The organism is Arthrobacter sp. NPDC093128 (assembly GCF_040683875.1).
Lineage (GTDB): Bacteria > Actinomycetota > Actinomycetes > Actinomycetales > Micrococcaceae > Arthrobacter.
The window spans coordinates 1-56,855 of sequence record NZ_JBFBEY010000001.1 but is presented as its reverse complement, the minus strand read 5'-3'; the positions used below and the strand labels follow the sequence as shown (position 1 = coordinate 56,855).

Below are 56,855 nucleotides of genomic sequence, written 5' to 3'. Positions count from 1 at the left end.
TCTCCACCTTCCTGAAGAACAGCGGACTGTCACCGGAGGAGATCAAGCAGGTGCAGCTGGTGGTGGTGCCGCCGAACGAAACCGAGCAGGCACTGCGCAAGAAACAGGTGGACGCCGGCACCCTCGGCGGGGTGCTGCAGGACCGGGCGCTCGCGGAAGGGGGCGTCCGTGCCCTGTTCACCGACGTCGGCGTGATCGGCGGCCCGTTCGACGCCGGCCAGTACGTCCTCCGCAAGGACTTCCTGGCCGCCAACCCGGAAACGAGCCGGAAGCTCGTGACCGGCATCGCCAAGGCCATCGAATGGGAGCGCACCACGCCACGCGAGACGGTGATCGCGAAGTTCGAAGAGATCATCGCCAAACGCGGCCGCAACGAATCCAGCGAAGCCCTGAAGTACTGGAAGAGCGTGGGCGTTGCCTCGCCGGGCGGCCGCATCCAGGACAAGGACTTCACCCTGTGGAGCGACTACCTCACCTCGGCCGGGATCATCGACGGCGCCCTGGACCTGCCCAAGCTCTACACGAACGAGTTCAACGGCCTGGCAACCGGCACCGGAGCGGCTTCCGGCACAGCCAGCCCCGGCGCCACCACCAGCAACACGAAAGGACAACCATGACGCCGAAAATCAGCCTCCGGAACGTCACCAAGGAATTCGCGGTGCGCCAGGGCAAAGGCACCCGGAACCAGGCCGGCCCGTCCGTGCTGACGGCACTGGACGACCTCAGCCTGGACGTCGCCGCCGGAGAGTTCCTCACGCTTGTGGGGCCCAGCGGCTCCGGCAAGACCACGCTGCTGGACCTGCTGGCCGGCCTCTCCCGGCCCAGCTCGGGAAGCGTCCTGGTGGACGGCAAGGAAGTGACCGGTCCGGGCCAGGACCGCGCCGTCGTCTTCCAGCAGTACGCGCTCTTCCCCTGGCGGACAGCGTCGGCCAACGTCTCCATCGGGCTGGAGAACTCCGGCCTTTCGCGGAAGGAACGGGCCGCCAAGGCCAGCGAATTCCTCGACCTGGTGGGGCTGGCGGGGTTCGAGGACCGCTATCCGCACGAACTGTCCGGCGGTATGAAGCAGCGCGTGGCCATCGCCAGAAGCCTCGCCTATGAGCCGGACATCCTGCTGATGGACGAACCGTTTGCCGCACTGGACGCGCAGACCCGCGAGCAGCTCCAGGACGAGCTGCTGCGGATCTGGAAGGCAACGGGCAAAACCATCGTCTTCATTACCCACGGAATCGACGAGGCCGTGTACCTGGGCCAGCGTGTGGCCGTGCTCAGCGCCCGCCCCGGCCGGCTCAAGGAAATCGTGGACATCAACATCCCGGACCGCGACGGCGACGACGATATCCGCTCCCATCCGGCGTTCGTGGAACACCGGCACGAGGTCTGGTCCCTGCTGCACGACGAGGTCCGGCTCGCCCAGGGCTCCGGACACCGCAAGATCCTCCCCGACGGCACGGCCCCCGACGAACAACCCAAGGAAAGGAGCGCTGCCTGATGAGCGCTGTGTTGACCCGACCGCCAGAGGCGGCTGCCGCCGTCGAACCTTCCCTCCAGACCGGTTCCGGTCCCGAAAGCGGACAGCGCGCGACGGCGGCGGGCAGGTTTGCTGCCCTGGCCGGGCTCGCCGGACGGGCCGGCTGGAAATCCCTCGCTGTGCTGCTGTTCCTTGCGTTGTGGGAACTCGGCCCAACGTACTTGGCCAGCCCGTCCACGCGGGTGTTCCTGCCGCCGCTGCACGAGGTCATCGCGGCCGGCGCGAAGCTGCTGGAGACCGGCCAGCTGCAGAACCACCTGCAAGCAAGCCTCACGCGTTCCGTCTCCGGGTTCAGCATCGCTGTGGTGTCCGCCGTGGTGCTGGGGCTGCTGATCGCCTGGTACGGGTGGCTGAGCTCATTCCTGAACCCGCTGCTGGAGCTGTTCCGCAATACGGCCACGCTGGCCCTGCTGCCCGTGTTCACGCTGCTGCTGGGCATCGGCGAGGAATCGAAGATCACCATCGTTGCCTACGCGGCGTTCTTCCCGGTGCTCCTGAACACCATCGCCGGCGTCCGGACCGTGGATCCGCTGCTGATCCGGGCCGCGAGGTCGCTGGGGCTGAACAGCTTCCGGCTCTTCCAAAAGGTCATCCTGCCCTCGGCTGTCCCGACGATTTTCACCGGCATCCGGATGGCCGGCACGTCCTCCATCCTGGTGCTCATCGCCGCCGAAATGGTGGGGGCCAAGGCCGGGCTGGGCTACCTGATCGTCAATTCGCAGATGAGCTTCCTCATCCCGGACATGTACGCCGGCATCCTCACCGTCTCCATCCTGGGGCTCGCGGTGAACGTCCTCCTCGTCGCCCTGGAACGGCACTTCTCCCGCTGGCGCACCGCCGTCGGCGCCGGCAACTGACCCGCTTCACCAGCAACAGCCTTTCCGCACCATCAACCAGTAAGGAAAAAGCAATGACCACCATCACCGAAACCAAGCTCGAATTCGCCAAACTGGGCTCCCGCATCGGGGCTGAAATCCGCGGCCTGGACCTCAGCGGGGACCTCTCCCCGGACACCGTGGCCCGGATCCGCGCGGCCCTGAACGAGCACAAGGCCCTGGTGTTCCGCGAGGCCAACATCCGTACGGACGAGGAGCAGGTGAAGTTCGCCAGCCACTTCGGGCCGCTCACCAAGGCGCACCCCACTGTGGCCTCGGTTGAGGGCGAAGAAAACGTCCTGCCGGTGGACAGCGAAAACGGCTCCGCCAACAACTGGCACACGGACGTCACTTTCGTGGTGAACCCGCCGCAGGCATCCACGCTGCGCAGCATCGACCTGCCGGCGTACGGCGGGGAAACCCTGATCGCGTCCTCGGCCGGGGCGTACGCCGACCTTCCGGAGGAACTGCGGAACTTCGCGGACACCCTGTGGGCCATCCACACCAACGACTACGACTACTCGGTGCCCAAGAACCTGGAGCACCAGAACGCGGAGGAACGCCGCAAGGAGTTCACGCGGCTGAAGTTCGAGACAGCCCACCCGGTGGTCCGGGTGCACCCGCTGACCGGCGAGCGCGGATTGTTCATTGGGGGCTTCGCGCAGCGGCTGCGGATCGTGGGGCTGTCCAACACCGAGTCGAAGGACATCATCCGGCTGCTGCAGGCCTACGTCACGCGCCCCGAGAACGTGGTGCGGGTGAACTGGGAGCCCAACCAGCTGGTCCTGTTCGACAACCGCATCACCCAGCACTACGCCCCGGACAACTACGACGGCCAGCCGCGCAAGCTCAACCGGGTGACCATTGCCGGCGACGTTCCAGTGGGCGTGGAAGGCAAGCAGAGCCAGGCCCTGAAGGGCGACTCGTCCACGTACTCGGTGGTGGCCCCGCTCTAGGTGTTCCAGCCCAACTAGGTCGCAGTTAATGTCGTTTTGAGCGCTCATAACGACATCTACTGCGACCTAGTTGGGTTAAGCGGGGCGCTTGGGCGGGCAGGGGCTTAGGGGATGTTGCTCCCCCGGGCCGTGACCCACAGCCGGTACCACTCGGCGCGGGTCATGGCCGCGGCAACACGGGCAGCGCCTGCGCAGGCACGGATCCGGTCGGGGTTGGCCGAGCCGATCACCGGGGCGATCCCGGCCGGGTGCCGCATGAGCCAGCCGAGGAGGATGGCTTCCCTGGTGGTTCCCATCGCCTTCGCCATCTCAGCGACGAGCGCCGCTGTGGCGGCCTCCGCCGGCGTCGGGCTCTCCGGCGGGGCGCCGGTGTAGTGGCCCCGTGCCAGCGCCCCGTAGGCCTGCAGGGTGATCCCCTGCCGGCCGCAGAACTCGACGGTGCCGTGCGGGAAGCTATGGTCCAGCCCTTCGGCATGATTGACCAGCACGGTGCTTTCCAGCCAGGCCCGTTTCAGCAGGCTCATTTCCAGCTGGTTGGCAACCACCGGTGTTTCCAGGTGGTCCTGCAGTACCTCGATCTGCGCAGCGGACATGTTGGACACACCTACCTGGCGCACCTTGCCTTCCTGCATCAGCTGCCCGACGGCGGACGCCACCTCCGCGGGGTCCGCCAGCGGGTCGGGACGGTGCAGCATAAGGACATCCACGTACTCGGTCTTCAGCCGTTTCAGGCTGCCGTTGACCCGTTCGAGGATGCCGTCGCGGCTCAGGTCGTAATGCGTCTCGAGGCCCTGCTCGTTGAGCCTGATCCCGCACTTGGTCTGGAGCCGGATCCGTTCCCGCAGGCCCGGGGTAATCGCGAGGACCTCACCGAAGACGGCCTCCGACTTGCCGCCGCGGTAAATGTCAGCGTGGTCGAACAGCGTGACGCCGGAATCCAGTGCGGCGTCGATGGCGGCGGCGGCCTGGCCCACGTGCTCCGACGCGTACGGCTCGGCGGACCAGCTGCCGCCCAGCCCCATGCAGCCATAGATCAGTTCCTGAGTCCGGTTCAGTTCCTGGCTTGCAGCGCTTTTAGTCATGTCGTCACTCTTTCACTTGATCCCGCGAAGGCCCAGCGGCAAAAAAAAGCCCCGGTGGCGGTGCCCTGCCCGGGCACCGCCACCGGGACGGGTTTCATGGTGAAGCTAACGGATGCAGCTTGGCACCGGCCTTAGCGCAGCCAGACCGTGGTGTTGCCGAGCAGCTTGCCGGCTGCCAGCGGGCCGCTGCTAAGCAGTACCTCGCCTGCCGGGAGCTCCACCGGCTCCGCACCGAAGTTGGTCACGGACTGCCAGCCGCCGGGCCGGCTGAACTGCAGCACCTGGGAGTTGCCGGTTTCCACCCATTCCAGCTCTTCCGCGGTCTGCAGCTCGCGGCGCAGCTTCAGCGCCCTGCGGTAGAGCTCCAAGGTGGAGCCTTCCACACCGTCCTGGGCGTCCACTGCGTAGCGGCTGAACCATTCAGGCTGGGGCAGGTGGGCGTCCCCGGCGCCGAAACCGAATGAGGCGCCCTCGGTGGCCCACGGCAGCGGCACGCGGCAGCCGTCGCGGCCGATCTCCACGCCCTTGTTGCGGAAGAAGGCCGGGTCCTGGCGCTCGGAGTCGGGGATCTGGCCGACTTCCTGCAGGCCGAGTTCCTCGCCCTGGTACAGGTAGGCCGAGCCCGGGAGGGCCAGCATCAGCAGGCTGGCCGCACGGGCGCGGCGCAGGCCCAGCTCGGTGTCCAGTTCCTCGGCGGGGGCGCCGGCCAGCAGCCAGCCCTTGCCGTCCTGGCCCTTGGCGTGGACGCCGCCGCCCATCGGCAGGCCGTACCGGGTGGCGTGCCGGACGACGTCGTGGTTGGAGAACACCCAGGTCGAGGACGCCCCGGTTGCCGTTGCTTCGGCGAGGTTCCGGGTGATGATTTCCTGGAACTCCCCGGCATCAAAGTCGGCCTGCAGCAGGTCGAAGTTGAACGCCTGGCCCAGGCCCTGCGGGCTGGCGTAGCGGGCGCGGCGAGTGGCGTGCACCCAGGCTTCGGCGACCGCGGTGCGCGGCGGGTTGTACTCGTTGAACACCTCACGCCATTCGGCGTAGATCTCGTGGACTTCGTCGCGGTCCCAGAACGGGTGCGAGCCGTCCGGGAAGCCGTCAGTGCCGGTGTTTGCCTCGGTGAGTTCGGTTTTGGAGAGCAGCGGCTCGGTGAGGTCCTTGGTCAGGGCGTGCGCCACGTCCACTCGGAAGCCGTCCACGCCGCGGTCGGACCAGAAGCGCAGGGTCTTCAGGAAGTCGTCGCGGATCTCGCGGTTGGCCCAGTTCAGGTCCGGCTGTTCCTTGGCAAAGATGTGCAGGTACCACTGGCCGGGGGTGCCGTCCGGTTCGGTGATGCGCTCCCAGGCGGGACCGCCGAAGACGGAGTCCCAGTCCGACGGCGGCAGCTCGCCGTTCTTGCCCAGGCCGTCCCGGAAGATGTAGCGCTCGCGCGCAGCGGAGCCCTTCGGTGCGGCGAGGGCCTCCTTGAACCATTCGTGCCGGTCGGAGGAGTGGTTGGGGACGATGTCCGCGATGAGCTTGATCCCGGCGTCGTGGAGTGCGGCGGACATCTCGGCGAAGTCCTCCAGGGTGCCCAGCTTGGGGTCCACGTCGCGGTAATCGTCGACGTCGTAGCCGCCGTCCGCGAGCGCGGACGGGTAGAACGGGCTCAGCCAGACGGCGTCGATCCCCAGTTCCTTCAGGTACGGCACCTTGGCCGTGATGCCTTTGATGTCGCCCAGGCCGTCACCGTTCGAATCCGAGAAGCTGCGCGGATAGATCTGGTAAACGGAGGCCTGGCGCCACCAGTTGGGATCGGCTGCGAGGTTTGAATCGGACAGGGTTGCCAGAGTGGCGGTGGTGGACAAGAGATTTCCTTTTCTTGGGTTAGTTGTTTTTGGTAAAGGGAAAAATGGAGGGGCGCGTCCGGATGCCTTGCGCCTGTTTCACTGGCTGCGTCGCCGGTCACTTCGTTACTTCACTGCACCGCGCATGACTCCGGACAGTACCCAACGCTGCGCGAGGATGTAAACCACCAGTGTGGGCGCCATGGCCATCAGGTACGACGCGAAGGCGAGGCTGTAGTTGGTGTTGAATTCGCCCTGGAAAAGCATCTGCACCACGGGGAGGGTCTGCAGTGCGGGGTCTGCGATCATCATCTGCGGCAGCAGGAAGTCATTCCAGGAGCCAAGGAAGGCGAAGATCCCCACGGTGGCGTTCATGGGAGCCAGCAGCGGGAAGATGATCCTGCGGAACACCTGCCATGTGGTGGCGCCGTCCATGCGTGCCGACTCTTCCAGCTCCACGGGAATGGAGCGTACGAAGGCAATGTACAGCAGCGTGTTGAACGAGATTCCGCCGAGGACGTGCAGGAACACGACACCGGCCGGGTTGTCCAGGCCAAGGAGCGCCGTCTGCTTGATCAGCGGAAGGATGATCACCGGGAAGGGAATGAACATTGCCGAAAGCAGGTAGACGAACGAACCCCGGAAGAACCTGTGGTTCCAGTTCCGGGCAATGGCGTAGGCCACCAGGGAACTGCAGGCCAGGGAGCCGAGGACGCTCAGCACGGTCACAAACGCGGTGGACATGAAGGCCCGGGGGAAGTTGGTGGCCACGTAGGCGGCGGCGAAGTTTTCCCAGTTCATCGGGTTGGGCCAGGCGAGGCCCGTGCCGGTTCCGATCTGGTCCGGGGACTTCAGTGCCATGGCCACGGTGAAGTACAGCGGCAGCACGACGGTCAGCGAGGCCACCAGCATCAGGGCGGTGAGCCACCAGTTGACCTTGAAGCCCTCGCGGTTGGACCTGCGGTTCTTGCGGAAGCCCGGCGTGACGCCGGCGGGCGCTGCGGCTCCGGTGATGGGCGCGGAATGTGTGGAAACGGCCATTAGAGTGAAACCCCCCGGCGCTGGATGAGGCGCAGCTGGATGACGGAGATCAGCAGGGTGATCAGGAAGTAGATGACGGCGTTCGCCATCTGGTAGGAGTAGTCGCCGCCCGTGAAGCCGGAGAAGATGCGCATGGCCACGGACTGCGTCGCCATGCCGGGACCTCCGCCGGTGAGGCCCACGATAATTTCGTAGGTCCCCAGGAAGCCCTTGAACCCGAGGATCACGTTGATCACCAGGTAGCCCAGGATCAGCGGCAGCGTCAGGCTGAGGAACTGGCGGAAACTGCCGGCACCGTCCAGGTCCGCGGCTTCATAGACCTCGGAAGGGACACTCTGGAGTCCTGCCAGGTAGATGATGGTGGCGCCGGGCGCCGCCTGCCAGACAGTGACCACCACGATGGCGATCCAGGCCAGGTTCTCATTGGCGAGGATGCTGGTGGCGAGCGGGGTCATGCCGAACCGCTCCGCCAGCACCGGAAGCGTGTTGGAAAAAAGGTAGTTAAACACGAAGGAGACGATGAGCGCGGACAGCACCATGGGGATGAAGAAGACGGTGCGGATGCCTGTTCGCCATTTGATTTTGGCGTTCAGTCCCAGTGCAATGGCGAGCGCCACGACGTTGACCACCACTGTGGTGGTCAGGGCGAACACGAAGGTGAAGACGTAGGACTGCAGTACTGCCGGGTCCTTGAAGATGTTGACGTAGTTCATCAGTCCGATGAACTTCCAGTCGCCGTAGCCGGCGTAGTTCGTGAGGCTGAAGAAAACGCCCACGAGTGCCGGCAAGGTGATGAAGAAGGCGAACAGTGCCAGTACGGGCACCACCATCCAGTAGTACGTGGGGTCGATCTTGCTCTTGGACCGGAATGCTCCGGTGCCTGTCGAGGCTGAGGAGGGGGTCTTGCCTTCTGCGGGACGGGCTGTCTGGGCCACCCGGGCAGTTGTAGTCATGTGAACTCCTGGAGTCGGGGTGGGATCAGACTGCGGTGCGCTCGGCAACGCGGCGCCATTCGTCGTCGAGCGCCGAAAGGAACTGCTCGCCGTTCTTGCCGTACACGAAGGACTGGATGTAGTTGTTCAGGGGCACCGACGGCGGGAAGTAGGTCGCGGCGCCCTGGTAGTAGCGCGCTTCCTTGACCGACTCGCCCAGCCCGCTGATCTGCGGGTTGCTGACGGCGGGAGCATCCTTGAGGGGCGAGAAGGCTGCGTTCTTTTCGTTGAACGTGTTCACCACGGACGGCTCCAGCAGGTAGCTGACGAACCGCCGCGCCGCGGCCATGTTGGGCGTGTTGCGGGTGATCGAGAGCGCCATGTCCACGTTCACGCGGGCCTTGGTTTCCTCGGGGTTGTCCGTCACCGGCAGCGGGAAGCTCCCGAGCCTGATGTTCTTGTTGGCTGAAACGAGCTGGGACAGCGCCCACGGTCCCTGCAGGTACATCGCCGCCTGGCCTTTGGCGAACGCCGCGTTGCCGTCCGCGTAGTTCTTGCTGGCGGCGCCGTTCTGGGCGTAGGACGCGAGCTGCAGCATCTTGGGCAGCGCCGGGCCGAAGTTGCTGGAGAACGACTCGGCCGCGTCCTTGCTGATGCGGGCGCCCCTGGCATTGATCCTGGTGAAGAAGTCCGCAACGTCCAGCGAGCCGCCGGCCACATAGTCGAACATGCCCTGGGCGAGGGTCCACGTGTCCTTGTACGTTCCGTAGATCGGGGCAATGCCCGCGGCCTTGAACGTTTCGCAGGCCGCGACGAACCCGCTCCACGTGGTGGGGACGGAGACACCCTGCGCTTCGAAGATGTCGCGGTTGTAGATGACCCCGGCCGCGGCCAGCGAGAACGGCAATGCGCTGACCTCGTTGCCGTTGTACTGGCCCCAGGAGCTGATGAGCTCCTGCATTTTCGGGTCGATGCCGGCGGCCACGGGCAGGTCCGAGAGGTCGGCGAAGATGCCTTTCCGGACGAAATCGGCGGTGGCCTGCGCGAAGCCGCGGGTCACCACATCCGGCGGATCGTTGCGGACCAGACCGGGAACGAAGTTGCCCTCATTGAAGTCCTGGACCACGTGGATGTCCGGGTTCAGCGCCTCGAAGTCCTTGATGACCTGATTGAAATAGGCCACCACCTCGGGCTTGTTCTGCATGAAGCGCAGGGTGGTGACGCCGTTCTGCGGGCCGGACGGCGACGCGCAGCCGGTCAGGGGAATCATGGCGGCTGCCCCGGCCAGGCCGGCGGCCCGGAGCAGCGAACGCCTGCTCAGCAGCGATGCGGGCACGGCGGCGTTCACAGGGCGGGGGCTGACGTGCGGGAGTGGCGGCGCTGGTGCCGGGGTCCGGGCGGGCAGTGCTTCAGGATGCGGTTCACAGTTGCTCCTTTGCAAAAGGCTGAGTGAAGGGCTGGAATTCAAGCCAGTGGCCGGCGGCCGTCCGGTCCACGTGGTCTAAGTTTATATGGAATCTAAATTTAGTTCCTCAAGTATTATGTGGTGCAAAGCACAGAGAGGTCAACACCATGTCTGAAATGACCGCTGCAACGCCCCAGCTGCTGCGGCGCGTGAGCGCCGGAGCAGTGCTGGAATTCATGCGCGCCTCGCAGGCGGTGACGGTTACGGAAGTCATGGAAGCCACCGGACTCACCCGGGCCACCGCAATTTCCGTGTGCGAGGACCTCATGCACCGCGGCTGGATCACGGAGCTGGAAAACCAGCGGGCATTTGGCGGCTACCAGAAAGGCAGGCCGGCCCGGCGGTTCGAGCTCAACGAGCGTGCAGGCTATGTCCTGGGCATGGACGTGGGCATATCCAAGGCCACGGTGGTGGTGTCCGATCTCCGCGGCAAAGCCCTGGGCCGGTCCAGCCAGCCGTTCGCCGGTGCCGAAATTTCGGCCGAGGAACGGATCTCCGTCATTGACCGGACCGCCATGATGGCCCTGCACGGCGTGGGGGCCTCCCCGGACTCCGTGCTCGCCGTCTGCGCCGGCATCGCGGCCCCTGTGGACCGCAACGGGGACGTGCTGGTGACCCAGCACTTCTGGGGACTGTTCGACGTCGGCCTGAAGGCGGCGCTGCTGGACCGGCGCGGTTGGACTGTGCTGCTGGAAAACGACGCCAACCTCGCTGCCCTGGGCGACCGCTGGCGCGGGGCGGCCGCCGGCGTGGACGACGTCGTGGTCATCCTCGCCAGTGAACGCCTGGGTTCGGGAGTGATCGACGGCGGGCGGCTGCTGCACGGCCGCGGCGGCGGCGCCGGTGAGCTCGCCTTCCTCGACATGGTGGAGGGCGTGGGAGACACCTTCGGCATCGCGTCCCTGGCGAGGGGGTGGGCCGCAGACGCCCTTGCCGGCAAGGCCAAGACCTCACTTCGTGAGCACTCCGGCGCAGGCGTCGAGGCGGAGCACGTTTTCGCCGCTGCCGCCGCCGGAGATGCCGTTGCCCTGAAAATCCTCGACCGGCTGGCAGACAGGATGGCCAGGGTCATCGGGGCCGTGGCCACCATGATCAACCCAGAACTGGTGGTCATCGGCGGCGCGGTGGCAAACTCGGCAGGCGTGCTGCTGGAACCGATCGCCAAGCGGCTGACAGAGTTTACGGCCACTCCCCCCACGGTGGCGGTTTCCCCTCTCGGCGACTCGATCGTGACCGTGGGTGCCGTGCGGTGCGCCCTGGACTACGTCGAGAAAAACACCCTGGACCTGGAGCTCGCGGCCCCGGCCTAGGCATCTCCGCCGGGAGTGACCTACTCCGGCATGATCATGGTGCGCAGGTCCAGCTGGCGGAGCACGCGGTCCGCGACTTCCGGGTCCATGTCCGGTTCGTTCCGGGCCGCCACCACTTCCTGGCGCGCGGCGTCGAGCGCAATGGTCTGCACGGCAATGGCCAGTTCGCGGCCGCGCTTGCGCTTCTCCCCCACCGATTCGTTCTTCAGGCTTCCATCCAGGAGCTCGGCATGCAGGCGCGTCATCTTCTCCTTGACCAACGCCACCTTCTCCGGCGGGAGCTCCTTCATGAGGTCGTTGTCCTTCAGGGCGGCGACGGCAGCCTGCTGCGCCCGCTTGGCGAGCACCCGGGCGGCGTCGCGTTCCTCCGAACCGTCCCCGGTGGCCTTCAGCACCTTCATCAGCCAGGGCAGCGTCAGGCCGGGCAGCACCAGGGTGGCCAGCAGCACCGCGCAGGCGATGACCAGCAGCTGGTCACGCGCCGGGAAGGGAGTGCCGTCCGCCAAGGTCAGGGGCAGGGCCAGGGCTAGCGCCAGCGTCGCAAGGCCCCGCATGCCGCACCAGGTCAGGATCAGGACCTCCTTGGCCGACGTGGGCTGCAGCAGGTTCTCCCGTTTGCGTGCCGAGGCCGCCAGGAGGGCGAGCCAGAGGAACCGCACGGCGAACACAATGATGCACACCACCACCGCGGTTCCGATCATCCCGTAGATTTCAGTGCCTTCGTCGTGGATGACGTGGCGGATTTCCAGTCCCACCAGCCCGAACGCCAGCCCCGTGACCAGGAGCTCCACCACGTCCCAGAAGGCCGTGCGCGTGACCCTCTCGGCGGCGTCCTGAGGCCTGGAGTGGCGCTGCATCTCCAGAGCGGTGACGACGACGGCGATCACGCCGGAGGCGTGCACCTCTTCGGCGAGGATGTAGGCAGCGAAGGGCACCACGAGGGTGACCGCGCTGCGCGCCACCATGGACGCCACGAGCCGCGTGATCAGCGCCGTGACCCAGCCCATGGCGATGCCGACCAGCACGGCAACCGCAGCCCCCACGAGGAACTTGAGGACGACGTCGGGCCCTATCCTGCTGCCGGACACGGCGGCGGCAACGGCGGCCTGGAAGATGACGATGGCGGCGGCGTCGTTGAAGAGGCCCTCGCTTTGCAGGACGGTGATGAGCCGCCGGGGCATGTGCACCCGGCCGGCCACGGATTCCACTGCCACGGGGTCCGGCGGGGCCACCATGGCGCCCAGGGCGATGGCGGCGGGGATCCCGATTCCCGGGATCATGAGCCATGCCGCCCCGGCCACGGCGGCGGTGGACACGATCACCAGGGCCACGGCGAGCATGATCAGCGTGCGCCAGCGGACCCTGAACACAGCCCACGAGCTGCGCTGGGCGGTGGCGAAGAGGAGCGGCGGCAGGAAGATGGGCAGGATCAGCTCGGGCGAGATGTCCATTTCCGGAAAGCCGGGGATGAACGTCAGCGATGCCGCCAGGATCAGCATGAGCACCGGATAGGGCAGCCGGAGCCGGTCCCCCAGGCCCACGGCCACCACCGTGGCAAGCAGGAGCCCGATAATGAGTGCCAGCTGGTCCATGAGCTCACTTTCCCCGAAGTGGAGGTGCCCGCGGGGATGCGCAGGCGCCTCCTCCACGATATCGGGTGCGGGCCGGTGCTACTCCCCGTTTAGTTGCCGGGCTCCAGCGCCGCGGCGACCGGCAGGGTGCCGTCCCGGAATTCGATGGTGCGGCCGGCGGTTTCCGGCAAACCCAGGACGGCGGCCGTCACGAGGGCCACGTTGGTGCGTGATGTGGCAGTGCCCGCGGAGGTGTCGGCCGGGTTGACGTCGATCAGCCCGTTGCCCGGCCCGTCCGTCAGCGACCCGGGCCCCAGGATGGTCCAGGCCAGGTCCGTGCCGCGCAGGTATTGGTCCGCGGCGGCTTTCGCCTCGGCGTAAGCGTGGAAGCTGTTGTCGGCGGGAACTCCGTGGTCGGGTCCCGCACCGAAGTAGGACACCATGATGTAGCGCCCGACGCCGGCCTCCGCCGCCGCATCCATCGAACGGATGGCGGCGTCCCGGTCCACCGCATAGGTGCGGTCGGGGCTGCCGCCGCCGGCTCCGGCTGACCACACCACGGCGTCATGGCCGCGAAGGGCGCCGGCGAGTTCCGCCGTCGTCGTGTGTTCAACATCCAGGACCGACGGCGTGGCGCCTGTCGCCGCGACGTCCTCCGTGTGGTTCGGGTTGCGGAAGAAGGACGTGACGTCCTCACCGTCCGCCGCGAGGATTCTGGCCAGTTCCAAAGCCACTTTGCCGTGGCCGCCGATGATTGCGATGCGCGTCATTGACCCATTCTGTCCCACCGAAGCTGGGAACGGCAGCGGGCTCGCGGTGGGCTTACCCGGCCTTCTTTCCGGTCATCGCCTCGTAGTGCCGGGCGATTTGGGCGGGGGTCAGTTCCCGGTCATAGATTGCGACCTTGGCGATGCCGCCTTCAAAAAACGATTCGAGATTGCCGGTCCCGACTCGGAGGGGGGCATCTCCCCTTGTGGGAACGATGACGCGGCCGTTGATGCTCAAGTCGTCCTGGTCGCGCAGGACGCCGTCCCTGAAGATCTTTGTGTATCCGTGCGGATACTCGCCGCCTGCGGCCGCCGCGTTAATGACAAGGACGTAATGGATCCACTCGCCGGCCCTTATGTCGTCCTGGAAATAGGACCCGGCTCCCAGCCCTCCGTTTCGGTTGAACAAATACCCGGAGATCCGGTTGGGTCGGTCTTCGGCGTTGTCGGCAGAGTACATCCGGGCAACGTATTCGTACTTCTCCGGCTCTCCTTTGCCGAGCCAGTGCACGTAGCCCGACGATTCTTCACGGCTGAACTGGAGGACGTCCGGGCGCAGCCATGCTTCAAGGGTGAGGGCACCGGTAGTGGCCGGACTGAGTGCTGCGGCGTCAGCAATCTCCAGGTACTGGGCGCGGCCGCCGAACTTCGACGCGGTCGCGCCGTTGGGGAGCGTGGTTGCCGACGGCGATCCAAGATACTTTCCATTGTGGTTACCGCCGGAGAGATCCGGCTCGGTCCCGCCGGCGGAATTGGCCATGGTCCAATACGCCTTTGGCTGGTCGCGCAGGACGTCTGCGTCGTAGGCATCCGTTGTGCCGCTGCCGCAGGCGAACAGGACGATCAGCAGATAGACGCCAATGACCGCAAGCACGCCAGCCGCGGCCGCGGCCGAACGTTGGTTGTATCGCCCTATCAAGTTGCCCCTCCCGGTTTCACAAGCATTTGCAACTTCACCCTGAACACCGACTGCAGCCGGCCTAAATGAGCCGCATCCGGTCGATCCGGGGCACCGGGCTTGCCGCGTCCCTCCGGTAGCCGGTGATCTGGACGCTTCCGGCCGCGCCGTGGTAGCCAACGCCTGGCAGCAGGGGTGTCGTGCTGACCTGGCTGCCGTCGATGGAGACAACGACTGCCTCAGGCGACACAACCACCCTCAGCTCATGGGCCTTGCTCTCCGGAAGCGAACCCTTGGCGAGCTCCTTGCCCCCGGCGTCATTTTCCTGCGTGATCCGGTAATCGTTGGCGGACACGGAGACCTCTATTTGTTGCGGATCCTTCGTCAGGACGGTCACGCCTGCCGTGGTCCCGTCCCAGGCCTTCTCGAAGCCGCCGAGCGTGGCCTCGACGGTGTAGGACGTCCAGAGCCGTGTTTTTAGCGGTGCAAAGAGCCGACTGATGAATGCCCCCGGTCCCGGGTCCAGCGAGACTCCGGTGTCGGCTTTTGTGGGTAGGACCACGGGTTGCTCGTCGTATGTTGTCCAGGCAGCGGGCATGCCGAGCGGCGCGCTATCGGGTGGGTTCAAGGGACTGACTTCCAGTATCTTGTCCGCAAATGCGCCAAGCGAGGTATCCGACGTCGTGTCCATCCGGGCGAGGTTTCCCTCCGCCATGTTGTCGGCACTTGTGGCGACGGCGTTGTGTGGCTGATCCAGCATCGCGGCCGTAAACAACGAGGCGACAACTTTGGTGAGTGCACCGTCCGTACCCGGAGGGCTTGAATGCGCCGAAAACGGGTAAGCGAAGAACTCCGGCTCCGGAGAGCCGTGCGCAGCAATCTGGCTCTTGGACTCCTGGAGGTCCGCAGTGATCCGGGCGCGGTACTCGTCGGCAGTTTCAACCCGGTGTTGCTCGGTGAGGTACTTCAGGTTGGTCAGGAAAGGTCCGGAGTGCCCTTCGGCGTCAACCGGGATCTCAACGTGCCCCATGTGGGTATGCGCCTCGATGTCCCACCGGCCGCTCTGCTGCAGCTTCGTGAGTTCAGGCCAGGTCATGTAGTAGGGACCGCGGGTCCCGACAAAGCCCGTGACGATGTACGCGACGGCATGCTGATTGTTCCGGGCAAGAATGGGATCGGCGTATTGCCAGACGCCCCGGGCTCCGTCGTCGAAGGTGACCTGAACAGAATGCGGAGGCAGTGGCTTGCCATTGATCCAATCCCTGAGCTGTGCAGCCGTTGTTGTCTGCCATCCGCTGTCGGCCAGCAGCTGCATCTGCCCCGCAAAGGCTTCAGGTGTGACCGTGTACTCGCCGCCGCCGTAGCCGATGTCGTGGTAGGTGAGGATGATCGGTCCGGATTGTTGACTGGTGCTCGCCGTGTTCAGCCGGGTCACCAGCGAAGAATCGATAGGGCCTGCCGGGACGTTGGTGAACTGGTCGAACACGCTGTTGGGGTTGGTTGAAAGGTGGTCATAGTGATCCTTCGCGACCACCCATTGCCAGGCGGCCGGACCGGCCAGGTACCCGATGACGAGGGCAACAAGCACCGCAGTGACCGACGCCGTGGCCAGGCGGTCCTTGAGCGCTTCGCCGCGACGATGTGAAGCGGAATGTTCCTTGCGCGACGGTGCCTGAAAGCGGGTACTCATCGGGTGCCCCACTTCGAATCGCGGATGGTCAACAGCGCATACGGCAGCTGGCCCACCAGGAGCGTCACGTAGAAAAGCGTGAAAAATATTCCCTTGTACCAATCCTTCTCGTGCGTCTTCAGCCGGTAATACAAACCGTAGAAAACGGCAATGGCCGCTACGCCGCCGAGGTACCAAACGGGCGGCGAGAGCAGGAAGTACGGCGAGACGATGAGCGCCCGGAACACGACCTGCGGGGCGACGAAGGGAAGAAGGACCCCGAGGTAATAGAACAGGGCCATGACCGGAGGCTTGCGCCACATGATCCGGACAGCCCGGGTCGATTCCCGAAGCCAGCTCTTCTTCCACCGGAGCTGCTGGCGCAGGAATTGGGGCAACAGGTCCGGGACCGCAGTCTGCGCCTTGGCGTTCGGCGCGTAAAGGATCCTCCAGTCGGGAAGGAGGAAGTTGGTCAGGCTCCTGTCATCCCCGTAGGTGCTGGGCTGGCCGAGGAAGGTCTGGCTGATCCATTGGTCCGCGATTGGTTCCACGGCTGTTCGCCTATACCCCGAGAAACAGCCGGAGCAACAGGTAACTGAGCCGAAAAGGGCCTCCGCGGACTTATAGACACTAAAGGCTATGTAGTACTGCATGGCTTGCATCCGGGTGAGCAGGTTGGTCCCTTTGTTTGACACGTCAGTGTGTCCGCACACAGCGCCAACGGAAGGATCAGCGAAGTACGCGACGAGGGCGCGTACGGCGCCGGGCTCAATCAGCGAGTCAGAGTCAATGAAGACAAGGATGTCCGCGTCTCCTGCCGCCTGCATGCCGGCCGTCATGACATGGCGCTTGCCACGATTGACGTCAGCTGCCAGCACCGCAAGCGACGGAAAGTCGGCCTCGACTTCGCGGATGCGGCTCAACGTGTTGTCCGTCGAATGGTCATCAACCACGACCACCCGGATCCGGTCCGCAGGGTAGTCAACGGCCAGGCACGCATGGAGGGTGGCCGTGATGCCGTTCTCTTCGTTGTACGCGGGAACCACGATCGCAACGGAAGGAAGATCAGTCTCGGGAATGGCGGAAACGTCCGGACGATAGCGCCAGGCCAGTCCGAACCGGCCGAAGATAAAGACCAGCACGAGAAGGCTGTAAACGGCCCAGACAGGCGACTGCTGAAAGTTCGACAAGGTCAGGGCCTTCAGGATGCAAATGACAACCACTATGGCTGTCAGCCCAAGAAGGAGGGCGCCCCGTTCCACCCTGAACGGCTGGGACGTCGGTGTGTGCGCACCCCTGTGGTGGTCGATTCGCGGACTCTGGGGCATTATGTCGATCGTTTGGTGGCCAACGTGGCGGCGTTCAGGTTTCGTCCTCCGCGCCATTTCCTTTTGCGTGCTCATCCGGTTCCCCCCGGTTCTTGGCGTTGGGTGGCTGGCCGCGAAACCCCGCGGCACAGCATCGTGCATCAAAAGCAGCTTCATCGGCTGGCTTGCTCGCTGGATATTGGTTGACACCAATCGCTCCCCAGAGACTCATTGGTGTTTCATGGGCAGCCTTGTATCGGCCGTTGACTCGACCGGGGCTGACTAAGGCTTCGCGGGAGTTCGCTGGATCCCAACCGGACACCGCCGCGTGCCTGACCGCCGTCGAACGCTTAAGGCCGAGTTGAAGGTGCTGTACTCGGAAGCGATGCGACCTGGCGGTGGACTAATTCACACGATCCAACCTAGTTCGGGCAGGCGTGATGGTTACGAGTGGTAACTACTCGATTCGTGCCTAATCTTGAGCAAGCGTTGGAGTGGACTACTTGCATTGAGTGAACACTCACTTAACAAGCCGGCCAGCGGCAGACAGCGGGCAGCTGGCTTTATGCCCCTGGCCTGACGAAGAACTGTTGCGCCAGGGTCCAGAGGTTGGTGGTGGTCCAGTAGATCAGGACGCCGATGGGGAACACGATGCCGCCTGCGCCGAAGATGACCGGCAGGACGTAGAGGATGGCCTTCTGTTGGCGCATGAACGGAGTCTCCATGGCCTCGTCGGACATGGTTCTGGCCATGATCAGCTTCTGCGTGATGAACTGCGCGGCCGTCATGGCGAGGATCATCACGATGGCCAGTACTGCGACCGCAACGGGGTTGCCGCCCGGGGGCGTGCCATGGAGTAGTGCCGCGGACAGCGGGGCGCCGAAAATGGCCGACTCATCGAACTGCACCACCTGCTCTTGGCTCATGGCCCCGATGCCTTCGGCCTGGTGCGCTGCAGTGCTGATGCCGGAGAGCACCTGGAACAGGGCAAGGAAGAACGGCACCTGGATGAGCATGGGCAGGCAGGCCGAGAACGGGTTGGTGCCGTGCTTTTTGTACATGGCCATCTGTTCCTGCGCCATGGCCTGGCGGGAGAGCTGGTCGGTCTTGCCGCGGTATTTTTCCTGCAGCTTTTTCAGGTCCGGCTGGAGCCGCCGCATCCGGCGCTGGGCGTCGAGCTGCTTCAGGAAGACCGGAATCAGGGCGGCACGGATCACCAGCACCAGCCCGATGATGGACAGCGTCCACGTCCAGCCGTCGGCCGCCGGCAGGCCAACGGCGCTCAGCCCGCCATGGAAGCCCACCATGATGGCTGACACCAGCCACTTGAACGGAAACATGATTGATTCAAGGTCCACCGAGATCCCCTCCCCCAGGTGCTGCAAAGCTACGGCGAAACGGGCTGATTGTCACGGTCCCGGGATCCGGGGGCACTCCAAAGCCGGCAAAACAAAAGAACCCCCGGAATCTCAAGGATTCCGGGGGTTCTGCCTGGTAGCGGTGGGGAGGCTCGATCTCCCGACCTCACGATTATGAGTCGTGCGCTCTAACCAACTGAGCTACACCGCCACGAATGAGAAAAACCTGCATCAAGCCGGTCAAAAACCGCCTTGACACAGGCCCTCATTCAGAGCCCCCCACCGGAATCGATCCGGTGACCTCGTTCTTACCAAGAACGCGCTCTACCACTGAGCTAGGGGGGCAACGAGTAAATACTCTACCGGAAGATTCCGCTCCCAACAAATCGGCGGCGGAACAGGTCCGCGAGGCGGGAAAATCCGCCGAAAAGCCCGGAAAACCGGGCCTGAAGCAGCTTCCCGAAGGCCCCGTGGCGGCCGCCGGAACACCGATGTGATGAAGCCAACACAGGGTGCCGGTTAACGAAGAACGGGCCGGCTGATTCAGCCGGCCCGTTCCTAGTGCCTGGTGTTGCTAGTGGTTACCACTTGCCCTTGCGGTTGAAGCCGCCCTGGCCGCCTTCGTTGCCGTGGCGGGGCTTGCGTGAGCCGTCACCGTGGCCGCCGAAGCGGGAGTCACTGGCCTGGCCGCGGGTGGCGCCGCTGTCAGCGCCAACAGTGCGCTCCGAACGGTCGCTGTATGAACGGCCGCCGCGGTCAGCTGAGGAACGCTCGCCGTCGCTCTTGCGGAATTCCTTCTTGAACCCGCCGTTGCCCTTGAAGTTGCCGCCACGGTCGCCGCCGCCGGAGTAACCGCCGCGGTCGCCGCCACGGTTGCCCTGGTAACCGCCACGCTCGCCGCCGCCGGAGGGCTTGCGGCCGTTGTCCAGCTCGAGGTGGATCAGCTCGCCGCCGATCCGGGTGCGGGACAGTGCCTTAAGCTGGTCGGCGCTCAGGTCCGCCGGAAGCTCCACGAGGGAGTGATCCGAGCGGATGTCGATGCCGCCGATCTGTGCCGAGGAAATGCCGCCCTCGTTGGCAATGGCGCCAACGATGGAACCCGGCATGACGCGCTGGCGGCGTCCGACGGCGATCCGGTAGGTGGCGTTGCCCTCGGTCAGGGTGCGGGTGGGGCCACGTGAGCCGAAGCCGTCCTTGGCGCGCTCGCGCTTCTGGAACTCGGGGGCAGCAGGCAGTTCCTTGACCAGGAGCGGCTGTCCGCCCTGCGCCATGACGGCCAGAGCCGCAGCGATCTCCGCAGCCGGAACGTTGTGCTCTTCCTCGTAGGAAGCGATCAGGTCGCGGAACGCTGCTACGTCTTCGGACTCGAGGGTCTCCGTGATGCGCTCGGCGAACTTGCCCAGGCGCAGCGTGTTGACGGTCTCGGCCGTGGGCAGGTGCATCTGCTCCACCGGCTGGCGGGTTGCCTTTTCGATGGAACGCAGCAGGTACTTCTCCCGCGGGGTCATGAACAGCACGGCGTCACCGCTGCGGCCTGCACGGCCGGTGCGGCCGATGCGGTGCACGTAGGACTCGGTGTCGTGCGGGATGTCGTAGTTGATCACGTGGCTGATGCGCTCAACGTCAAGGCCGCGGGCCGCGACGTCGGTGGCCACCAGGATATCGATGCGGCCTTCCTTCAGCGCATCGACAGTCCGTTCGCGCTGCTGCTGCGGGATGTCGCCGTTGATGGCGGCAGCCTGGAAGCCGCGGGACCGCAGCTTGTCAGCCAGGTCCTCGGTGGCCATCTTGGTGCGCACGAAGGCGATGACGCCGTCGAACTCTTCAACCTCGAGGATGCGGGTCAGCGCGTCGAGCTTGTGCGGGCCCATGACCTGCAGGTAGCGCTGGCGGGTGTTCGCACCGGTGGTGGTCTTCGACTTCACCGAGATCTCGGCCGGGTTGTTCAGGTACTGCTTGGACATCCGGCGGATCTGGCTCGGCATGGTGGCCGAGAACAGTGCAACCTGGCGGTCGGACGGCGTCTGCTGGAAGATCTGCTCCACGTCTTCGGCGAAGCCCATGCGGAGCATTTCGTCGGCCTCGTCCAGCACCAGGTACTGGAGCTCGGACAGGTCCAGGGAACCCTTGGAGATGTGGTCGATCACACGGCCGGGAGTACCGACAACCACCTGGGCGCCGCGGCGCAGGCCGGCGAGCTGGGGGCCGTAGGCGGAGCCGCCGTAGACGGGGAGGACGGTGAAGTCGTCAATGTGCTTGGCGTACGAGGTGAAGGCCTCGGCAACCTGGAGCGCCAGCTCACGGGTGGGAGCCAGCACCAGGGCCTGCGTCTTGCGGGACGGGCCGTTGAGGTCGTGGAGCTCTGCCAGGCGGGACAGCGCCGGTACAGCGAATGCTGCAGTCTTACCGGTACCAGTCTGGGCCAGGCCCACGACGTCGCGGCCTTCAAGGAGCAGCGGGATGGTGGCTGCCTGGATGGGTGAGGGCTTCTCGTAGCCGACATCCTGCAGGGCGGCAAGAACGCGGGGGTCGATGCCGAGGTCCACGAAGCGGATGCCTTCGGCTTCGGTGTCAGCTTCGCCGCTGGTCGGGTCGGCCTTGGGGGCCTCAGCCTTAGGGGCTTCTTCAGACTTCGGGGCCTCTGCGGCCTTCGGGGCCTCAGCCTTAGGGGCTTCTTCAGACTTCGGGGCTTCAGCCTCGGGGGCTTCTTCAGCGGCAGGCGCTTCGGCAACTGCCGGGGCCTCGGTGAAAACGGGGGCAGCGCCGGCTACCGGAGTAGCGTTTTCGGCAGTGGTGTCGACGGTTGCGGCTTCGGCGGTAGCGTCGTTGTGAATTTCGGGCATAGGGGAGTTTTCCTCATCCATAGGGGGCCAGGCGGCACAACCCGAGGTGAGCGGAGCCGCAGTACATGTGCCGTTTGGACGCCGGGCAGACATTGACCGGCCGGTCACGTAGAAGTCCGGCGCTTTCGCAATCCCGTGGCAGGACTTCCCGCTGCATCTCTTGGCTGCTATCCCAGCAGTCTGTACAGCGTTTTCTTTAGCCGGCTCTCCCTATGAAAATGCCCGCATCGCTTGTGCGGGCCCCAACACTTGCCAGTCCTGCCTCAAAAATTGGGCAGGAATAAGGGATTTCCGGAGTGGGGGATATTTCAAGTGTAAGGCATGGTTCCGTGTTGCACTAACCCGGCGGCTGCCCAGCGGCGGTGACGTTGCGCACACGGCGCCGCACAGCCTTTCCGAATCCGGAGGAACTAGACGCCCAGGCGCCGCTGAATCTTCTCGAATTCGTCGTGGTACTCCGGCTGCAGGCGGATCTCGCCGTCCGCGTCTGCATCACGCAGCGCTTCCATATCCTCGATGGTGGGCTCGCTGAACCACTTGCCGACGGTCACGCCGTGGGTGGGAACGAACAGCCGGTGGATATGGTCGCCGGCCTGAATGGTCCCGGTCCTGATGACGCGGAGGTAGGTGCCCACCCGGCCCGCTTCGGTGAAACGCTTGACCCACTGGGCCTCGTCCATGCGGCGCTGGAACGTGGCACACGGGACACGGGGTGAGGTGACCTCGACTTCGACGTCGAGCCCGATCTTCCACCGTTCGCCGATCACCGCGGTGGTGGTACCGATGCCCGCGACGCGCAGGTTCTCACCGAATATCCCGGGCGGCAGTTCGCGCTGCAGTTCACCCACCCAGTAGTCGGCGTCGTCCTGCGAATAGGCGTACAGCGCCTGGTCCACGCCGCCGTGGTGGATGCGGCTGGCCTGGACGTCCCCATGGAGTCCGAGCTTGTGAACCTTGACCGGGCCGTCGACGGCACGTTTGTCGATGGCCGTGACGCCCACGCTTCCTTCATCGCTCAGAAGCTGGTGTACCCGGCAGACGGCAAGCACAGATGCGGTGTCCATGGCACCAGTGTAGGCGGGCGGGCCAGCGGCCGCTTCACGGATCGAAGCGGTACCCCATGCCTGCCTCCGTGTGCAGGTGGCGCGGATTGGCCGGGTCCTGCTCCAGTTTGCGCCGCAGCTGGGCCAGGTAGACGCGAAGGTACTGGGTCTCTTTGGCGTACGCCTGCCCCCAGACCTGGGTGAGGAGCTGTTGCTGGCTGACCAGCTTTCCCGCATTGCGCACCAGCAGTTCCAGGATGTTCCACTCCGTGGGGGTGAGGCGGATTTCCTTTCCGGCCCGGACCACCTTCCGGGCGGCGAGGTCCACCACGAAGTCCGCGGTTTCCACCGTGGGTACCTCGCGCTGCGCCGGCGAGCGCCGGGAGGCCGCCCGCAGCCTCGCCAGGAGTTCGTCGAGGCCGAACGGCTTTGTCACGTAGTCGTCCGCCCCGGCGTCGAGGGCATCCACCTTGTCCTCCGAGGCGTGGCGGGCCGACAGCACGATGATGGGCACCGAGCTCCAGCCGCGGATCCCCCGGATCACGTCGACACCGTCCATGTCCGGCAGCCCGAGGTCCAGCACCACGATGTCCACCGGGTGCTGGGCTGCCAGCTTCAGTCCGTCCGCGCCGAAGCCGGCGGTGATTGCCTGGTAGCCGTGGGCGCGGAGGTTGATCTGCATGGCCCGGGCCAGCTGTGCCTCGTCTTCGATAATCAGCACCAGGGTCACGGCAACGGCCCCTCCCACAGCGGCAGGGTGACCACCATGGTCAGCCCGCCGCCCGGCGTCGGCTCCGCTGCGAGCGTGCCTCCCATGGCTTCGGTGAAGCCGTTCGCCACAGCAAGGCCAAGCCCGATCCCGACGTTGCGGCCGCCGTCAGTGCGCTGGGAATCGTTGAGCCGCTGGAACGGCAGGAACATGTCCAGCACGGCCGCCGGGGCCACCCCGGAGCCCTGGTCCACCACGCGGAATTCGCTGGCGGGGCGGCCCGCGAGCGCGATCCCCTCCCCCGCGCGGGCCGTCAGCACCACGTCGGCCTCCGGCGCGTATTTGAGTGCGTTCTCCACCAGGTTGGCCACCACGCGCTCCAGCATCCCGGCGTCGGCCTCCACCCGGGGAAGGTTGGGCGGCACTTCCACCCGGATCCGCCCTGCGGGCAGCCCCTTCAGCGCATCGGGCAGCACGTCCACCCACCCCAGTCCTCGCAGGAGCGGATTGACGGAGTCGGCCGTGATCCGGGACATGTCCAGGAGGTTGCCGATCAGATGGTCCAGGCGGTCGGCCGAATCCTCGATGGTGGCGAGCAGCTCGCGTTCATCCTCCGGGGAAAACCGCACCTCCTCCTGGCGGAGGCTGCTGACAGCCAGCTTGATCCCGGCCAGCGGTGTGCGCAGGTCGTGGCTGACGGCCCTCAGGATGGACGTGCGCATCTTGTTGCCCTCGGAGAGACGCTGGTTGTCCTGCCTGCTCGCCACAAGCTGCCGGCGTTCCAGGATGGCCACCAGGAACGCGCCAAAGGCGGCCAGCATCCGCTGGTGCTGGCCGGAAAATGGCTGGCTGGCCGGTGGCCCGCCGTTGATCAGCAGGGTGTACCGGGAATCGACGACGGCGGTGTGGTCGGCGGCCGCATGGGTCACCGGCGGACTGGTCCCGGCGCTGGCAACCACAGTCCATTCAGTATTACTGCCGGGCCCGCGTCCCGGACGGCCTGCCGCAGCGGACCCCGGGCCGGCGGGGGAGCTTCCGGCCAGCAGGGTCACGGCGTCCACCGCCAGCCTGCTGCGGACCTTCTCGAGGAACGTCTCGAGGCTGCCGTCGGAACTGAGGATCCGCAGGGAAAGCTCACTCAGTGCGGTGGCTTCGGCCCCGGACCGTGCGGCTTCCTCGGCCCGACGGGTCGCCAGGCCGACGGCAAGGGCCACGCTGCAGGCAACCGCCAGGAACACCAGAAGGGTGAACAACGTGGAGGGATCGGCGATGGACAGCGAGCCCACCGGATCGGCGGAGAAGTAATTGAGGAGCGTTGTGCCCAGGACGGCGGCCACGACGGCGGGCCAGAGTCCCCCGATGGCAGCCACTGCGACGGCGACGGCGAGGTGCAGCAGCATGATGATGCTGAAGTTCCGGTACCCTGCCAGCGTCACGAGGACTTCCACGGCAGGCGGCAGGACCACGGCAAGGACTAGGCCCAGGACGAAGCGGCTCCGCCCAATGCCCTGAAGCGCCGAGCGCGCCGTCCCGGAACCGGCGGGGCCGGAGTGCGGGGTGCCGGAACGGGCGGGGTCAACTGCTGCCATGGCTCCATCTTGACATGGGCAGTTCTCCCCCCTGTTTCCCGTTACCAGGACCTCCCTCCAGGCACTAGGCTGACTTCAGGATTGACACAACTGTGCCTTGCCGTCTGCGTGGCCACGCGTGTGGCAAGGCGGGCTGCCACGCAGCGTTGGCGCACGTGGCCGGTCACAGATTCAGCATGGACAACCAAGGGGGACCCATGGAGCCGCAGGACCCGAACAAGGATCCTTCGAAGGATCCGAAGAACAACCGTTCCGGACCGCAGGGACCGGACGGCGAGTCAGCGGCGCCCGGCGTGCCCGGGGCTTCGGGGCCAGGCTGGATGACTTCGCCCGAAGATTTCACGCCGCAGCCCCACGATCCGGCCAGCGGCCAACTGCCGCCCTGGCAGGTCCCCAAACCCGAGCTCCGCCCGGACCTGCTCGGCGATTCGGCAACGGCAGGCGCCCAGCCAGAAACAGGAAGAAAAGCAGGACGTCGGCAGAAGAGTGCGGCTGCCGGGCCTGGTCAAGGGCCGGGCCCGGCTCCGGCGCCCGGAAGCGGACCTGGACCCGTTATCGACCCCTTCGAGCACGAACGCGAGCGGGAAGCGGCGGCACGCAAGAAGCGCTCGCAACGCCGCACCGTCGTCGTCGGCCTCGGCGTTACTGCCCTGCTGGCGGGTACCATCACCGCCATCGTGGCCAGCAACGAAGCGGAGGCCGACTACGCGCAGGTCTGTTTCAACGACGAAACCGGCGAGCGCGTGGACGACGCCCAGTGCGACAACAGCAGCAGCGCCGGACGGAGCTCGGCCATCTACGCCTGGTACTTCTACTCGCGCGGCGCCAGCGTCCCGGCTGTCGGGCAGAACCGCTCGCAGTACACCGGCTTCACCAAGACCGTGCCGCAGGGGGCCAAAACGTCCAAGGGATACAGCACCAAGGGCGGAACGGTCAGCAGGGGCGGCTTTGGCAGCAGCTCCAAGGGCGGAAGCACGGGAGGCTAGGCGTGAAGAGACTGCAGGCAACCCCCAGGCCCGACTGGAAGCAAAAGATCGAGGAACAGGGGCTGGTCTTTTCCACCACCACCATGCCGGACGGCAAGAAGATCGAGTACTGGAACGAATCGGCGTACTACGAATTCACCATGGACGAGGTGGAAACCCTCGAGAAAACCGCCGAGGACATGCACCTGATGTGCCTTGAGGCGGCCAAGTACCTCGCCACCGGGGCCATGGGCAACATCGGAATCGGCCCGCAGGCGCTGGAACTGGCTGCCGAATCGCTGCAGGCCGCGGATATGGACATCTACGGCCGCTTCGACTTCGTGTACGACGGCAGGGGCGGCCCGGCCAAGATGCTCGAGTACAACGCGGACACGCCCACGGGGCTGATCGAGGCTTCCGTGGCGCAGTGGTTCTGGCTCCAGGATGTCTTCCCGGAGAAGGACCAGTGGAACGGCATCCATGAAGCCCTCATCCGGCAGTGGAAGAAGCTGCAGTACCGCACCGGCATGAGCACCCTGCACATTGCGCACTCGGAGGCGGAGCAGTCCGGCGAGGACTGGATGACCGCCGCGTACATGCGCGACGTCGCAGGCCAGGGCGGCTGGACCACCATCGGCATCAACATGTCCGACATCGGCTGGGACCCCAACCTGAACCGCTTTGTGGACCTGGACAACTTCATGATCAGCACCATTTTCAAGCTGTATCCGTGGGAACTGATGATGAAGGAGCCTTTCGGCCAGCGCCTGCTGCAGCGTGCCCACAATCCGCGCTGGGTGGAGCCGGCCTGGAAGATGCTCCTCTCCAACAAGGCATTGCTGGCGGCACTGTGGCACCTCTACCCGGACCACCCGAACCTCCTCCCGGCGTACCTGAACGATCCCGGGCCCCTCAAGGAATGGGTCGCCAAGCCGCTGCACGGCCGCGAAGGGGACAACATCAAGATCCACGCTGCCGGCATCAACATGGAGCAGCCGGGCGGCTACGGTCGCGAAGGCTGGTGCTATCAGCAGTTCCATTCCCTGCCCGATTTCGACGGGAACCATCCCGTGCTGGGCCTCTGGGTGGTTGATGGCGAGTCCGTGGGCTGCGGCATCCGCGAGTCCGACGGACCCATCACCGATTACTTCTGCCGGTTCGTTCCCAACACCATCGACGCTCCGGCCCCTCTTTCAGTCCAGGCCGCTTCGGCCTCCTCCAGCAAAGCAGGTATCGCACTATGACCGCAGGGACTTCGATGGCGGGAGGCCCCCCGGAGGGAACATCGGGACGCTCCGGCGGTAGCTCCGGCGGGCCGGGACCGGTAGTTCCGTCCAAGGGGCTGCGCGCCGGCATCCTGGACCTGGGCGACTCCGTCATGCTGGGGCTGGCCTCCACCGCACCCGTCTATTCGCTGGCGGCCACGCTGGGCCTTATTGTCGCGGTCAACGGCAATTACACGCCGCTGATCCTGCTCCTGGGGTTTGTGCCGGTCCTCTTCATCGCCTACGCCTTCCGGGAACTGAACAGCGCCATGCCGGACTGCGGCACCACCTTCATCTGGGCCCGCCGGGCGTTCGGTCCGTGGGCGGGCTGGCTGGGCGGCTGGGGCGTTGCCCTGGCCGGCATTGTGGTCCTCGCCAACCTGGCACAGGTGGCCGGCCAGTATCTGTGGCTGCTGATCGGCGACGGGTCGCTGGCGGAGAACGACCTGGTGGTGACGGCTACCGGCGTGGTGTTCATCATCTTCATGACGTTGGTGAACTACCGCGGCATCCGGCTGGGCGAGCACGTCCAGCGGGTCCTCACCTACGTGCAGTATGTCTCGCTGGGCATATTCGCCGTGGCCATCGTCTTTAGGATTACGGGGGGCGCCCCCGAAGGCCAGGCGTTCGACATCGAGTGGTTCAACCCGGCCGGCGCCTTCGCCGATCCGGGCGCGGTGGTGCACGGTGTACTGCTGGCGCTCTTCATCTACTGGGGCTGGGACACCTGCCTGGCCGTGAATGAGGAAACCGAGAACCCCGCCAAGACCCCAGGCCGCGGCGCCGTCATCTCCGCCTTCGTGCTCGTGGCGATCTACGTGTCCGTTGCGCTGCTGGTCATGATGTATGCCACCGTGGGCACGGACGGGATCGGGCTGGGAAATGCCGAGAACCAGGATGACGTCTTCCTGGCCATGAAGGACGTGGTGCTGGGGCCGTGGGGCTGGCTGATCGTAGTGGCCGTGCTGGCATCGGTGCTGTCCTCGACGCAAACCACCATCCTGCCCACCGCCCGCGGCACACTGTCCATGGGCGTCCACGGGGCGCTTCCGGCCAAGTTCGGGGAAGTGCACGAGCGCAACCAGACGCCGGGGTTCTCCACGCAGGTGATGGGTGCCGCCGCCGTCGTGTACTACGTGGCCATGAGCTTCCTGAGCGAGAACCTGCTCTCCGACTCCATCAGCTCCATCAGCCTGTTCATCGCGTTCTACTACGCCCTCACCGGCTTCGCGTGCTTCTGGTTCTTCCGTAGCACCCTGCGCGAGTCAGCGCGCAGCCTCTGGTTCCGGGGTATCCTGCCGCTGCTCGGTGCGCTGATGCTGACCGCCGCGTTCTTCATTTCCGCGGTGCAGATGTGGGATCCGGCCTACGGGGACACGGAGATCCTCGGCGTGGGCGGTGCGTTCGTCAGCGGCGTGGTGCTGCTGGCACTCGGTGTGGTGCTTGCCGTGGTGTGCCGCTTCGCCCCCGCCACGCGTGGCTACTTCCTGGCACAGCGGCCTGTGCCGAGCAACCGCTAGGAGCAACCCGTAGGATGCACCAATGAGCAACGCTGCTGACGTTCCCGCTGTTTCGGACCCCTCCGACGTCCTGGCCCTTGATGCCCTGCTGACTCCTGGTGAGCTGGCGGTCCGGGAGCGGATCCGCGATTTCACGGAGCAACGGATCAAACCGGATATCGCCCGGTGGTACGACGACGCCGTCTTTCCGCTCGATCTGGCTCCCGAACTCGGCGAGCTGGGCGTCCTCGGCATGCACCTGGAGGGCTACGGGTGCCCGGGCCGCTCCGCCGTCGAGTACGGCCTCGCCGCGATGGAACTGGAAGCCGGGGACTCCGGGATCCGCACGTTCGTCTCCGTCCAGGGATCCCTGGCCATGACCGCCATCCACCGGTGGGGGTCCGAGGACCAGAAGCAGGAGTGGCTCCCCCGGATGGCCGCGGGGGAGGTGATCGGCTGCTTTGCCCTGACCGAACCCACCGCGGGATCCGATCCGTCCTCGATGACCACCGTGGCCCGCCGCGACGGGTCCGGGGATGGCGCAGGCTGGGTCCTGGATGGCGCCAAGCGCTGGATCGGGCTCGCGTCCGTTGCGGGCGTGATGGTGGTGTGGGCCATGACCGACGACGGCGTCCGCGGCTTCCTGGTGCCGGCCGGCACGCCCGGGGTCACTGCCACGCCGATCGGCCGGAAACTTTCGATGCGCGCCTCGATCCAGTGCGATGTGGTGTTCGACGGCGTGCGGCTGGGACCCGAGGCCCTGCTGCCGGGTGCCCGCGGCCTGCGCGGCCCCTTCACCTGCCTCAACGAGGCGCGGTACGGGATTGCCTGGGGTGCCATGGGTGCCGCCCGCGATTCCTATGAAGCCGCCCTGAAGTACTCACAGGACCGGCTCCAGTTCGGCAGGCCGCTCGCCGGGTACCAGCTCACGCAGGAGAAGCTGGTGAACATGCTCGTGGAAATCCAGAAGGGCACCATGCTGGCCCTTCACCTGGGCCGGCTCAAGGACGCCGGCACCCTGCAGCCCGAGCAGATCTCCTTCGGCAAGCTGAACAACGTCCGCGAGGCCCTGGCCATCGCGAGGGAGGCCCGCTCCATCCTCGGCGGCAACGGAATCACCCTGGACTACTCGCCGCTGCGGCACGCCGCCAACCTCGAGTCGGTGCGCACCTACGAGGGCACCGACGAGGTCCACACCCTGATCCTGGGCCAGCACATCACCGGCATCGGCGCCTTCCGCTAATCCGGGCAAAGGGTGGGGCCGGGCACGAAGAGGCTCAGGCCGAGAAGCCGCCGTCGGCCTTGATCAGCTGACCGGACACCCAGCGGCCTTCGGGTGAGAGCAGGAACGCCACGGTTCCCGCCACGTCCTCGGGGGTGCCGAGCCGTCCGCCGGGCTGGCGGCGGCTGAGGTCCTCCCGCAGCTCCGCATCCATCCAGCCGGTATCAACAGGCCCGGGGTTTAGCACGTTCGCCGTGATCCCGAGCGGTCCCAGCTCCCGTGCCGCGGCAATGACCGTCCGGTCCAGCGCTCCCTTGGACGCACCGTACGGCAGGTTGAACGCTGTGTGGTCGCTGGTCAGCGCCACGATCGCGCCGCCGTCGTGCCCTGCCTGCCTGGCAAAGGCGGCGATGAGCTGCCAGCTGGCCCGGGTGTTCACGGCGAAGTGCCGCTCCCAGCTCGCCAGCGTGGTGTCCAGGACGCCGGAGTCCACGGACTCCGCATGGCTGAGCACCAGGCCCTGCAGCGTCCCGGCCTGGGCTGCCACGTCGGCCATGAGCCGGTCCACCGCCAGCGGATCCTCCAGATCCGCCGGCAACGCAAGGACGCGGACGCACGTCGCTTCCAGCTCCGCCAGGAGGCGTTCGACGTCGTCCGGCTGGACTCCCCAGGGCATCCGGGAGTCGTAGTCCTGCCAGTACGTGAGCACCAGGTCCCAGCCGTCCGCTGCCAGGCGGCGGGCAATGCCGGCGCCGATGCCGGCCAGGCGGCCGACGCCGGTCACCAGGGCTGTCCTGCTCATCCGGGCACCTCAGCCAGCGAGTTCCGCCGGAGCACCACGAGCCAGCAGGCCAGGATGGCCAGCGCGCAGAACACGCCGGCGCTGGAGGCCATGAGCCAGGGCTCGGGCGTCTGGAAGTCCAGGTTCTCCGCTCCGAGCGCCTCGCCGATGCTCTTGGGTGAAAAGAAGAACACGATGATCGAGACCCCGAGCACTCCGCCCAGGAACCAGCGGGTCAGCCGCTGGCGGTGCGGTGTCTCGCGCAGGGTCCACGCGAACGCCGGGAGGACGGCCGCCATCCAGACCCAGTGGTGGGACCAGGAAACCGGGCTGATGAGGAGCATGGTGAGTGCCGTTGCCGAGATGGCCACCACCCGCGCGCCCTGGTCGCTGGCGGCCTTGATGACCATGGCGCCCACGCCAACCACCAAAACGCTGAGCAGGAGCCAGGGGATGGTGACGCCGGCTTCGGGAACACCGAAATGCAGCAGTGCACCCTTGATTGAAAGGTTGTCCACATAGCCCGCCCCGCCGATCCTGGACGTGTCCGGCAGGATCTCCAGCCAGAACTGGAACGATTCCGCCGGGCGAACCAGCCAGCCCAGCAGTACGGTGAAGGCGAATCCGGCGGCCATGTTGAAGAGTCCGCGCCAGTCCTTGCGCACCAGGAAGTACAGTCCGAAGACCAGCGGCGTCAGCTTGATGCCGGCGGCCATGCCCACCAGGAACCCCCGCCCGGGGACACCCTGGTTCCAGCGCTGGTTCCTGGCGAGGAGGTCGGCCGCCATGAGCCCCATCAGCAGGATGTTGATCTGGCCGAACGCCAGGGTCTCGCGCCACGGGCCCAGGTTGATGACGGCCAGCAGCAGTATGACGGCGCCGCACCGGTTCCGTGTTGCCTTGAACCCGGGGGCTCCGAAGGTGCTGCGCCAGTCCTGTTTGGCGCTCCAGTACCGCACTCCGCGCACGGCGACCCACACGGCCACGGCTGCCCCGGCAGCGTTGAAGAGCATCAGCGCTGACTTCTCCGGCAGCGTTGCCAGCAGGCTGAACAGCATCGCGGCGAACGGCGGGTACGTGAACGGCAGTTCCGGCCCGCCGGCCCAGCCCACGGTCCGGCTGTAGAGGTCCGACGGCGACTGGCCGGCTTCGTTGAGGATCTTGCCGCCGTGCCAGTAGACGCTGAAGTCGAGGCCGTGCTCGCCCCAGGCGTCGAGCCTTAAGGAGATGAACAGGGCGGCAGCCAGCACGGCCAGCAATGTGACCAGCTCGCCGGAGACGCCCAGCGCCAGCCTGCTCCGGTACCAGGGTGCAGCGGTCCCGGCGCGTGGCCGGGGTTTCCTGTCGGCGTCGTGCCGCGTCGCGGCGTCGAGCTCCTTTTCGGCGTCGAGCAGTGCCATCCCGTGTCCCCAAACGTTGTTCCTGCGGAGCGGCGCCACTGTAGGCGCGTTGCGCGCTATCGCGATGTTGTGCCGGTTGACTCGCGCCGGATTCGGCGCCTCGTCCTCACATCCTACTGAAACAGGGGTCCTGTCCCGTGCTGCGCGGCTCCGGCGTGGCAAAACCAGATGGGGCACCAGGCAGGACACCACAAACCGTCAGGCCGCTGCTGCCGCGGAATGCCGGAGTGCCCGTGCGTTGGTGGGCAGCCGGGCTCAGCGGTCCGCGGGGGGCAGCCGCGCTCAGCGGTCGGCGGGGCTGGCCGCCACGAGGACGGGTTCCCGTGCCCCGGCATCCTTGCGGATGGTGGCGCTGATGACGGCGGCAATGGTGCACATGGCGGCTGCGCCGAACCAGGCATAGGTGTACTGGCCGGTGGCGTCGCGGATGGCGCCCGCGCCCAGGGCGGCGGCGGCCGCACCGAGCTGGTGGGCGGCGAAGACCCAGCCGAACACCACGCTGCCGTCCGCCCCGAAGACCTGGCGGCAGATGGCGGCCGTCGGCGGAACGGTGGCAACCCAGTCGAGCCCGTAGATCACCACGAAAACGATCATGCTGGGCTGGACGGTGGCGCTCAGCAGCAGCGGCAGCACCAGCAGCCCGATGCCGCGGAACTGGTAGTACACGGCCAGCAGGATCCTCGGGTTGAAGCGGTCCGTCAGCCAGCCGGAGGCAATGGTTCCAACGATGTCGAAGACCCCAACGACGGCGAGCAGGCCCGCCGCAGTGGTCTCCGCCATGCCGTGGTCGTGGGCGGAGGGAATGAAGTGGGTGCCGATGAGACCGTTGGTGGTGGCACCGCAGATGGCAAAGCCGGCCACCAGGGCCCAGAAGGTGCGGACCTTGCTGGCACGCTTGAGGACCTGGAGCGCCCGGACCGCCGCGTTCCCGCTGGGTGCCGTGGAAGGTGCCGGTTCCGCCGCCGCCGCGGACGCAGTGCCGGTTTCTGCGGAGGGGACTGCCTCGGCGCCGTACGGCAGCACTCCGGCGTCGGCCGGTGAGTTCTTGAGGAATTTGAGCACCAGCGGCACCACGGCCAGGGCGCCGGCGGCGATGAGCAGGGATGCCTGCCGCCAGCCGGGATCCTGGGCCAGCATGGCGATGAACGGCAGGAAGACAAGCTGCCCGGCTGCACTTCCGGCTGTCAGGATGCCGATGACCAGACCGCGGCTCTTGGTGAACCAGGTGTTGGCGATGGTGGCGGCAAAGACGAGCGCCATGGACCCTGTGCCCAGTCCGATCAGCAGTCCCCACGTCAGCAGGATCTGCCACGACTGGTTCACGAGCACCGTCAGGGCACTCCCCGCGCCGATCAGGACCAGCGCCACGGACGTCACGGCGCGGATGCCGAACCGTTCCATGAGCGCTGCGGCAAAGGGGGCGGTGAGGCCAAAGAGCACCAGGTTGATGCTGACAGCCCCGGACAGGACTGTGGTGGACCAGCCGAATTCGTCCTGCAGCGGCACCATCAGGACGCCGGGGGCGGCCCGGAAGCCGGCGGCGCCCACGAGGGCCAGGAACGCGACGGCTGCCACGATCCACGCGGGATGCAACTGGCGGCGCCTGCGTTTCCTGGGCGAGGGCAGCAGGGTGGTTTCGGAAGCGCTCATGCGGCGGGGCCGTTCTGTGGGGTGGAGGTGGCCAGCCGGACGGGTTCAGCCGTACGGGTAAGGCTGTGCCAGCTGGTGTTGTCCGCGGTCAGCCGCTCACCGCAGGCGGTGCAGCTGTCCGCGGAGGACGTCCGCTGGCCGCAGGTGGAGTGAATGACAAACATGTGCGCCTGCTCGGAAGGCGCCGGGAGATGCTTTTCGGCCCAGATCACGACGGCGTTGAGCACCGGCAGCGCGTCCTCGCCTTTCTCGGTCAGCACGTACTCCTGCCTGGTGCGGCCGCCATCGTCGTACGGTTTCCGGGCAAGGAGCCCGTCGTCCACGAGGCCGGCGAGCCGTTTGGTGAGCACGGAGTCGGCCACCATCAGCCGTTCCTTCATGGCGTCGAAGCGGCCGTTGCCGAAGAAGACTTCGCGTAGCACCAGCATGCTCCAGGGATCGCCCAGGATGTCCAGGCCGCGGGCCATGGCGCAGGTGCGTTGGGACCAGTCAGAGCGGAGTGCCATGCAGGAACCCTAGCTGACTCTCTTCAAGAAAGCTAGGGTTGTCCGGTTAGGTTGTCCGCCGGCTAAAACGTCAGCGGAGGGTGGCCCTCGACGGACGATAGGCCAGGGCCCAGTAAGCGAGCATGGCGATGCCGCCCACCACGCCCAGGCTGGACACCGCGAGCTGCCATTGCGTCTGCGGGTCCTTGCCCCACTCGTGCGCTCCTGCCATCACGGCGAGGTATTTGGGCGTCAGGTAGAACGCCACTGCAGAGGCGGCCACGATGATCCAGCCAGCCAGCCGCATCCTTCCGTCCTTCGACGGGATGCGGTGGAGCGCGAAGGCCATGGAGGGCAGCGCCACGGCCATCCACACCCAATGGTGGGACCAGGAGACCGGGCTGATGAGCAGCATAAGCACGGCGGTGGCCGATACCGCCACGAAGTTCTCGTCCGCTTCAACAGCCCATTTGATGACCAGCGCCGCCACGGCCACGAGGGCCAGCGAAAGAACCAGCCACACCGCGCTGGTGACTCCGGAGTCCGGCAGGCCCAGGTGCAGCAGCAGGCCTTTGACGGAAAGGTTGTCCACATAGCCGGGCCCGCCGATCCGTCCGGTGTCCGGCAGGATCTTGGTCCAGAACGTCACCGAGGCATGCGGGAGCACGGCCCAGGACAGCGCGATGGAGCCGAAGAAGCCCGCAGCCATCCAGCCGAGCGCCTTGAAGTCCCGGCGCACCAGGAAGTACAGACCGAACGCCAGCGGCGTCAGTTTGATCCCCGCCGCCATGCCGATCAGCAGTCCTGCCGGCCAGCGGAGTTCACCCGCCCGGGATTTTCCGTAGAGGGCAAAGTCCGCGAGGATCAGCCCCATCAGGATGATGTTGATCTGGCCGAAGTCGAACGTGTCCCGCCAGGGGCCCAGCAGCAGGATCGCCGCCGTCCCCGCGAGCGCCACGGCCCGGAACCGCCAGTCGGCGAAGGCGTCCTTCCAGCGGTGCAGCCCGAAGTAGTGCCGCGCCAGCCACGCCGACACAACGGCAGCGCCGGCCAGCGCCGTCGTAATGAAAATGAGGCTGCTGGCACCGATGCTGAGCGTCGCCAGCAGCGCGAACAGCAGCGCCGCGAACGGCGGGTACGTGAACGGGAGGCCGTCCCGCGGGGCGTAAAGCTCGTTGACGCCGCTCTCGCCGGTCTGCAGCACCCGGCTGCCGCCGTAGTAGTACACCTCGAAGTCGTTCATCAGCGGGATGTACGCCGAGTACAGGACCACAAGGGCGATCACGACGGCGGCAGCGCCTGCCGCCGTCGCGATCCAGCTGCGTGTGGTGGGCGAAACCGCCCGGAGCGAGATGGTCACCGGCTGCTAGCTGCCCGTCCCGATGAAGGTGAAGGCGTGCTCCAGGTCCGCGATGAGGTCCTCGACGTCCTCGATGCCGCACGAGAGCCGGATGAGGTTGACCGGAACGGCCAGCTCGGTTCCCTTGACGGAGGCGTGCGTCATTTCCGACGGGTAGTTCATGAGCGACTCGATGCCGCCGAGGGACTCGGCCAGGGTGAACACGGATGTGTTTTCCGCGACGGTGCGTGCCGCCGCCTCGCCGCCCTTGAACTGCACGGAGATCATGCCGCCGAACTTCTTCATCTGCTTCTTCGCGAGTTCGTGGCCCGGGTGCGACGGGAGGCCCGGGTACAGCACGGCTTCCACTTCGGGGCGCTGCAACAGCCACTCGGCCACGGCCTGGGCGTTGTCGCTGTGCCGGTCCATCCGGACGCCAAGGGTCTTGAGGCCGCGGGTGGTGAGGAAGGCATCCATCGGGCCGGAGACGGCACCAACGGCGAACTGCACGAAGCCGATCTTCTCGGCCAGCTCCGCGTCGTTGACCACGATCGCGCCGCCGACGACGTCGGAGTGGCCGCCGATGTACTTGGTGGTGGAGTGCACCACGATGTCGGCGCCGAGGGCCAGCGGGGTCTGCAGGTACGGCGAGGCGAAGGTGTTGTCCACCACGAGCAGTGCTCCGGCGTCGTGCGCCAGCTTGGCGAGCGCCTCGATGTCAGTGATCTTCATCATCGGGTTCGACGGCGTTTCCACCCACACGAGGCGGGTTTTGCCCCCGTCCGGTCCGCCGGCCGCGACGGCCTCCGCGACGGCATCGAGATTGGACATGTCCACCGGCGTATTGCCGATGCCCCACTCCCCCAGCACGCGGCTGATCAGCCGGTAGGTTCCCCCGTAGGCGTCGTTGCCGAGCACGATGTGGTCGCCCGGACGGGTCAGCGCTCGGATCATCGAGTCCTCGGCGGCGAGGCCGGAGCTGAAGGAGTACGCGTGCGATCCGCCTTCGAGCGCGGCCAGCTGTTCCTGCAGCGAGTCACGGGTGGGGTTGGTGCCGCGGCCGTATTCGTAGCCGTCGCGCAACCCGCCGATGCCGTCCTGGGCGTACGTGGAGGAGAAGTGCACGGGCGGCACCACGGCGCCGGTGCGCGGCTCGAAGGCCTGGCCGGCGTGGACGGCGCGGGTGTTGAAACCTTGGTTTTCAGAGACAGACATGAAGTTCCTTTCGGCTGCCGATCGGGCTTGCAATCAGGACTAGTTGCTGAGGTAGGCGAGGAGGTCGTGGCGGGTCAGGATGCCCACCGGGGCGCCGACGAAGGTGACCATGACCGTGTCGACGTCGGAGAGCAGTTCGCGGGCGGCGGAGATGGTCTCCAGCGAACCGATCACGGGCAGCCGCTCCCCCATATGTTCGGAGATCTTGTCCGTCAGCTTCGCCTCGCCGCGGAACAGCTTGGACGTGAGGCTCCGTTCGTCCACGGCGCCCAGCACTTCGCCCATGACCACCGGCGGTTCCTGGGACAGGACCGGGATGTGGGAGACGCCGTACTCGTTCATGATGTTGATGACGTCGCGGACGGTTTCGTTCGGGTGGATGTGCACCAGTTCCGGGAGCTCCCCGGTCTTGGATTTGAGTACCTCACCGACGGAGGATTCCTCGCCGCCGGACAGGAAGCCGTAGGACCGCATCCACTGGTCGTTGAAGATCTTGGCCAGGTAGCCGCGGCCTGAATCGGGCAGGATCACCACCACCACGGCGTCTTCGGGCAGGTCCTTGGCGATCCGCAGCGCGGCAACCACGGCCATGCCGGATGAGCCGCCCACCAGCAGGCCCTCTTCGCGGGCAAGCCTGCGGGTCATCTCGAAGGACTCGGCATCGCTGACGGCAATCACGTCGTCCGGGACGGTTTTGTCGTAGTTGGCCGGCCACATGTCCTCGCCGACACCCTCCACGAAGTAGGGCCGGCCGGTTCCGCCGGAGTAGACAGACCCTTCGGGGTCGGCACCGATGATCCGCACGCGTCCGCCGTCGGCTTCGGGGCGGTTGGCGGAAACTTCCTTGAGGTACCTGCCGGTGCCGGTGATGGTGCCGCCGGTGCCGGCCCCGATCACGCAGTGCGTGATCCGGCCGTCCGTGTCCTGCCAGATCTCGGGTCCGGTGGATTCGTAGTGGCTTCCCGGCGCGGCGGGGTTGGAGAACTGGTCCGGCTTGAACGCGCCCGGGATTTCGCTGACCAGGCGGTCCGACACGCTGTAGTAGCTCTGCGGGCTGTCCGGGGCGACGGCGGTGGGAGTCACCACCACTTCGGCGCCGTATGCCTGCAGGACGGCGCGCTTGTCCTCGCCGACCTTGTCCGGGACCACGAAGATGCAGCGGTAGCCCTTTTGCTGGGCCACGAGGGCCAGGCCGACGCCGGTGTTCCCCGAGGTGGGTTCAATGATGGTTCCGCCGGGCAGGAGTTTGCCGTCCCGTTCCGCTTCCTCGATCATCTTCGCCGCGATGCGGTCCTTGATGGATCCGCCCGGGTTCAGGTATTCCACCTTCGCCAGGATGGTGGCTTTGACACCATCAGTTACGTGGTTGAGTTTGACGAGCGGCGTGTGGCCGATGAGGTCCAGGACGGACTGGGCGTACTTCATAGGTACAAAGTTACCGTCTCGGGCCTGCACCCCTTGCCTCGGCGGCCCGCCCCGCCGGTGCGTGCCGCGCGGGCACAGGCCGGGACGGGTGGGACGATTGGGCGGTGCAGCGGTGGACGATCCCCGTGATGACGGCCAACACCTGCGCGACTGTGCCCATAACCCGGAAGCCCACGTGCCCGGTGCCTCGCGCGGCGCCTACGCGCCGATGTCGTTAGCCGCGGATTCCGGGCTTACGCCCGCTCCCCCTGCCTCGGCGGTCTGCCACAGTCCCAGGACGTTGCCCTCGGTGTCCTTGAAGTAGGCGTAGTAGCCCATTCCGGGAATGGCATCCTTGGGTTTGACCACGGCTCCGCCCAACGATTCGATCCGCGCGAGCGAGGCGTCGATGTCCTCGACATCAACGGTGATGATGGGCGTCTTCAGTTCACCTTCCCTGGCGAAAAGTCCGCCGTTGATGGCCCCAGGTTCCTTGGGCATTCCGGTCTTTTCGTCGGTCGGCGTTGTGGTCACCACGTTGTAGTCCATCTGGGGCATCGGGTTGATGTTCCAGTGGAAGGCCGCCTTGTAGAACTCGGTGGCCCGTCCCTGATCGTCCGCCGGGATTTCAAAATGCACGATTCCAGCCATTTATGCGCTCCTGACAAAATGGGGGTGGAGGGCACGGATTTACCGCGCCACACGCAAATTCTAGTCCCGCAGGCCGGAGCCGATCAGGGCCCTTTGGCCTTGCCTGTCCACCGGGCTGCAGACCCTGCAGGCGACGCCGGGGCGGCATGCCGCTGGGGGCTGTGTCAGCCTTGCGTGGGACGATAGACGTATGACCATCACCGACGTCCCTGCTGGCCTCGCCGCCGCGGCGGACGCCTCGCTGCGGTGGCATCCGGGCGGCCCGTTCAATCTCCTGCAGACCCTCGGCACGCTGATGCGCGGCAACGGTGATCCGGCCTTCGCCTCCCGGCCCGACGGTGTCTGGATGTCATTTACGACGCCGGACGGCCCGGCGACGCTGCGCCTCACCGTTTCCGGGGACCCCCGCGAACCGGACGTGGACGCGCAGGCCTGGGGGCCTGGTGCCGAGGCAGCCATCTCCAGGGCGCCGCGGCTGCTGGGCAGCGGGGACGACTGGTCCGGCTTTGACCGCCCCGAGTTCCAAGCCACGCTCCCCCGGATGGTGGTGGAAGCCCGACGCCGGAACCTGGCCCTGCGGCTCCCGTCCACCGGCCGGATAGTCGATTCCCTGGTGCCTACCATCCTCGAACAAAAAGTCACCGTCATCGAAGCCCGGCGGGGCTACCGCTACCTGATGTACCGCTTCGGCACGGCGGCCCCCGCCGCCGGTACGGCCGCGCCGGCCGGGCTGCTGGTTCAGCCCACTCCTGAGCAGTGGCTGCGGATCCCCTCCTGGGAATGGCACAAGGCCGGCGTGGGACCGCAGCGCTCGGCAACTGTCATGCGGGCCTTGCGTTCCGCCGTCGGCCTGGAACGCCTGGCCGGGCTCACAGCCGCGGAGGCATCCGCCAAGATGCAGACCATCCCCGGCATCGGCATCTGGACCACGGCCGAGGTGGTCCAGCGCACGCACGGCTGCCCGGATTCCATCGCGGTGGGCGACTACCATCTGGCCGCGTACGTGGGCGCCGCGCTGACCGGCCGCCGGACGGACGACGCCGGGATGCTGCGGCTGCTGGCGCCGTGGCAGGGTCACCGGCAACGGGTGGTACGGATGATCGGCCTCAGCGGCTTCCGGAAACCCACGTTCGGCCCGCGCATGACCATCCAGGACCACCGCCGGCACTAGCTCTTGGGCGCGAACGGACACTTGCGGCCCTTATCTTGGGCACACCCGCCCCTCCATCGCGGACCGAAGCTGTCCCTGATCCTGTGGACGCCCCCGCTGGCTGGGTATAACGTGGCGGCATGGCGTCCGGCAGCCAGAACGCCAGTGATCCGCATCCTGGAGCGCGCAGTGATCCACACCCGGAAACTCACCAAGAACTTCACGGCTAAAAAGGAAACGGTCGAGGCCGTCAAGGGCGTCGACATCGACGTCGCTCCGGGCGAACTCGTGGCATTCCTCGGCCCGAACGGCGCCGGCAAGTCCACCACGCTCCGGATGCTGACCACGCTGCTCCGGCCCACCTCTGGCACCGCCATGGTTGCCGGCGTGGACGTCTCGGCGGACCCGGCAGGCGTGCGGGCACGGATCGGCTACATCGGCCAGGGCAACGGCGGCGGCCACAGCTTCAGGGTGATCGACGAAATGATGATGCAGGGCCGTTTCTACGGAATGAACACCGCCGATGCTGCCGCCCGGGCCCAGGAACTCCTGAAGTCCCTCGAGCTGACCGACCTCGCCAAACGCACTGTCATCAAACTTTCCGGCGGGCAGCGGCGCAGGATGGATGTGGCCCTGGGCCTCATGCACTCACCGAGGCTGCTCTTCCTGGACGAGCCCTCCACCGGCATGGACCCGCAGAACCGGGCCAACCTGTGGGAACACATCATGCGGATGCGCGCCGAGCACGGGACCACCATCGTCCTCACCACGCACTACATGGACGAGGCGGATTCCATGTCAGAACGGGTGATTGTCATCGACCACGGCCGGATCATCGCCGACGACACCGCGGCCCGCCTCAAGGCCAACCTGGCCGGCGATCTGCTGGCCGTTGAGGTTGCAGCGGAGTCGGCCCCGGGCGTGCGCGGGCTGCTGGGCCGGGCAGCAGCGGGCGGTGAGGTCCAGGAAAACACGCACGACGGCGTGGTCAGCTTCCGCCTGCGCCTCCCGGAAGGCGCACGGCTGGCGCCCGCGCTGCTCAAGGAAATGGACGATGCCGGCGCTCCCGCCCAGTCCCTGGAACTGAAACCGCCCACCCTGGACGATGTGTTCCTCGAGCTGACCGGACGCAACCTCAGGGAAGGAGCGGACCGCTGATGACTGTCCAGGATGTCCGGGACGTCGCGAAGAAAACCGGCCTGATCCAGGTCCTCCACGACACAAGGTATGTGTTCTGGCGCGAGATGCTGCTGCCGCTGCGGGACCCGTTTTCGCTGATCTTTTCGCTGATCCAGCCTCTCGTCTTCCTGGGCCTCTTCGGCCCGCTCCTCGGCGCCGCTGTGGGATCCCCGGCCTTCGGCGGACAGTCCACTCTGCAGTGGTTCCTGCCCGGCGTCGTGGTCATGATCGCCCTGTTCGGCACGTCCATGACCGGGTCCAACCTGCAGTACGAGCTGATGACCGGCTCCTACGAACGGATCCTGGCCACGCCGCTGTCCCGCTCGTCGCTGATGATCGGGCGGGCACTGAAGGAGTGGGCGCCGCTGGTGGTGCAAGGGCTGCTCATCGCCCTGGTCTGCATCCCGTTCGGCTTCGTCTTCTACCCGCTGCACGTGCTGTTCGGGCTGGTCATCCTGGGCATCTTCGGCATCGGACTCGGTGCGCTCTCCTATGCCCTTGCCCTCGTGTCGCAGAACAAGGAGTGGATCTTCTGGGGAGTGCAGCAGACCCTGCTTTTCCCGCTGATGATCCTGTCCGGCATCATGCTCCCCATTGAAGCCGGTCCGGACTGGATGAAGACCGCAAGCTGGTTCAATCCCCTGACCTACCTGGTCAATGCCGAGCGGGAACTGTTCGCGGGGAACATCGGCAGCGATACACTCCTGGGCCTCCTGGCCGCGTCGGTGACGGCCGCCGTCGGACTGGTGGTTGGTATCCGGGCCATCAACCGCAACATCAGGTAGGGGCCCCGGGCCTTAACTGTCCGTTCGCGCCCAACAGTGGCCCACACAGTGCGAACAGACACTTGCGGCCTTGGGCTTGGACTTTCGGCGGCACGGGGTAGTTCTGCCCATCCCGTCCTCCGCTGCCGTGGCCTAGGCTTCTTCCGAGGCCGCAACAGGATATTGGGGAAACAATGGCAGACATTCATGGGGCGTGGCCGCCCTCGCGTGCCATGTGGCCAGCGGCGGTAGTGCTTGCGCTGCTCGCAATCAGCTCATGTGGCGCCGGCTCCAAGGCAGAACCGACCATCCCTCCCACCTCACTGGAGTCCACCGTGACCACAAACGGCTGCACCGGATCAGGTGCCTACCGGATTGTCCCCTCGGTAAATGGATCGACACCGGCGCTCCCGCATGGAGGGCGAGGAAGGGAGTTCACCCCCCGAGTAGGGCTGGCCGCAACCAAGGCGGACGCTTCGCCCCCGACGGCAAATATTTCCATGGCCGCTGAGGCTCCAGACCCTTCGCCGGTGTTCTTTGATGGCAAGCAGATTGGTTCCGAGGCCGCACTCAACGGCTACACCATCAAGATCACTTCGATCTGCGACAGGGAAGTCCTCTTCGACCTCGTCAAGCAGCCGGAGTAGTCAGAGTCCCAGCCGCGCCACCGCTTCCTTGCGCATTTCCACCTTGCGGATTTTCCCCGAGACGGTCATCGGGAAGCTTTCGCGGACGTCCACGTACCGCGGGATCTTGTAGTGGGCCAGCTGCCCCCGGCAGAACTCGGCGACGGCGGCGGCGTCCAGCGGCTCTGCGCCGGGCTTGAGAATGATGCAGGCCATCAGCTCCTCGCCGTACTTGGCATCCGGGACTCCGATCACCTGCACGTCCTGGACCGAGGGATGGCTGTAGAGGAACTCCTCGATCTCGCGCGGGTAGATGTTCTCCCCGCCGCGGATCACCATGTCCTTGATCCGGCCTTCGATCACCACGTAACCATCGGCGTCCATGCGGGCCAGGTCGCCGGTGTGCATCCAGCCGTCTGCGTCGATCGCTTCGGCGGTCTTGTCCGGCTGGTCCCAATATCCCTGCATCACGCTGTAACCGCGCGTGCACAGCTCGCCGATATCACCGCGCTCCAACACGCTGCCTGTCACCGGGTCCACCACCTGGCTCTCCAGCTGCGGCATGGTCCGCCCCACGGTCTCGGTGCGGTGCTGCATGCTGTCGCCGTCGCGGGTCATGGTGGACACCGGGGACGTTTCCGTCATGCCGTAGCAAATGGCCACATCCCTCATGTTCATCTCCGAGATGACCCGGTTCATCACCTCGATGGGACACAGCGATCCGGCCATAACGCCGGTCCGCAGCGTGGACAGGTCGTAGGACGCGAAGTCCGGCAGTGCCAGCTCGGCAATAAACATGGTGGGCACGCCATACAACGATGTCCCGCCAAAATCCTGGACCGCCTCCAGGGCCGCCGCAGGTGTGAAGGACCGCCCCGGAATGATCGTGGCGGCGCCGTGGCTCAGGGCGTTCAGGTTTCCAATGACCATCCCGAAGCAGTGGTAGAACGGCACCGGGATCACCACGCGGTCGTGTTCCGTATACCCCAGCAGCTCGCCGATGGAATAGCCATTGTTCAGGATGTTGCGGTGGGTGAGCGTGGCGCCTTTGGGGAAGCCGGTGGTGCCCGAGGTGTACTGCAGGTTTATCGGGTCGTGCGGATCCAGCCCCGCCAGGCGGGCCTTCAGGACCGAATGCCCGACGTCGTCTGCCCGCTTGAGCAGCTCGGCGTACGTCAGTTCGGCGTCCGTTTCCGGATCGCCTCCCTGCAGCTGCGGCTGGCCGCCATCCGGGAGGAACACCAGTTCCTTCAGATCAGGGCATTCGGCGAGGGCCTGCCGGGCCATCCCGGTGTAGTCGCTGCTCCGGTCCGACGGCGCAGTGACGAGCATGCGCATGCCGTTCTGCTTCACCACAAACTCCAGCTCGTGGCTCCGGTAAGCCGGATTCACGTTGACCAGGATGGCGCCGATCTTGGCTGTGGCGTACTGCAGGATGGTCCACTCCGCACAGTTGGGGCTCCAGATGCCAATCCGCTCCCCCGTGGCGACGCCGAGGGCGAGCAGCGCGCGGGCCAGCCTGTCGACGTCGTCGTTCAGTTTGGAGTAGCTCCAGCGGCGGGCATCCGCGCCGGGAACCGGAGCAGCCTCGATCAGGGCGTCGTGGAACGGGAACCGGGCCACGATCCGCTCGAAATTCTGTCCGATGGTCTCTTCGAGCAGCGGAACGTCAGTGTCCCCGGCTGTATAAGCGCGCATGCTGGCACGCTACCACTCAGCCCGTGCAAGAGAGGCGCAAGAGAAGCGTAAAACTAGGAAGCCCTACAAAATATTTCGGAACCGGCAAGAGCGGGCCGGTATTGTGAAACGCATGAGTGCACCCATCGACCTGCAGGCAACGTTCATCCCCAACGACGGCGAATTCTTCCGCGTGAAGCTCGCCCTCGAAATCGCGATCGACGAGGTGGTCAGCGAGCCCGGCTGCATCCGGTACGAACTGACCGAGGCCACCGAGGACAAGCTGGTGCTCACCGAACAGTGGGCTTCCGAAGAAGACCTTGACAAGCATTCCAAGGGCACCGCCGTCCAGGACCTGAACGAATCGCTGAGCGCCCTTCTGGCCGAGCCCGTCCAGCTCGAACGGCTGTAGTCCCGCCGCTTTCCGGACAAACAACGCGGGGTCACTCCGCCCGTACGAACCATGGTTCGTGGGCGGAAGTGACCCCGCGTTGGAGTTTAAATGCTGCGTTCAGCGGTGGAGCCTCAGGCGATTGACGCCCGGCGGAAGCCTAGGCTTCCGGAATCTGGGTGCCGTCCTGCTTGCCGGCCGCAGCCGCTGCCTCAGCCTGCGAACGGGCTACATGCGCGTGGACTTCTTCCATGTCCAGTGCCTTGACCGCGTCCACCACCTGTTCCAGCTGCTGGGCGTTCAGCGCGCCGGGCTGGGAGAACACCAGCACCTTTTCGCGGAAAGCCATCAGCGTGGGGATGGACGTGATGCCTGCTTCGGCCGCCAACTGCTGCTGCGCTTCGGTGTCCACCTTGGTGAAGACGACGTCCGGGTGCTTCTCGGAAACGGCGGAATACGTCGGTCCAAACTGCTTGCAGGGACCACACCATTCGGCCCAGAAATCAACGAGGACGATGTCGTTGTTCTCGACGGTTGTTGCGAACTGTTCACCTGTAATGTCTACGGTAGCCATGGGTCAACGGTACGCGAGCCGCCCGGGGATGTCCCATGCGTTTCGCTATTGGCACACCTCCGCCGCTTCAGCCCGGCCGCCGGGACCTATGGCCCTTACCGGGTGTTAAACAGGCGTTTAACATCTTGAACATGCGTTCAGCAGCAGCGGACCCACGCGGGGACGACCGCAGCACCAGGGCGCGGATCAGGGACGCTGCCATCGGGCTCTTTGGCAGCACCGGCTTCGCACTCACCACCGTCCGCGCCGTTGCAACGGCCGCGGGCGTCAGTCCGGGGCTGGTCATCCATCACTTCGGCAGCAAGGCCGGCCTGCGTCTGGCCTGCGACGACTTCGTCATCGCGGACGTGGCACGGCGCGGCCAGGAAAAGGCGGATCCGGCCGGCGCCCGCGAGCTCCTCGAGGATTACCTTGCGGACCCCGGGCAGCACGACGACGAAATCGCCTACATCCGGCAGGCGCTCAGCGACCAGTCGGAGGCCGGCGAGCGCCTGTTCGATGCACTGGTGCGGCAAACAGCGCAGCTGATGGAAACCGGCGTGGCCCACGGCACCGTCCGCGCCTTCAGCGATCCGCACGCCGCCGCCGTCGTGATCGCTTCCAATAGCCTGGCCATCCTGGTGCTTGGCAGGCACATCGCCAGATCGCTGGGGACGACGGGACTCGGCGCCGACACGGTGCGCCGGCTGACTGTGCCGTCGCTGGAGCTCTACACGTACGGGTTCTACACCGGCACCGGTTTCCTGGACGCTGCACGGTCCGCGATGGGGGCCTCCGGGCCGTTGAACAGGGAGGAAGATCGATGAGCCAGGCGATAGTCGTTCAGTCACTGACCAAGAAATTCGGCAGCCGGGAGGTGCTGCACGGCATCGACTTCACGGTGGAACGCGGAACCGTGTTCGGCGTAATCGGACCCAACGGTGCCGGCAAGACCACCACCATGCGCTGCCTGCTGGACATCATCAGGCCATCCTCCGGGAGTTCCCTGGTGCTGGGCGAGGACCCCCGGCGGGCGGGACCGGAGCTTCGTCGCCGGATCGGATATCTTCCCGGCGAACTGTTCCTGGAAGGCCGGATCACGGGCCGCAAACTCCTGTCCCATTACGAGGCCATCAGCGGCCCGGTGAAGCGCGGCCACATCGATGCGCTGGCGGAGCGGCTTGACCTCGACCTGGACCGGCACACCCGCAAGCTGTCGAAAGGCAACCGGCAGAAACTGGGGCTCGTACAGGCATTTATGCACGACCCGGAGCTGCTGGTGCTGGATGAGCCCACCAGCGGCCTGGATCCCCTCGTGCAGCAGGAATTCCTGGCCATGGTGAAGGAGTCCCGGAACAGGGGGCAGACCATCTTCCTCAGCTCCCATGTACTTAGCGAAGTCCAGCAGGCCGCGGATGAGGTCGCCATCCTGCGCGACGGCCACATCGTCACCGTGGCCTCGGTGGCAAGGCTCCGGGAAAGCGCGGTGCGGCATGTCCGGCTCAGCGCCACCGGGATCTCCGCGGACGACGCCGGCGCGATGCTCCGCCGGGTCCCCGGCATCGCCCGGCTTGAGGTGCTGGACTCGGGCGACGGCGTCGAGCTCTCAGCCACCCTTGAAGGCGCCATCCAGCCGCTGCTCCACGTGCTTTCCGGGCTGCAGCTGACCGACCTGGTGCTCGAGGAACCCGACCTGGAGGAATCAGTGCTCAAGATGTACGGAAGTCTGGCCGGCAACGGGGTACGGCCGTGAAGACGACCCTTCCCCTGTTCACCAGGGCCTTCGTGGACTCCTGGCGATCGACCCTCGGCTGGGCGGCCGGACTGGCCTTTGCCGTCTTCCTCTACCTGCCGCTCTACCCTTCCATCGGCGGCAGCGCCGAAATGCAGAACATGATCGACGCCCTGCCGCCGGAGATGACCAAGGCCCTGAATTACGATCAGATCGCCACGGGTCCGGGCTACACCCAGGCCACGCTCTTTGGCCTGATCGGCTTCATGCTGATGACTATCGCCTCGGTGGCATGGGGCGCGGCAGCAGTGGGCGGCGACGAGGAATCGGGTCAGCTGGAACTTACGCTGGCGCACGGCGTCACACGCGTCCAGGTGGTCCTGGAGCGTGCCCTGGCCCTGGTCCTTCGCGTGATCTTGCTGTCCGCCCTGGTGTTTGTCCTGGTGCGCCTGCTTAATGACTCGGCCCGGCTGGACATCATGCCGGAAAACCTGTTCGGTGCCGCCGTGCTGTTCGCCGGACTGTCGCTGCTCACCGGAACCGCCGCCCTCTTCGCCGGCACGTTGACGGGCCGCCGGACGTATGGACTTGCTGCCGGCGCTGCAGTGGGCGTGCTGGGCTACGTCTTCAACGCCGTGGGGCGGCAGAGCAAGGACGTCGAATGGCTCCTGGGACTCTCCCCGTATCACTGGGCCTACGGAAACTCCCCGGTGGCCAGTGGGGCGGACTGGGCGGCCGCCGGCTGGCTGTGGGGCCTCTCAGTGGCACTGGTCCTGCTCAGCGCAGTGGCGCTGGACAGGCGCGACGTCGGCGCGTAGCGGCAGGTGCCCAGGCGTCCGGCGTGTAGGCGCGGTTTCAGCGGCGCCGCGGCATCTCAGTGCCAGTGGTTCGGCGCGGGACGGCGGGCTCCGGGCAGTGCATTGGTTTCGCGCCACTCGTGGATCCACTCCGGCAGTTCCAGCCCCGCCGGGGGCTCACCGAATTCAGCGAAGATCTCATCCTGACTGACGGGCTTCCCCTTACTGACAAGACGGGTGGCGATGTGCGCCCGTGCATAGATTTCCCCGTCCGCCACCATGCGCTGCTCGAAGTAGATGGCCTTGGTGTCGAGGCCGATGATCCGCGACTCGATGGTGTACTGCTGCCACAGCTGTAGGGACTTGCGGAAGGCGATGGTCTCCCCTGCGGCCACGGGCGTCCAGCCCCGCCGGCGCATCTTTCGCCAGGTCCCGCTACGTGCCATCAGATCAAAACGGCCCAGGTCCATCAGCGAGAAGTACATCCCGTTGTTGACGTGCATGGCGATGTCTATGTCCGTGGGCAGGACGCGAAGCGGCAGGGAGGATGTGTCCCAGATGCTCAGGGGCGGCCGGCGCGAGGAAGTGAACAGGAGCAGGAGGGTTCGCAAAAGCAGGTGCATGCAACCATGTTACCCATGAGTAACATCGGGACCAAGAGATCGGGACCAAGAGGCGGCGCCGTAGGATTTCCCCCATGACACAGCAACGCTACAGGGACATAGCCGAGTGGCCGCTGATGGGGACAGCCCTGGTGTTCCTGGCAGCTTATGCCTGGCAGGTGATCGGCCACATCGAAGGGCGGCAGGCCGAGGTCCTGGAAGGGATCATGTGGATCACCTGGGCGATCTTCGCCGCAGACTATGCCGCCAACCTGTGGCTCGCGGAGAACCGGAAACACTGGTTCATCCTCAACCTGCACGAGCTGCTCATCGTTGCCCTACCGTTCTTCCGGCCGCTGCGGCTTCTCCGGCTGGTGACGCTGCTCTCCGTGCTGCACCGCACCGTGGGTGAAACCCTCCGCGGCCGCGTGGTCACCTACGTGGCCGGCTCCGCGGTCCTGCTGGTCTTCGTGGGCGCACTGGCCGTCCTGGACGTCGAACAAAACGCTCCCGACGCCAAAATCCTCACCTTCGGCGACGCCGCTTGGTGGGCCATCACCACCATCACCACAGTGGGATACGGCGACCTCTTTCCGGTCACGCCGATCGGCCGGATGGTCGCGTCGGCTCTGATGATGAGCGGCATCGCGGTGCTGGGTGTGGTCACGGCGTCCATCGCATCGTGGCTGGTGCAGCGGGTGGAAGAGAACACCGAAGCGGCCGTGGAAGCTGCTGAAGTTCCGGTCCGCGCCGAGGTCCGGGAGCTGCTGGTGGAGGTTGCCGCCCTGCGCCGGGAATTGGCGGAACTGCACAGCGAGCGCGAGCTGTAGAACCGCCGCCAACCGACCGCATTCAATGAAAAGGTAGCCGCCCGGACTTTACATCCGGACGGCTACCTTTTGCTGTCTATTGCCTTGGAATAAATCCAGACGGCTGAATTAGTTCGTTATGCGATATTGCCGCAAAACCGGGAATTGTCCAGCTCTAAAACTAATTAGCCAGCATTCGCAATGCGCACGTGTTCTGTGCTCATCGTGCCCACGGCAGGGCATTCACGGACCGCATACTCACCCCAGGCCAAGTACCAGTCCATCCGCAAGCGAGTGTCCCCGCCGTCGAACAAAAAACGTCATTGGGTATGTCCCGCCAATGTGCGGGTGTTATGCGTAAAGATTCGGGTAATGCCCACTCGTGCGGCAAATACTCCCCATTCATAGACTCGATATTCCTAGGGCAAGCAGCATTCCGGAATTTCACATGGCCACCGAAGTGGGCATGGGTCTAATCATTCGGGCTTCCGCAATTCTTCGTCAATTCGGCAGCTCACTTCATGCGTCTTCACGCAACGGGCTGCCCTTTGTGCGGTCCGGGGCCGGCGCACCACCGCCCTGGGGCCCGCTGTGCTGTTGACCCCCAAGGGCATTGACTCTCGGGGGGAACCGATGGATCAAAACGAGCTTAACCAGGAGGACAGATCACCTGTCCCCACACCTGCACAAGGCCGCGGCACAAATACCAGGCTGAAGATCATGCTGGCCGCGGGAGTCGTGGTGACGGCGATTGCCGTGACCGCCATAAGCTTCTCCGGCGCCACGCACACGTCCCAGGTCAGCGAAGCCCAGGCCGTGACGGCTGCGGTGCCTGCGGCCGAAAACTCCGCAGACGCCTCTGCCACGGCTGGCGCCGGCACGCCGGAGGCGGCTGTTGCTGCCGTTCCGGAAGCCGCGCCACAGCAGGCACCGGCTGCCGAACCGGCGCCCGCCGTGCAGGCGCCCGGACCGGCGCCGGCACCCGCACCCGTACCCGCCCCGGCACCCGAGGCGTCCAACACGTACACGGTGGTTGCCGGGGACACGGTGGGGGCGATCGCTGCACGCTTTGGCGTCGACATGAACGCCATGCTTGCGGCCAACGGGCTGGGCTTGTACTCGCCGATCGTGCCGGGCCAGGTCCTGAAGCTGACAGGCCCCGCCGTTGCCGCCGTGGCCGCGGCCCCCGCGGCAGCGGCACCGGCACCAGCCCCCGCTCCAGCACAGGCACCGGCTCCGGCTCCCGCCCCTGCGGTCCGGACAATCTATGTCGCGGGCGCGGGTGGCCAGGGGATGGTGGACGCTTGCATCGGCCCCATTCACTTCACGCCCACAGATGCCTATGCCCTCTTCATCACGGAGCACGATTTCTGCGGCGGGTGGGCACGGTTCTCCGGGATCGGCATCGGCGAGACCGTCGTCATTCCCGGCTACGGAACCTACACCGTCAGCGGGCGGGGGCAGGTGCCGAACCCCGGTACAACCAACAATGTATCAGCGGTTTTCGGAGGCTTTCCGCGGGTGATCCTGCAGACCTGCATCCCGGGGACCAACCAGATGCTGGTGATAGGCCTCAACTGATTTCCTAGGCTTGTCCGCGGTTCCGAGCCTTGAGGGCCAGGGACCGCGGACAAGCTCGGGCCGGGACGCGAAAACGTAGCGGAAACAGAAAAGTCTCCGGAACCTGACGGTTCCGGAGACTTTTCCAAGGGTGGCAGATGAGGGATTCGAACCCCCGTAGGCGTTGCCAGCTGATTTACAGTCAGCCCCCTTTGGCCGCTCGGGTAATCTGCCGAACTTCAAAAGAAGATCACTCGCGGCTTCCATGTTCGGAACGGCTGTTTCCATCCGTTCCGCTTTCAGCAACCGCGGGCAAGACAACTTTACAGAACTTCTGCCGAAGAATCGAATCGAGCCTCAAGGGGCCCCGAATTCCCCGGAATTCCGCGGAAAATCAGGCTTCACCGAGAATGCGTCCGGCCAGTTTCGCCTCGAACTTTGTGGCCTGCTCCTCCGTGATCTGGTTCAGCTGCACTGCCCGCATCAGGTCCGAGTGCACACCGTCCATTCGGGAAGAGGCATCTGCCACGGGGCTAAGGATGATGGACGCGGCCACCGCAGCGGCTGCTACGGACGTCGCCGCCGTGGCGATGGTTGTGGCTGCGGCTGCAGTTGAGCGGGTGACATAACGGACGGCCTTCTGGTGCATGTGCTTTCCTTCCGGGGCAACTCTTCCAACACCTTCAACTCTGGGGGCCAAGGCTTCGTTCCCGCCCTGCGTTCGCTATGAGGAAACTGTGAATCGCCCGGAACGATTCCATTCGAACGTTGTTCGGGACGCGGCCTTCACTTGGACGCCATCCGTACTAGGCTGGAATGCAGACAACACCGCCCTTCAAGGGGTATCGGGACGATCAGCAGGAGGACAGTTATGGCAGGCGAATCCACATTCGACGTCGTCAGCAAGGTAGACAAGCAGGAAGTTGCAAATGCGCTAAACCAGGCGCAGAAGGAACTGGCCCAGCGGTATGACTTCAAGGGCGTCGGCGCCGAGGTCGATTTCAGCGGTGAGAAGATCCTGATGAAGGCGAATTCGGAAGAGCGCGTGCTCGCCGTCCTGGACGTGCTGCAGTCCAAGCTCATCCGCCGCGGGATCTCCCTGAAGTCCCTCGACACGGGCGAGCCCTACGCGTCCGGCAAGGAGTTCCGCCTTGAGGCTTCCATCAAGGAAGGCATCGAGCAGGACCTGGCCAAGAAGATTAACAAGCTGATCCGCGACGAGGGCCCCAAGGGCGTCAAATCCCAGATCCAGGGCGACGAACTCCGTGTCTCGTCCAAGTCCCGCGATGACCTGCAGGCCGTCATGGCACTGCTGAAGGATTTTGACGAGGCCGACCTGCAGTTCGTGAACTTCCGCAGCTAGCCCCGCCGTCGTTTTCGACGCGAAGGAATCCTGACGCTGCACAAAGAGGCCGGCGCCACCCGGAGACGGGCCGCGCCGGCCTCTTCGCGCGTCGAAAGGCACGATACGCCCCACCGTGGAAGAAAGTACGACGGCGGCGCTCAGCTGAGCGGGCGGCCCGCCATCAGTTCCAGCCGGGCGATGCGGTCCTGCATCGGCGGGTGCGTGGAGAACATCTTGCTCAGCCCGCCGCCGCGGAACGGGTTGGCGATCATCAGGTGCGACGCGTTCACCAGCTTCTGGTCCTGGGGCAGCGGCACCATCTGCACACCCTGATGGATCTTGCGCAGGGCTGAGGCGAGCGCCAGCGGATCGCCCGTGAGCTCGGAACCGTCCTCGTCGGCGTCGTACTCCCTGGTCCGGGAAATGGCCGACTGGATCACGGTCGCCGCGAGCGGGGCCAGCAGCGCCATCGCGATCATCGCGAGCGGGTTCGAATTGCGCCGGTCGCCGCCGCCGAAGAACAGCAGCATCTGCCCCACCGAGGTGATCACGCCGGCTACGGCCGCGGCCACGGATGAGGTGAGGATGTCCCGGTTGTAGACGTGCATGAGCTCATGGCCGAGCACTCCGCGCAGTTCACGGACGGACAACAGCCGCAGGATGCCTTCGGTGCAGCAGACGGCGGCGTTCTGCGGGTTCCTTCCCGTGGCAAAGGCATTCGGCGCGGGCGTGGGCGAGACGTAGATCCGGGGCATGGGCTGGTTGGCCCGGGCCGAGAGCTCCCGGACAGTCTGGTAGAGCTGCGGGGCCTGCTCCTCGGTGACGGGGTAGGCCTGCATGGACCGGAGCGCGATCTTGTCGCTGTTCCAGTACCCGTAAGCCGTGGTGCCCACACCCACCAGCGCCATGATCCAGATGGGGGTGGCGCTGCGCATGCTGCTGCCGATCACGGCACCGAGCCCCAGGAGCACCGCCCAGAGCACCCCGAACAGCGCCGCGGTCTTGAGCCCGTTGTGGTGATTATGCACTGTGCCTCCTCGCGAAGTTCCTGCCCTGTTGCAATGACTGCGGGGCGGTCCCTATGGAACGGGATTCCGCGCGTCGTACTTCAAAAAACCCGACTGCCAGCGTGCCAGCGCCCATGCCACAGCGATGCACAGGAGGCCGCCCAGCAGCAAAACCCAACCTTCACTCAAAAGTTTAGTGCCGCCGCCGGCCAGCATGTCCCCTATCCTCGGACCGCCCGCAACCACAACCACAAACACGCCCTGGAGACGCCCCCGAAGGTGGTCGGGCGTGGCCGCCTGGAGGATGGTGGTGCGGAAAACGGCGCTCACGGAATCGGAGATGCCGGCGAGTGCACAGCACAGCGCGGCGGGCAGCAGCCACAGCGTGACGCTGGCCTCCCCCGAGCGCCCGGCCAGGACCACCACCAGCCCGAAACCGGCAATGGACGCACCCCAGCCCATGACGGACCACACCACGGCGCTGCCTTGCCGGCGGACGCCTCCCAGCGGTCCGGAGAACAGGCCGGCCAGGAAGGCACCGATTGCAGTGGATGCCAGGAGGATGCCCACCGTGGCCTCGCCGCCGCCGATCATCACCGCACCGATGGCCGGCATCAGGGCCCGGGGCTGCGCGAAGATCATGGCCACCAGGTCGATCACGAATGTCATGCGGAGGTTCGGGCGTGTGCCCAGGAATCGGAACCCCTCCACCACGGAACGCAGCCCCGCGCGGTGGGCTTCCTTGCCCGGCGGCATCGGCGGAAGCTTCAGCAGGGCCCAGAAGGCAAACACGAAGCTCGCCACGTCCAGCGTGTACGTCCAGCCGAACCCCACCCACGCCACCAGCACGCCGGCCAGGAGAGGACCGGCAGTCATGGCCAGGCCGAAGCTGATCATGCTCAGGGCGTTGGCCGCGGGGAGCAGCTCCTTGCGGACCAGCATGGGGATGATGGCGCTCCGGGCGGGCTGGTTGATGGCCTGCGCGCCGCTCTGCACGGCAACCAGCACGTACAGCAGCCACACGTTCCCCACCTCCAGCCAGGCCTGCAGCGCCAGCGCGGCCGTGGTCAGCCACAGCACGGTAGTGGCCAGGAGCGCCACCCTGCGGCGGTCATGGGCATCGGCGATGGACCCGCCCAGCAGGCCCCCCAGCACCAGGGGAACCAGCGCGAAAATACTCAGCAGCCCGACGTAGAGGCTGTCCTGCGTCAGCCGGTAGACCTCCAGGCTGACCGCCACCAGGGTGAGCTGGCTGCCGAGGTTGGAGACGGCTGATCCCAGCCACAGCCGGCGGAAGTCCGGACTCTCGCGCAACGGAGTGATGTCGGCCAGCAATTTACCCACCGGGCAACTCTAGCCGCGGGCACCGACGGAACCGGGCCATACGCCACCGGCACCCCGACAGTGACCCCGGCAGGGCCCCGAATAGTGGTGCTGACCTTGATAGTCTCAGGCGGGGAAACACAACAGCGAACGGAGTGCGCATGGAGTTGTCCAGACGGCTGCTTTTCGGCTCTGCGGTGTGGGAAGTCACCCGGCCGCGCACGCCGCTGACTTCCGGCCACCTGATGATCCGCCTCAGCAATCCCGCGACGGCCCTCGACCACCGGTCGGCCGCCGACTGGCTGCTCTGCCACAACGCTGCCCGCAATGCACTGGCCGACGTCCTGGGGGCGGACACCTGCACGCTGCTTTTTGCGCACCGCTGGCATGCGCTCGGTGCCTCGATCGGCGAACCGGCCGCGGAGTCATCCACCCCCACGTTCCACCTGTTCGGCCGCTGGGACGGCGAACCGGTCACCCCTGCCGAACAGCTCGCCTTACCCGCGCAGCGCCGCCGGCCGGTGCCGGACCAGGATCTGGACAGGCACGACGTCGGGCTACGCACCGCGCTGCTGGCGGCGGCAACTGCCGCCCGGCTCAGCGCCCCTGACGGCACCGGCCCCCGCGGCGACGGACCGAACGGAGCGGTACCGCTGCCCGCCATCCGCACCTGGGCGCCGGCGACCCCTGCCGGGACGCACCACACGGTCCTGGCTCCGGAGCGGAGCATCGGGTCCGTGGAGGACGTCACCCCGCCGGAACTCCTTGCCCTGGCCGCGGCGTTGGAAGCCCTGGCGCTGCGGCAGGCCGTCACGGGCCTCAGCTGCATGGTGCCGGACACTGCCGTCACGGGCGGGCGACTGGAACTGCATGCGCTGGGCCGCTCCGCCGGCGAGGCCGTCAACCCGTTTGAAATGGTGCTGCGTTCTCCGGAGATTAGCCTAGCCTTATTGTGATTCAGTCATAATAAGTGCTTCAATGGGGCTATGACAGTTCACGAGGCCGGCCAGGACGCATGGGCAGCTGCCCTGCGCGCCCACGGCCGCCGGGTGACCAAACAGCGGCTGGCGGTTCTCACCGCCGTCGAACACCACCCGCACTCGCCGGCCGAAAGCATCCTTGCCGCCGCGCGTGAGGAACTCCCCGAACTGACCGCACAGTCCGTCTACGTGGTCCTTGGCGACCTCACGGACCTCCAGATGCTGCGCCGGTTCGAACCTCCCCATTCCCCCGCGCTGTACGAGACACGGGTAGGCGACAACCACCACCACGCCGTGTGCATCAGCTGCGGACGGGTGGAGGACGTGGACTGCGCCGTCGGCCATGCGCCCTGCCTCACCCCGCACTGGGATGCGGACGCCAAGCCGATGACCATCCAGATCGCTGACGTCATGTACCAGGGCATCTGCCAGGACTGTCAGCGCACCCAAAAGCTACCCGCCGAACGAAACTAAGCAAGAAACCCAACCAAAAGGAGAAAGATGACTCAGAACATCTCTGCGCCCGCTGTGTCCACCACGCAGTCCGGTGCTCCCGTCACTTCCGACGCTCACTCGAAGGCTGTCGGCGCTGACGGCGCCATCATCCTGACCGACCATTACCTGATCGAAAAGCTCGCACAGTTCAACCGTGAGCGTGTCCCGGAGCGCGTTGTGCACGCCAAGGGCGGCGGAGCGTTCGGCAAGTTCACCACCAGCGAGGACATTTCCAAGTACACCAAGGCCGCTTTCCTGCAGCCGGGTGTCGAGACCGAAATGCTGATCCGCTTCTCCTCGGTCGCCGGCGAGAACGGCTCCCCCGACACCTGGCGGGACCCCCGCGGTTTCGCCGTGAAGTTCTACACCTCCGAGGGCAACTACGACCTCGTGGGCAACAACACCCCCGTCTTCTTCATCCGCGACGGCATCAAGTTCCCGGACTTCATCCACTCCCAGAAGCGCCTCCCGGGCACCCACCTGCGTGACGCGGACATGCAGTGGGATTTCTGGACCCTCTCCCCCGAGTCCGCACACCAGGTCACCTGGCTCATGGGTGACCGAGGCCTGCCGGCTTCCTGGCGCGAAATGCAGGGCTACGGCTCGCACACCTACCAGTGGATCAACGCCGAGGGCGAGCGCTTCTGGGTCAAGTACCACTTCAAGTCCAACCAGGGCGTCAAGACCATCAGCGGTGACCGGGCTGAAGAGCTGGCCGGTTCGGACGCGGACTTCTACATCCGCGACCTGGCCGAGAACATCGCTGCCGGCAACTTCCCGTCCTGGGACCTGCACGTCCAGGTCATGCCGTACGAGGATGCCAAGACCTACCGCTTCAACCCGTTCGACCTGACCAAGGTGTGGCCGAAGGCTGACTACCCGCTGATCAAGGTGGGCACCATGGAGCTGAACCGGAACCCGGAGAACTACTTCGCGCAGATCGAGCAGGCCACCTTCGCGCCGTCGAACTTCGTTCCGGGCATCGCCGCGTCCCCGGACAAGATGCTGCAGGCCCGCATCTTCTCCTACGCTGACGCCCACCGCTACCGCGTGGGCACCAACCACGCCCAGATCCCGGTGAACCAGCCCAGGAACCAGGTCAACAACTACAGCCAGGACGGCGCCGGGCGTTACCACTTCAACGCCCCCTCCGTCCCGGTCTACGCCCCCAACTCGGTCGGCGGCCCCGCCGCGGTGGAGCCCCAGGACCCGGCAGGCGGCTGGGA

General features: G+C 66.0%; 52 protein-coding genes and 3 tRNA genes (1 of these 55 running past the window's edge). 23 read left to right on the top strand and 32 right to left on the bottom strand.

What is annotated here, in order from left to right:
- The 4 genes in view from AB0N24_RS00275 to AB0N24_RS00260 are tightly spaced (at most 53 nt apart) and all read left to right on the top strand, a layout consistent with a single transcriptional unit that may run on beyond the window.
- Positions 1-617, top strand: partial view of an ABC transporter substrate-binding protein gene (locus AB0N24_RS00275; RefSeq protein WP_364119697.1) — the 3' portion only. 466 nt of this gene lie to the left of the window's left edge; only the last 617 of its 1,083 coding nucleotides appear in the window; its start codon lies off the left edge, out of view; it ends in the stop codon at positions 615-617.
- Positions 614-1,492, top strand: a complete 879-nt coding sequence (locus AB0N24_RS00270) for an ABC transporter ATP-binding protein (RefSeq protein WP_364118916.1) — start codon at positions 614-616, stop codon at positions 1,490-1,492. The genes AB0N24_RS00275 and AB0N24_RS00270 overlap by 4 nt, the downstream gene beginning before the upstream one ends.
- Complete coding sequence (locus AB0N24_RS00265; RefSeq protein WP_364118913.1) at positions 1,492-2,388, top strand: ABC transporter permease; 897 nt, start codon at positions 1,492-1,494, stop codon at positions 2,386-2,388. The genes AB0N24_RS00270 and AB0N24_RS00265 overlap by 1 nt, the downstream gene beginning before the upstream one ends.
- Before the next feature lie 53 nt (positions 2,389-2,441).
- A complete protein-coding gene (locus AB0N24_RS00260) occupies positions 2,442-3,362 on the top strand; it encodes a TauD/TfdA family dioxygenase (protein ID WP_364118910.1) in 921 nt (306 codons plus the stop codon).
- 104 nt (positions 3,363-3,466) lie between these two features.
- On the opposite strand, the gene AB0N24_RS00255 is transcribed toward AB0N24_RS00260, so the two are convergent.
- From AB0N24_RS00255 to AB0N24_RS00235, 5 genes are all read right to left on the bottom strand, one after another.
- Positions 3,467-4,444 (bottom strand): aldo/keto reductase, encoded by a 978-nt coding sequence (locus AB0N24_RS00255; protein WP_364118907.1) that lies wholly within the window; start codon positions 4,442-4,444, stop codon positions 3,467-3,469.
- Between the two features lie 131 nt (positions 4,445-4,575).
- Positions 4,576-6,282 carry a glycoside hydrolase family 13 protein gene (locus tag AB0N24_RS00250; RefSeq protein ID WP_364118904.1) on the bottom strand — a complete coding sequence of 569 codons (1,707 nt, stop codon included), beginning with the start codon at positions 6,280-6,282 and terminating at the stop codon, positions 4,576-4,578.
- 105 nt (positions 6,283-6,387) lie between these two features.
- Positions 6,388-7,302: a carbohydrate ABC transporter permease gene (locus AB0N24_RS00245; RefSeq protein WP_364118901.1), complete on the bottom strand. Its 915-nt coding sequence runs from the start codon at positions 7,300-7,302 to the stop codon at positions 6,388-6,390.
- Complete coding sequence (locus AB0N24_RS00240; RefSeq protein ID WP_364118898.1) at positions 7,302-8,255, bottom strand: sugar ABC transporter permease; 954 nt, start codon at positions 8,253-8,255, stop codon at positions 7,302-7,304. The genes AB0N24_RS00245 and AB0N24_RS00240 overlap by 1 nt, the downstream gene beginning before the upstream one ends.
- 25 nt (positions 8,256-8,280) lie before the next feature.
- Positions 8,281-9,582: an extracellular solute-binding protein gene (locus tag AB0N24_RS00235; protein ID WP_364118895.1), complete on the bottom strand. Its 1,302-nt coding sequence runs from the start codon at positions 9,580-9,582 to the stop codon at positions 8,281-8,283.
- 224 nt (positions 9,583-9,806) lie between these two features.
- Between AB0N24_RS00235 and AB0N24_RS00230 the strand changes: the two genes are divergently transcribed.
- Positions 9,807-11,009, top strand: coding sequence for an ROK family protein (locus AB0N24_RS00230; RefSeq protein WP_364118892.1), 1,203 nt, complete (start codon positions 9,807-9,809; stop codon positions 11,007-11,009).
- A 20-nt stretch (positions 11,010-11,029) separates the two neighbouring features.
- Here AB0N24_RS00230 and AB0N24_RS00225 read toward each other — a convergent pair whose 3' ends face one another.
- From AB0N24_RS00225 to AB0N24_RS00170, 12 genes are all read right to left on the bottom strand, one after another.
- Positions 11,030-12,601 carry a Na+/H+ antiporter gene (locus AB0N24_RS00225; RefSeq protein WP_364118889.1) on the bottom strand — a complete coding sequence of 524 codons (1,572 nt, stop codon included), beginning with the start codon at positions 12,599-12,601 and terminating at the stop codon, positions 11,030-11,032.
- An 89-nt stretch (positions 12,602-12,690) separates the two neighbouring features.
- Entirely contained in the window at positions 12,691-13,350 is a 660-nt protein-coding gene (locus tag AB0N24_RS00220; RefSeq protein WP_364118887.1) for an SDR family oxidoreductase, read from the bottom strand.
- A 52-nt stretch (positions 13,351-13,402) separates the two neighbouring features.
- On the bottom strand, positions 13,403-14,266 hold the full coding sequence (locus tag AB0N24_RS00215; protein WP_364118884.1) for a LamG domain-containing protein: 864 nt from the start codon (positions 14,264-14,266) through the stop codon (positions 13,403-13,405).
- 61 nt (positions 14,267-14,327) lie between these two features.
- Positions 14,328-15,935, bottom strand: coding sequence for a polysaccharide deacetylase family protein (locus tag AB0N24_RS00210; protein ID WP_364118881.1), 1,608 nt, complete (start codon positions 15,933-15,935; stop codon positions 14,328-14,330).
- On the bottom strand, positions 15,932-17,242 hold the full coding sequence (locus AB0N24_RS00205) for a glycosyltransferase family 2 protein (protein WP_364118878.1): 1,311 nt from the start codon (positions 17,240-17,242) through the stop codon (positions 15,932-15,934). The genes AB0N24_RS00210 and AB0N24_RS00205 overlap by 4 nt, the downstream gene beginning before the upstream one ends.
- Positions 17,243-17,784: 542 nt before the next feature.
- The gene (gene yidC, locus AB0N24_RS00200; RefSeq protein ID WP_364118875.1) at positions 17,785-18,579 is read right to left on the bottom strand and encodes a membrane protein insertase YidC; all 795 of its coding nucleotides are present in this window, start codon (positions 18,577-18,579) and stop codon (positions 17,785-17,787) included.
- Between the two features lie 134 nt (positions 18,580-18,713).
- Positions 18,714-18,790, bottom strand: a tRNA-Met gene (locus AB0N24_RS00195).
- 62 nt (positions 18,791-18,852) lie between these two features.
- Positions 18,853-18,924 (bottom strand) — tRNA-Thr (locus AB0N24_RS00190).
- 236 nt (positions 18,925-19,160) lie between these two features.
- Positions 19,161-21,422: a DEAD/DEAH box helicase gene (locus AB0N24_RS00185; protein WP_364118873.1), complete on the bottom strand. Its 2,262-nt coding sequence runs from the start codon at positions 21,420-21,422 to the stop codon at positions 19,161-19,163.
- A 410-nt stretch (positions 21,423-21,832) separates the two neighbouring features.
- Positions 21,833-22,486 carry an MOSC domain-containing protein gene (locus tag AB0N24_RS00180; RefSeq protein ID WP_364118870.1) on the bottom strand — a complete coding sequence of 218 codons (654 nt, stop codon included), beginning with the start codon at positions 22,484-22,486 and terminating at the stop codon, positions 21,833-21,835.
- A 34-nt stretch (positions 22,487-22,520) separates the two neighbouring features.
- Positions 22,521-23,195 carry a response regulator gene (locus AB0N24_RS00175; RefSeq protein ID WP_364119694.1) on the bottom strand — a complete coding sequence of 225 codons (675 nt, stop codon included), beginning with the start codon at positions 23,193-23,195 and terminating at the stop codon, positions 22,521-22,523.
- On the bottom strand, positions 23,192-24,763 hold the full coding sequence (locus AB0N24_RS00170; protein ID WP_364118867.1) for an ATP-binding protein: 1,572 nt from the start codon (positions 24,761-24,763) through the stop codon (positions 23,192-23,194). Before AB0N24_RS00170 ends, AB0N24_RS00175 begins: the two co-directional genes overlap by 4 nt.
- Positions 24,764-25,083: 320 nt before the next feature.
- Between AB0N24_RS00170 and AB0N24_RS00165 the strand changes: the two genes are divergently transcribed.
- The 4 genes from AB0N24_RS00165 to AB0N24_RS00150 are packed head-to-tail and all read left to right on the top strand — an operon-like array spanning position 25,084 to position 29,735.
- On the top strand, positions 25,084-25,749 hold the full coding sequence (locus tag AB0N24_RS00165; RefSeq protein ID WP_364119691.1) for a Tat pathway signal protein: 666 nt from the start codon (positions 25,084-25,086) through the stop codon (positions 25,747-25,749).
- A 2-nt stretch (positions 25,750-25,751) separates the two neighbouring features.
- Entirely contained in the window at positions 25,752-26,972 is a 1,221-nt protein-coding gene (locus AB0N24_RS00160) for a glutathionylspermidine synthase family protein (RefSeq protein WP_104171968.1), read from the top strand.
- Positions 26,969-28,513 carry an APC family permease gene (locus AB0N24_RS00155; protein ID WP_364118864.1) on the top strand — a complete coding sequence of 515 codons (1,545 nt, stop codon included), beginning with the start codon at positions 26,969-26,971 and terminating at the stop codon, positions 28,511-28,513. Before AB0N24_RS00160 ends, AB0N24_RS00155 begins: the two co-directional genes overlap by 4 nt.
- A gap of 22 nt (positions 28,514-28,535) precedes the next feature.
- On the top strand, positions 28,536-29,735 hold the full coding sequence (locus AB0N24_RS00150) for an acyl-CoA dehydrogenase family protein (protein ID WP_364118861.1): 1,200 nt from the start codon (positions 28,536-28,538) through the stop codon (positions 29,733-29,735).
- 34 nt (positions 29,736-29,769) lie between these two features.
- Here the strand turns inward: AB0N24_RS00150 and AB0N24_RS00145 are convergent, their stop codons facing one another.
- From AB0N24_RS00145 to AB0N24_RS00110, 8 genes are all read right to left on the bottom strand, one after another.
- On the bottom strand, positions 29,770-30,516 hold the full coding sequence (locus AB0N24_RS00145) for an SDR family oxidoreductase (protein ID WP_364118858.1): 747 nt from the start codon (positions 30,514-30,516) through the stop codon (positions 29,770-29,772).
- Positions 30,513-31,895: a glycosyltransferase 87 family protein gene (locus AB0N24_RS00140; protein WP_364118855.1), complete on the bottom strand. Its 1,383-nt coding sequence runs from the start codon at positions 31,893-31,895 to the stop codon at positions 30,513-30,515. The genes AB0N24_RS00145 and AB0N24_RS00140 overlap by 4 nt, the downstream gene beginning before the upstream one ends.
- Before the next feature lie 282 nt (positions 31,896-32,177).
- Positions 32,178-33,545 (bottom strand): MFS transporter, encoded by a 1,368-nt coding sequence (locus tag AB0N24_RS00135; RefSeq protein WP_364118852.1) that lies wholly within the window; start codon positions 33,543-33,545, stop codon positions 32,178-32,180.
- Entirely contained in the window at positions 33,542-34,051 is a 510-nt protein-coding gene (locus AB0N24_RS00130) for a helix-turn-helix domain-containing protein (RefSeq protein ID WP_364118849.1), read from the bottom strand. Before AB0N24_RS00130 ends, AB0N24_RS00135 begins: the two co-directional genes overlap by 4 nt.
- Positions 34,052-34,121: 70 nt before the next feature.
- Positions 34,122-35,390, bottom strand: a complete 1,269-nt coding sequence (locus AB0N24_RS00125; protein WP_364118846.1) for a glycosyltransferase 87 family protein — start codon at positions 35,388-35,390, stop codon at positions 34,122-34,124.
- 6 nt (positions 35,391-35,396) lie between these two features.
- On the bottom strand, positions 35,397-36,584 hold the full coding sequence (locus AB0N24_RS00120) for a cystathionine gamma-synthase (protein ID WP_364118843.1): 1,188 nt from the start codon (positions 36,582-36,584) through the stop codon (positions 35,397-35,399).
- A gap of 39 nt (positions 36,585-36,623) precedes the next feature.
- Complete coding sequence (locus AB0N24_RS00115) at positions 36,624-38,009, bottom strand: cystathionine beta-synthase (protein WP_364118841.1); 1,386 nt, start codon at positions 38,007-38,009, stop codon at positions 36,624-36,626.
- Between the two features lie 198 nt (positions 38,010-38,207).
- Positions 38,208-38,639, bottom strand: a complete 432-nt coding sequence (locus tag AB0N24_RS00110; RefSeq protein WP_364118838.1) for a VOC family protein — start codon at positions 38,637-38,639, stop codon at positions 38,208-38,210.
- A gap of 190 nt (positions 38,640-38,829) precedes the next feature.
- Here AB0N24_RS00110 and AB0N24_RS00105 point away from each other — a divergent pair, with 190 nt between their 5' ends.
- From AB0N24_RS00105 to AB0N24_RS00090, 4 genes are all read left to right on the top strand, one after another.
- The gene (locus AB0N24_RS00105; protein WP_364118835.1) at positions 38,830-39,810 is read left to right on the top strand and encodes a 3-methyladenine DNA glycosylase; all 981 of its coding nucleotides are present in this window, start codon (positions 38,830-38,832) and stop codon (positions 39,808-39,810) included.
- 168 nt (positions 39,811-39,978) lie between these two features.
- On the top strand, positions 39,979-40,947 hold the full coding sequence (locus AB0N24_RS00100) for an ATP-binding cassette domain-containing protein (RefSeq protein WP_364119688.1): 969 nt from the start codon (positions 39,979-39,981) through the stop codon (positions 40,945-40,947).
- A complete protein-coding gene (locus AB0N24_RS00095) occupies positions 40,947-41,753 on the top strand; it encodes an ABC transporter permease (protein WP_364118832.1) in 807 nt (268 codons plus the stop codon). The genes AB0N24_RS00100 and AB0N24_RS00095 overlap by 1 nt, the downstream gene beginning before the upstream one ends.
- A 314-nt stretch (positions 41,754-42,067) precedes the next feature.
- Positions 42,068-42,379 carry a hypothetical protein gene (locus AB0N24_RS00090; RefSeq protein WP_364118830.1) on the top strand — a complete coding sequence of 104 codons (312 nt, stop codon included), beginning with the start codon at positions 42,068-42,070 and terminating at the stop codon, positions 42,377-42,379.
- On the opposite strand, the gene AB0N24_RS00085 is transcribed toward AB0N24_RS00090, so the two are convergent.
- Positions 42,380-44,056: an AMP-binding protein gene (locus tag AB0N24_RS00085; protein WP_364118827.1), complete on the bottom strand. Its 1,677-nt coding sequence runs from the start codon at positions 44,054-44,056 to the stop codon at positions 42,380-42,382.
- Between the two features lie 112 nt (positions 44,057-44,168).
- Here AB0N24_RS00085 and AB0N24_RS00080 point away from each other — a divergent pair, with 112 nt between their 5' ends.
- Positions 44,169-44,447, top strand: coding sequence for an antibiotic biosynthesis monooxygenase (locus AB0N24_RS00080; protein WP_364118824.1), 279 nt, complete (start codon positions 44,169-44,171; stop codon positions 44,445-44,447).
- A 139-nt stretch (positions 44,448-44,586) separates the two neighbouring features.
- Here the strand turns inward: AB0N24_RS00080 and trxA are convergent, their stop codons facing one another.
- Positions 44,587-45,000, bottom strand: a complete 414-nt coding sequence (trxA, locus tag AB0N24_RS00075) for a thioredoxin (protein WP_104171953.1) — start codon at positions 44,998-45,000, stop codon at positions 44,587-44,589.
- Between the two features lie 131 nt (positions 45,001-45,131).
- Here trxA and AB0N24_RS00070 point away from each other — a divergent pair, with 131 nt between their 5' ends.
- From AB0N24_RS00070 to AB0N24_RS00060, 3 genes are read left to right on the top strand one after another with little or no spacing between them, the layout of a single operon-like run.
- Positions 45,132-45,806: a TetR family transcriptional regulator gene (locus AB0N24_RS00070; RefSeq protein WP_364118821.1), complete on the top strand. Its 675-nt coding sequence runs from the start codon at positions 45,132-45,134 to the stop codon at positions 45,804-45,806.
- Positions 45,803-46,732, top strand: coding sequence for an ABC transporter ATP-binding protein (locus tag AB0N24_RS00065; RefSeq protein WP_364118819.1), 930 nt, complete (start codon positions 45,803-45,805; stop codon positions 46,730-46,732). The genes AB0N24_RS00070 and AB0N24_RS00065 overlap by 4 nt, the downstream gene beginning before the upstream one ends.
- The gene (locus AB0N24_RS00060; RefSeq protein WP_364118817.1) at positions 46,729-47,529 is read left to right on the top strand and encodes an ABC transporter permease subunit; all 801 of its coding nucleotides are present in this window, start codon (positions 46,729-46,731) and stop codon (positions 47,527-47,529) included. Before AB0N24_RS00065 ends, AB0N24_RS00060 begins: the two co-directional genes overlap by 4 nt.
- A 56-nt stretch (positions 47,530-47,585) precedes the next feature.
- On the opposite strand, the gene AB0N24_RS00055 is transcribed toward AB0N24_RS00060, so the two are convergent.
- Positions 47,586-48,131 carry an acyl-CoA thioesterase gene (locus AB0N24_RS00055; RefSeq protein WP_364118814.1) on the bottom strand — a complete coding sequence of 182 codons (546 nt, stop codon included), beginning with the start codon at positions 48,129-48,131 and terminating at the stop codon, positions 47,586-47,588.
- 74 nt (positions 48,132-48,205) lie between these two features.
- On the opposite strand from AB0N24_RS00055, the gene AB0N24_RS00050 reads away from it, so the two are divergent.
- Positions 48,206-48,940 (top strand): potassium channel family protein, encoded by a 735-nt coding sequence (locus tag AB0N24_RS00050; RefSeq protein WP_364118811.1) that lies wholly within the window; start codon positions 48,206-48,208, stop codon positions 48,938-48,940.
- Between the two features lie 612 nt (positions 48,941-49,552).
- Entirely contained in the window at positions 49,553-50,500 is a 948-nt protein-coding gene (locus AB0N24_RS00045; protein ID WP_364118807.1) for a LysM domain-containing protein, read from the top strand.
- Positions 50,501-50,631: 131 nt separating this feature from the next.
- Here AB0N24_RS00045 and AB0N24_RS00040 read toward each other — a convergent pair.
- Together AB0N24_RS00040 and AB0N24_RS00035 are read right to left on the bottom strand one after the other, a co-directional pair.
- Positions 50,632-50,713: transfer RNA gene (locus AB0N24_RS00040), tRNA-Tyr, on the bottom strand.
- Positions 50,714-50,873: 160 nt separating this feature from the next.
- Complete coding sequence (locus AB0N24_RS00035; RefSeq protein ID WP_364118804.1) at positions 50,874-51,128, bottom strand: hypothetical protein; 255 nt, start codon at positions 51,126-51,128, stop codon at positions 50,874-50,876.
- Between the two features lie 222 nt (positions 51,129-51,350).
- On the opposite strand from AB0N24_RS00035, the gene AB0N24_RS00030 reads away from it, so the two are divergent.
- Positions 51,351-51,842, top strand: coding sequence for a YajQ family cyclic di-GMP-binding protein (locus AB0N24_RS00030; RefSeq protein WP_364118801.1), 492 nt, complete (start codon positions 51,351-51,353; stop codon positions 51,840-51,842).
- A 140-nt stretch (positions 51,843-51,982) separates the two neighbouring features.
- Here the strand turns inward: AB0N24_RS00030 and htpX are convergent, their stop codons facing one another.
- Positions 51,983-52,852, bottom strand: coding sequence for a zinc metalloprotease HtpX (gene htpX, locus AB0N24_RS00025; protein WP_364118798.1), 870 nt, complete (start codon positions 52,850-52,852; stop codon positions 51,983-51,985).
- A gap of 51 nt (positions 52,853-52,903) precedes the next feature.
- Positions 52,904-54,175, bottom strand: a complete 1,272-nt coding sequence (locus AB0N24_RS00020) for an MFS transporter (RefSeq protein WP_364118794.1) — start codon at positions 54,173-54,175, stop codon at positions 52,904-52,906.
- 140 nt (positions 54,176-54,315) lie between these two features.
- Here AB0N24_RS00020 and AB0N24_RS00015 point away from each other — a divergent pair, with 140 nt between their 5' ends.
- From AB0N24_RS00015 to AB0N24_RS00005, 3 genes are all read left to right on the top strand, one after another.
- On the top strand, positions 54,316-55,110 hold the full coding sequence (locus AB0N24_RS00015; protein ID WP_364118791.1) for a hypothetical protein: 795 nt from the start codon (positions 54,316-54,318) through the stop codon (positions 55,108-55,110).
- Positions 55,111-55,140: 30 nt separating this feature from the next.
- Complete coding sequence (locus tag AB0N24_RS00010; protein ID WP_364118788.1) at positions 55,141-55,608, top strand: Fur family transcriptional regulator; 468 nt, start codon at positions 55,141-55,143, stop codon at positions 55,606-55,608.
- A gap of 27 nt (positions 55,609-55,635) precedes the next feature.
- Positions 55,636-56,855, top strand: a 1,220-nt coding sequence (locus AB0N24_RS00005) for a catalase (protein WP_364118785.1), incomplete at its 3' end; no start/stop codon positions are given.

Coding starts and splice junctions, on each gene's coding strand:
- AB0N24_RS00095 (WP_364118832.1), top strand. CDS start 40,947: ATGACTGTCCAGGATGTCCGGGACGTCGCGAAGAAAACCGGCCTGATC.
- AB0N24_RS00130 (WP_364118849.1), bottom strand. CDS start 34,051: ATGGCACTCCGCTCTGACTGGTCCCAACGCACCTGCGCCATGGCCCGC.
- AB0N24_RS00185 (WP_364118873.1), bottom strand. CDS start 21,422: ATGCCCGAAATTCACAACGACGCTACCGCCGAAGCCGCAACCGTCGAC.
- AB0N24_RS00105 (WP_364118835.1), top strand. CDS start 38,830: ATGACCATCACCGACGTCCCTGCTGGCCTCGCCGCCGCGGCGGACGCC.
- AB0N24_RS00085 (WP_364118827.1), bottom strand. CDS start 44,056: ATGCGCGCTTATACAGCCGGGGACACTGACGTTCCGCTGCTCGAAGAG.
- AB0N24_RS00220 (WP_364118887.1), bottom strand. CDS start 13,350: ATGACGCGCATCGCAATCATCGGCGGCCACGGCAAAGTGGCTTTGGAA.
- AB0N24_RS00150 (WP_364118861.1), top strand. CDS start 28,536: ATGAGCAACGCTGCTGACGTTCCCGCTGTTTCGGACCCCTCCGACGTC.
- AB0N24_RS00055 (WP_364118814.1), bottom strand. CDS start 48,131: ATGCACCTGCTTTTGCGAACCCTCCTGCTCCTGTTCACTTCCTCGCGC.
- AB0N24_RS00010 (WP_364118788.1), top strand. CDS start 55,141: ATGACAGTTCACGAGGCCGGCCAGGACGCATGGGCAGCTGCCCTGCGC.
- AB0N24_RS00265 (WP_364118913.1), top strand. CDS start 1,492: ATGAGCGCTGTGTTGACCCGACCGCCAGAGGCGGCTGCCGCCGTCGAA.
- AB0N24_RS00070 (WP_364118821.1), top strand. CDS start 45,132: ATGCGTTCAGCAGCAGCGGACCCACGCGGGGACGACCGCAGCACCAGG.
- AB0N24_RS00165 (WP_364119691.1), top strand. CDS start 25,084: ATGACTTCGCCCGAAGATTTCACGCCGCAGCCCCACGATCCGGCCAGC.
- AB0N24_RS00120 (WP_364118843.1), bottom strand. CDS start 36,584: ATGTCTGTCTCTGAAAACCAAGGTTTCAACACCCGCGCCGTCCACGCC.
- AB0N24_RS00245 (WP_364118901.1), bottom strand. CDS start 7,302: ATGGCCGTTTCCACACATTCCGCGCCCATCACCGGAGCCGCAGCGCCC.
- AB0N24_RS00035 (WP_364118804.1), bottom strand. CDS start 51,128: ATGCACCAGAAGGCCGTCCGTTATGTCACCCGCTCAACTGCAGCCGCA.
- AB0N24_RS00115 (WP_364118841.1), bottom strand. CDS start 38,009: ATGAAGTACGCCCAGTCCGTCCTGGACCTCATCGGCCACACGCCGCTC.
- AB0N24_RS00110 (WP_364118838.1), bottom strand. CDS start 38,639: ATGGCTGGAATCGTGCATTTTGAAATCCCGGCGGACGATCAGGGACGG.
- AB0N24_RS00170 (WP_364118867.1), bottom strand. CDS start 24,763: ATGGCAGCAGTTGACCCCGCCCGTTCCGGCACCCCGCACTCCGGCCCC.
- AB0N24_RS00230 (WP_364118892.1), top strand. CDS start 9,807: ATGTCTGAAATGACCGCTGCAACGCCCCAGCTGCTGCGGCGCGTGAGC.
- AB0N24_RS00045 (WP_364118807.1), top strand. CDS start 49,553: ATGGATCAAAACGAGCTTAACCAGGAGGACAGATCACCTGTCCCCACA.
- AB0N24_RS00225 (WP_364118889.1), bottom strand. CDS start 12,601: ATGGACCAGCTGGCACTCATTATCGGGCTCCTGCTTGCCACGGTGGTG.
- AB0N24_RS00140 (WP_364118855.1), bottom strand. CDS start 31,895: ATGGCACTGCTCGACGCCGAAAAGGAGCTCGACGCCGCGACGCGGCAC.
- AB0N24_RS00145 (WP_364118858.1), bottom strand. CDS start 30,516: ATGAGCAGGACAGCCCTGGTGACCGGCGTCGGCCGCCTGGCCGGCATC.
- AB0N24_RS00050 (WP_364118811.1), top strand. CDS start 48,206: ATGACACAGCAACGCTACAGGGACATAGCCGAGTGGCCGCTGATGGGG.
- AB0N24_RS00135 (WP_364118852.1), bottom strand. CDS start 33,545: ATGAGCGCTTCCGAAACCACCCTGCTGCCCTCGCCCAGGAAACGCAGG.
- AB0N24_RS00030 (WP_364118801.1), top strand. CDS start 51,351: ATGGCAGGCGAATCCACATTCGACGTCGTCAGCAAGGTAGACAAGCAG.
- AB0N24_RS00080 (WP_364118824.1), top strand. CDS start 44,169: ATGAGTGCACCCATCGACCTGCAGGCAACGTTCATCCCCAACGACGGC.
- AB0N24_RS00155 (WP_364118864.1), top strand. CDS start 26,969: ATGACCGCAGGGACTTCGATGGCGGGAGGCCCCCCGGAGGGAACATCG.
- AB0N24_RS00180 (WP_364118870.1), bottom strand. CDS start 22,486: ATGGACACCGCATCTGTGCTTGCCGTCTGCCGGGTACACCAGCTTCTG.
- AB0N24_RS00205 (WP_364118878.1), bottom strand. CDS start 17,242: ATGCCCCAGAGTCCGCGAATCGACCACCACAGGGGTGCGCACACACCG.
- AB0N24_RS00240 (WP_364118898.1), bottom strand. CDS start 8,255: ATGACTACAACTGCCCGGGTGGCCCAGACAGCCCGTCCCGCAGAAGGC.
- trxA (WP_104171953.1), bottom strand. CDS start 45,000: ATGGCTACCGTAGACATTACAGGTGAACAGTTCGCAACAACCGTCGAG.
- AB0N24_RS00260 (WP_364118910.1), top strand. CDS start 2,442: ATGACCACCATCACCGAAACCAAGCTCGAATTCGCCAAACTGGGCTCC.
- AB0N24_RS00015 (WP_364118791.1), top strand. CDS start 54,316: ATGGAGTTGTCCAGACGGCTGCTTTTCGGCTCTGCGGTGTGGGAAGTC.
- AB0N24_RS00255 (WP_364118907.1), bottom strand. CDS start 4,444: ATGACTAAAAGCGCTGCAAGCCAGGAACTGAACCGGACTCAGGAACTG.
- AB0N24_RS00210 (WP_364118881.1), bottom strand. CDS start 15,935: ATGAGTACCCGCTTTCAGGCACCGTCGCGCAAGGAACATTCCGCTTCA.
- AB0N24_RS00065 (WP_364118819.1), top strand. CDS start 45,803: ATGAGCCAGGCGATAGTCGTTCAGTCACTGACCAAGAAATTCGGCAGC.
- AB0N24_RS00270 (WP_364118916.1), top strand. CDS start 614: ATGACGCCGAAAATCAGCCTCCGGAACGTCACCAAGGAATTCGCGGTG.